Here is a 56,378-nt window from a genome sequence, read left to right as displayed (position 1 = left end):
GTGGCGTGGGGGGTATCGGGCATTATGGCCAGGGTGACAGGCCCTGGCAGGGCCAGGACCCTTTGGTCACGTTCGACGTTCTGGCCCAGGTCGTCGATGATCAACGTCATGTAGGCCTGGGCAGGCTGACGCGGCGCCGCATCGGCGACACCACAGCATACGCAGAACAGCGCGAGCAGCAGGTACGGCATGCGCGGCATCATTTGTTCTGGGTGATGCTCAGACCCTTGAGCAGGCTCAGCGCCTGGCTCAGCTGGAAGTCATCGTCCTGCGGACGATCCTTGCGTGTGCCTGCCTTGCCGGAAGGGCGATCGGCGCCGCCATTGCCATTGCCCAGGTGGCCCTGCAGGTCGGCTTCCTTGAAGTTCTCGGTGTCTGCCTCGGCCGTCAGCTTGGCGGGGCGAACCTCGATGTCCGGCACTATGCCCTGAGCCTGGATGGAGCGGCCGTTGGGAGTGAAGTACAACGCCGTGGTGAGCTTCAGCGCACGGTCGTTGTTGAGCGGCAGCACGGTCTGCACCGAACCCTTGCCGAAGCTGTCGGTACCCATAAGCACGGCGCGTTTCTGGTCCTGCAGCGCACCGGCGACGATCTCCGATGCCGAGGCGCTGCCGCCGTTGATCAGTGCCACCAGTGGCACGCCTTCGCTGGCATCGACCGCATCGGCGGAGAAGCGCAGTTCGGAGTTGGCGATTCGGCCCTTGGTATAGACGATCAGGCCCTTGGTCAGGAAGTGGTCGGCCACTTCCACCGCCGACTGCAGAACGCCACCCGGGTTGTTGCGCAGGTCCAGGATCACGCCGCGCAGCTTCTTGCCGTTGTCCTTGCGCAGCTTGGCCAAGGCCTTGCCGACCTCTTCGCCGGTCTTGACCTGGAACTGGGTGATGCGGATATAGCCGTAGTCGTTCTCCAGGAGCTGGCTCTTGACGCTCTTGACCTGGATAACGGCGCGCGCAAGATTCACGTCGAACGGCGTGCCCCCGTCGCGGATCAGGGTCAGGGTAATCTTCTCGCCGATCTTGCCACGCATCTTCTCCACGGCTTCGCTCATGCTCTGGCCGCGGGTCGGCTGACCGTTGATCTTGACGATCAGGTCGCCGGCCTCGATACCGGCGCGGGAAGCGGGCGTGTCGTCGATGGGCGAGACGACCTTGACGAAGCCGTCGTCCATCCCGACCTCGATGCCCAGGCCACCGAATTCACCGCTGGTGCTTTCCTGCAGTTCCTGGAAGTCCTCGGGGCCAAGGTAGGCCGAGTGTGGATCAAGGTTGCTGAGCATGCCCTTGATGGCGTTTTCCAGCAGGGTCTTGTCGTCGACGGGTTCGACATAGGCAGCCTTGATCCGGTCCATGACCTCGGCGAAGGTGCGCAGCTCGTCCAGCGGCAGGGGCGCTTTGGCCGTCACCGTGGTAGCGGGCACCGCGGCCGAGGAGGCCGGCTCGGCCGCGTGGGCCAGCGGCGTGCCGATGACCAATGCGAAGGTCAGGGCCAGCGGGGTGAGGCGAGGCGATTGCAGCATGTCGAACCAACTCCTGATACTGATAGCGCTCGCTGGGAGCATCGGTGCAGCCATGTGCCACGCCGTCGAGAGTGAAAACCCTTATCCCTGGGCGCGGCACCATTGCGCCGGGTCGCTGGGGCGACCCTGCTGGCGAATGCCAAAATACAAACCTGCGCTGCTCTGGCCACCGCTGTCGCCAACGGTGGAAATGGCCTCGCCGGCCTTGACGACGTCGCCGGCATTCTTGAGCAGGCTCTGGTTATGGCCGTACAGGCTCAGGTAACCGTTGCCATGGTCGAGGATGACCAGAAGTCCGGAACCACGCAACCAGTCGGCGAACACCACTCGTCCGCCATGTATGGCACGAACCTGGCTACCTGACGCGGCGCCGATCATCACGCCATCCCACTTCGCCCGGACATCATCGCCGCGTGCATCGCCAAAGCGTGCCACCAATCGACCATTGACCGGCCATGGAAGTTTTCCCCGGGCGGCAGAAAAAGCGCCGCCGAAGGTTTCACCACTGCTGACGACCGGGCCGAGCGTGGGTCGCGGCTTCTTCGGTGCGTCGTCCTGACGGCTGGCAAGCGCCTCGCGTTGACGCTGCCTCTCGGCCTCCTGCTGCGCCAGCAAGGCCTGCTTGCGCGCTTCTTCGGCCTCGCGGGCCTGGCGGGCCAGGGTTTCCTCGATGGTCTTGAGCACGCGGGTCAGCTCGGCCTGGTCCTGTTGGCGTGCCTGAAGCTTGCTGTCGCGGGCCTTCATGTCGCTGTTCAGCTTGGCCAGCACCTGTCGTCGCTCGTTGCGCACGGCCTCGAGCTCCTGGCGGCGGCTGTCCAGGTTGCCGCGCTGGGCCAGCAACTGGGCCTGCTGGCGGGCGATATCCTGCTCGACACTGGCCAGCTGGCGCAGGGTCTCGTTGAAGGCTCGCAACTGTTCCAGGCGCGCCTTGCCAAGGTAATCGTAATAGGTCAGCGAACGAGCGAACTTTTCGGGGTTCTGCTGGTTGAGCAACAGCTTCAAGTATTCCTGGCGACCGTTCTGGTAGGCCGAACGGGCCTGGATGGCGATCAGTCGCTGTTGTTCAACGCGGGCGCTCTGGAGTTTTTTTTTCTCGGTATCAAGGCGCTCCAGCTCGCCCTCGGTCTTTTTTAGCTCTTGCTCCAGCGCCTCCACCTGCTTCTCGAGCGTACCGATGTCGGTCTCGGTGGTCTTGAGCTCTTTCTGTACGCCGGACTTTTCCTCCTGCAGCTTGTCCAGCATCTTCTTGAGCTCGGAGATGTCCTGGCGCGTGGCGTTCAGTTGTTGCTGAGTCTGCGCGCGCTCGTCGGCGAAGGCCGGGCTGAGCAGGCAGGTCATGGCGAGAGGGATCAGGACGCGAAGCATGGAGGGACGTACCAGGATTGGAGACAGCCTAGTATGCCCGCCATGGCGTGCAAAAAAAACGCCTCGCGGCATCTGCGGCGAGGCGTTTGTCCGATCGGCGAGACCTTTGCAGGGTTATGCCGGGTTGTCGACCAGGATCGAAGTCCCCGTCATTTCAGCCGGCTTCTCCAGGCCCAGCAACTTCAGCATGGTCGGCGCCACGTCCGCGAGGACGCCGCCTTCGCGCACGCGCAGGTCGCGCTTGCCGACATAGATGAACGGAACCGGCTCGGTGGTGTGGGCGGTATGGGCCTGCCCCGTGCACTCGTCTTCCATCTGTTCGACGTTGCCATGGTCAGCGGTGATGAGCGCCTCGCCGCCAACCTTTTCCAACGCATCGACGATGCGACCGACACAGTGGTCCAGTGCTTCGACCGCTTTCACCGCCGCTTCGAATACCCCGGTATGGCCGACCATGTCGCCGTTGGCGTAATTGACGATGATCACATCGTAGCGCTGCTGCTCGATGGCTTCGACGATGCGATCGGTCACTTCGGGTGCGTTCATCTCCGGCTGCATGTCGTAGGTAGCGACCTTCGGCGACGGGATGAGAATGCGCTCCTCGCCCTCGAAGGGCTCCTCGCGTCCGCCCGAGAAGAAGAAGGTGACATGGGCGTACTTCTCGGTCTCGGCGATCCGCAACTGAGTCTTGCCGTTTTTCGCCAGGTACTCGCCCAGAACGTTGTCCAGGCTGGCGGGGCCGAAGGCCGCCGGTGCGGCAATCTTGGCCGAGTACCGGGTGAGGCCGATGTAGGCCGCCAGCTTCGGCAGGCGCGCGCGCGGAAATTCAGCGAAATCGGGCTCGACGAACACCCGCGACAGTTCGCGGGCACGGTCGGCGCGGAAGTTCATGAAGATCACCGCGTCACCGTCCTCGACCTTGACCGCCTCACCGATGCGGGTGGCCTTGACGAACTCGTCGCTCTCGTCGCGTGCGTAGGCGGCTTGCAGGCCGGCCACGGCGGATTCGGCGCAGTACTCGGCGGTGCTGTCGACGATCAGGTTGTACGCGGCGCTGACGCGATCCCAGCGGTTGTCACGGTCCATGGCGAAGTAGCGCCCGATGATGCTGGCGATACGGCCCTTGCCCAGCTTGGCGAACGTGCCGTCGAGCAGCTCGAGCGACGACTGCGCGCTGCGCGGGGGTGTGTCGCGGCCATCGAGGAAAGCGTGCAGGTAGATCTTTTCCGCGCCACGTTGCGCCGCCAGTTTAGCCATGGCGACGAGGTGGTCCTGGTGGCTGTGCACGCCGCCGTCGGAGAGCAGGCCGAGGATATGCACGGCCTTGCCAGCGCCCACGGCCTTGTCCACGGCGTCGGTGAGTACCGGGTTGTGGAAGAAGTCGCCATCGCGGATGGCCTTGGTGACACGCGTGAAGTCCTGGTACACCACGCGGCCCGCGCCGAGGTTCATGTGACCGACCTCGGAGTTGCCCATCTGCCCGTCCGGCAGGCCGACATCCATCCCCGAGCCGGAAATGAGCCCGTGCGGGCGACTGGCGCGCAAGCGGTCGTAGACAGGGGTATTGGCCGAGTAGATGGCGTTGTATTCGGGGCTTTCGCTATGACCGAAACCATCCAGGATGATCAGGACCAAGGGTTTAGGCGTGCTCGTCATCAATCCCACTCACGGTTGCTGAAAATGGTAAGGACACGCATTTTAGGGCAAATCGATCAACGATGACGAATAATCCTTGGGCGTGCTGCCAGGCGGGCCGACAGGCAGGAACCCGCGAGGAGCCCGGCCCGGCCCGGCGGGCTTTGGCCGACCTTGGGGGCTGTGTATACTGGCCAGCATTTTCAATGGCCTGGAACACCCCTGATGGTTGATAACCTGATTCGATTTGCGACAGAACACTACATTCTGGTAGCTATCTTCATCGTTCTGCTGGTCCTGCTGATTCTCAATGAAGCGCGCCGCGGCGGCCGCAGCCTGAGCAACGGCGAGCTGACCTCCCTGGTCAACAGTGACAATGGCCTGGTGATCGATATTCGCAAGAACAAGGAATACGCCGCCGGCCATATCGTCGGCTCTCTGAACATTCCTCAGGAAAAGCTGACCAGCCGCATGGGCGAGCTGGAAAAGCACAAGGCCAAGACCCTGATCATCGTCGATACCATGGGCCAGCACTCCGGTGGCGTGGCGGGCGACCTGATCAAGGCTGGCTACACCGCGGCCAAGCTGGGCGGTGGTATTTCCAGCTGGAAAGCCGATAACCTGCCACTGGTGAAGTGATATGAAGCCCGTCATCGTTTATTCCAGCGACTACTGCCCCTACTGCTCGCGCGCCAAATACCTGTTGCAGAACAAAGGCGTGGCGTTCGAGGAAATCAAGGTCGACGGCAAGCCTCAGGTGCGTGCCGAAATGAGTCAGAAGGCTGGCCGTACATCGGTGCCGCAGATCTGGATCGGCAGCACCCACGTCGGTGGTTGCGATGACCTTTATGCGCTTGAGCGGGCCGGCAAGCTCGACGCCCTGCTCAAGACGTGATTCACACCGCATTCGAAATCATTAGGAAAAGGATCTGCCATGACTGACCAACAGACCAACGGCGCTGCCGAAGACAACTCCCCACAATTCTCCCTGCAGCGCATCTACGTGCGCGACCTGTCGTTCGAGGCGCCCAAGAGCCCGGCGATCTTCCGTCAGCAGTGGGAGCCGAGCGTTGCCCTGGACCTGAACACCAAGCAGAAGGCCCTGGAAGGTGACTTCCACGAAGTGGTGCTGACCCTGTCCGTCACCGTCAAGAACGGTGAGGAAGTGGCGTTCATCGCCGAAGTCCAGCAGGCGGGTATCTTCCTGATCAAGAACCTCGACGCCAGCTCCATGAGCCACACCCTGGGTGCCTTCTGCCCGAACATCCTGTTCCCGTACGCGCGCGAAGCGCTGGACAGCCTGGTGACCCGCGGCTCGTTCCCGGCCCTGATGCTCTCGCCGGTAAACTTCGACGCCCTGTACGCGCAGGAAATGCAGCGCATGCAGGAAGCTGGCGAAGCGCCGTCGTTGCAGTAAGCGCACCGCGGTCATGGAAAGCGTCCTGGAGGGTTCATCCCTTCAGGGCGCTTTTTTCATGGATCAGACAAACCCTTGCTGTCGCCAGGCTTCATAGACCGTCACCGCAACGGTGTTCGACAGGTTGAGGCTGCGACATCCCGGTCGCATCGGCAGGCGCAGGCGCTGCTCGGCAGGCAGACTGTCCAGTATCTCGGCAGGCAGGCCCCGGCTTTCCGGGCCGAAAAGGAAAGCATCCCCAGGCTGATAATCCACTTCGTGGAAGGGGTGCGAGCCTTTGGTCGTGAACGCGAACAACCGAGGCTGACCCAGGCTCTCCAGGCATGCGGCCAGGCTCTCGTGACGGCTGAGCGTGGCATACTCGTGATAATCAAGCCCGGCCCGCCGCAGACGCTTGTCATCCAGTTCGAAGCCCAGCGGCTCGATCAGGTGCAGGTCGCAGCCACTGTTGGCGCAGAGCCGGATAATGTTGCCGGTATTCGGCGGAATCTCTGGTTGAAAGAGGATGACGTGAAACATGCACGGCTCCGAGCATAAAGATGGCGAGCATTCTAACCCCGAACCGGACCCGCGTTCGAAGGCTTGGCCGCGCATGTTGTTTTCGCTGGCGCTGTTCGGCTTGCTGGTGGGTTTGATGATCGGTCGTCTGACCAATCCCGAGCCCGCCATGCTCGAACGCATCGAGGTCGTGGAGTCCGGGCTTGATCTGTGGTTCGACGAAGAACCCGAGCTGCATGGCGAAATCGTCGAAGGCACGCTGGCGCTGCTGTTCAAGGCGCAAGGCAAGGCTCGAAAGGGACAATTGCCGATGCAGGGTAGACCGGTCGGATGGCGGGTGCGCAAGACGGATGAGGGGTTGCTGCTCACACTGGTGGCCGCGCGTCCTCTGCAGGGTGATTGGAGCGCTGCAGAAGACGCTGGCGGCTGGCGGGTGCAGGTAAGGCTGCACGAATAAAAGAGGGGATTTCCCGGCCTGCCTGTACCGAGGTCCCCAAAACTGGAGGATGTATTACCTATTGCAGGTGTCGTGCCAGTTTTGAAAACCCCGCGAAATGGCGGTTTGACGGTGTATTACAGGCGTATTCTCGGTCGTGAGTGCCTTCAGGCGGTGCAGGTGGCTCGGAATCGGTGCATGGATGAGCAAGACCGCCCTGGCCGATCTCGATCAATGCTCCTCGCTTTCGTCGTCATCCCCGCCATCGACCTTCATCCCCAGTTCCTTGATCTTGCGTGTCAGCGTGTTGCGCCCCCAGCCCAGCAGCACCGCCGCATCGCGTCGACGACCGGCGGTGTGCTTGAGTGCCGTCTCGATCATGATGCGCTCGAAACTGGGCACGGCGCTGTCGAGCAGATTGGACTGCCCGCGAGCGAGAGCCTGGTCCGCCCATTGCCGCAGGGCCTGTTCCCAATTGGTCACTGGAATGGCGTCCTGCGGCAGGTTGAGCAATTCAGGTGGGAGGTCGCCAATCAACACTTCCCGGCTCGAGGCCATGACCGTGATCCAGCGACAGGTGTTCTCCAGCTGGCGTACGTTGCCTGGCCACGGCAGGTTGCGCATGAACTCCTCGGTCTCGGGCTTGAGCAGTTTCGGCTCCACCGCCAGCTCCTGGGCGGCACGCCCGAGGAAGTGACGGGCGAGTGTCGGGATGTCTTCACGACGGTCCGCCAGGCGCGGGATATGGATGCGAATCACGTTGAGGCGATGGAAGAGATCTTCGCGGAACTTGCCGGCCTGCACCAGGGTTTCCAGGTTCTGGTGGGTCGCGGCGATGATGCGTACATCGACCTTCACCGGCACATGTCCACCCACTCGATAGAACTCGCCATCCGCCAGTACCCGCAGCAAGCGGGTCTGGGTGTCGGCTGGCATGTCGCCGATTTCGTCGAGGAACAAGGTCCCGCCGTCAGCCTGCTCGAAACGTCCCCGGCGCAGGTTGGCCGCGCCGGTGAAGGCGCCTTTCTCATGCCCGAACAGTTCGGACTCCATCAGGTCCTTGGGAATCGCCGCCATGTTCAGCGCGATGAACGGCGAGGCTGCCCGTGGGCTGTGGCGGTGCAAGGCATGTGCGACCAACTCCTTGCCTGTCCCGGATTCGCCGTTGATCAGCACGGTGATGTTCGAGTGGCTCAGGCGTCCGATGGCGCGAAACACCTCTTGCATGGCCGGCGCCTCGCCGATGATCTCGGGCGTGCGCGTCAGGGCCGGCGGTATATCCAGGCCTTGCTGTTCCTGCGCGTGCTGGTTGGCGCGCTTGACCAGTGAAACGGCTTCGTCGACATCGAACGGCTTCGGCAGGTATTCGAAGGCACCGCCCTGATAGGACGCCACGGCGCTGTCCAGGTCGGAGTGCGCCGTCATGATGATCACCGGCAGACGCGGATGCTGCTCGCGGATCTGGGCCAGCAGGTCTAGGCCGCTCGTGCCCGGCATGCGGATATCGGAAATGATCACGTCGGGTTGTTGCCGGACCAGGCGGCCCATGACCCCATCGGCGCTGTCGAAACTCTGGGTGGTCATGCCCTCCTGCTGCAGGGCCTTTTCCAGGACCCAGCGGATGGAGCGATCATCGTCGACGATCCAGACGGTTTCACTTCGGCTCATGAGGCAGTGGCTCCTTGTTCCAGTGGCAGGAAGATCGAGAAGGTGGTGTGGCCGGGATGGCTGTCACACTCGATCAGGCCCTGGTGCTGGCTGATGATGTTCTGGGTGATGGCCAGCCCCAACCCGGTACCGTCCGGGCGTCCGCTGACCATGGGATAGAAAAGGGTGTCCTGCAGTTCCGCGGGTATGCCCGGGCCGTTGTCGATGAGTTCGACACGTGCCACCAGTCGGTGGCGCGTATGGCCGATGGTGAACTGACGCATGGCACGGCTGCGCAGGGTGATGCGGCCCAGGCGCAGTTCGTTCTGGCTGCCAATGGCCTGCATGGCGTTGCGCACGATATTGAGTACGGCCTGGATCATCTGTTCGCGGTCGATCAATACGTCGGGCAGGCTCGGATCGTAGTCACGCACCAGCGTGATGCAGCCCTGGCTTTCGGCTTCGACCAGGCTGCAGACCCGTTCGAGCACTTCGTGGATGTTGGTCATGGCCAGCGAAGGCAGCTTGTTGGAGCCGAGCATGCGATCGACCAGGTTACGCAGGCGATCGGCTTCCTCGATGATCACATTGGTGTAGTCGCGCAGGTCATCGTGGGGCAGCTCGCGTGCGAGCAGTTGCGCCGCGCCGCGGATCCCGCCAAGCGGGTTCTTGATCTCATGGGCGAGACCACGCACCAGCATCTTGGTGGTTTCCTGCTTGGACAGCTGGGCTTCTTCCTTGGTGATGCGCAACAACCGGTCACGCGGATGAACCTCCAGCAAGAGCAAGGTCTGGCCCTGGTTGAGGATAGGGGTCACGGCATAGTCGACAGTCAGGCTCTGGCCAGTCAAAGAGGTCAGCTGCGCTTCGCGCTTGGTGAACGGATGCGCCAGTTCGACCGCTTGGCGCAGGGAATTGAGCGCTTCGGTCGACTCCGTGAACAACTCGCTGATGAATTGCCCGTGACTGCGCTGGCCGCTGATGGCCAGCAGCATCTCGGCGGCAGGGTTCATGTACTCAAGGCGCAATTCGGCGTTGAGCAGGAGCGTGGCGGTGGTCAGGTTGTCCAGAAGCAGACGGTGCTGTGCATCGCTGATGGTCATGGGGCGTCGTTGACCTCTTTTGGCACATGGGCGCCCTGGGTTGGGCCGGGCGCGTGCGCGCGGTTTATCTGCAGTCAGAAAGAAAATGCAAAAAACAAACCAAGGCTCCGAAAAGAAGCGGTATTACTGGAGAAAGACCTTTATTCGCGCGTGGAAGGCTGAGAATTTCCTGGTATTAGGATATTCATGAACCAACTTGGGATATGGCGCGCTTTGATCCGTCTTATGGTGCACCAATATAGAGCATAGGACTGTTCAGGAAGGGGCGCACCCTTATAAGACGGCGAAAGCCCAGTAGTGGCGAAAAAGCATGCACATCGAAATCTCCTTGGAAAAAGGATCCGAGTGTGTCCAAGGGAACTTGCGCAAGCACTGGGAACCGTTCTGTTCGCCTGTCGGCGGAAAGAAAAATGGCCTCACGAAGGAGGCCATTTCTTACTGCTAGAGGACAGACCTCAGTGCATCAGACGCTGTAGTACAGGTCGTATTCCAGCGGGTGAACGAAGGTACGGACCTTGATCTCTTCCTCGGACTTCAGCTCGATGTAGGCATCGATGAAGTCGTCGGAGAACACGCCGCCCTTGGTCAGGAACGCACGGCCCTTGTCCAGTTCTTCCAGGGCTTCCTTCAAGCTGCCGCACACCTGTGGAATTTCCTTGGCCTCTTCGGGCGGCAGGTCGTACAGGTTCTTGTCGGCAGCATCGCCTGGGTGGATCTTGTTCTGGATGCCGTCCAGGCCAGCCATCAGCAGTGCGGCGAAGCACAGGTACGGGTTGGCAGCCGGGTCCGGGAAGCGAGCTTCGATACGGCGTGCTTTCGGGCTGGAAACGTAGGGAATACGGATCGAGGCCGAACGGTTACGCGCCGAGTAGGCCAGCATCACTGGGGCTTCGAAACCTGGAACCAGACGCTTGTAGGAGTTGGTGGCCGGGTTGGTGAAGCCGTTCAGCGCCTTGCCGTGCTTGATGATGCCGCCGATGAAGTACAGAGCGGTATCGGACAGGCCGGCATAGCCTTCGCCGGCGAAGGTGTTCTTGCCATCCTTGGAGATGGACATGTGTACGTGCATGCCCGAACCGTTGTCGCCATACAGAGGCTTGGGCATGAAGGTAGCAGTGCGGCCATAGGCATCGGCGACGTTGTGCACGCAGTACTTCAGGGTCTGGACTTCGTCAGCCTTGGCAACGAGGGTGTTGAACCTCACACCGATTTCGTTCTGGCCGGCGGTCGCCACTTCGTGGTGGTGAACTTCGACGATCTGGCCCATTTCTTCCAGAGCGTTGCACATGGCAGTGCGGATTTCGTGGTCGTGGTCGACCGGCGGCAGTGGGAAATAACCCCCTTTGACACCTGGACGGTGGCCCTTGTTGCCGCCTTCGACGGCCTGGTCGGTCATCCAGGAACCCTGTTCGGAGTAGATCTTGAACATAGAGCCGGAAATGTCGGACTTGAACTTCACTTCGTCGAAGATGAAGAACTCGGGCTCCGGGCCCACGAATACGGTGTCACCGATACCGGTGGACTTCAGGTATTCTTCGGCGCGGTGCGCGATGGCGCGTGGGTCGCGGTCGTAGCCCTGCATGGTGGACGGCTCGATCACGTCGCAGACCAGGATCAGGGTCGGCTCTTCGGTGAACGGGTCCAGTACTGCGGTAGAGTCATCCGGCAGGAGGATCATGTCGGAGGCTTCGATGCCTTTCCAGCCTTCGATGGACGAGCCGTCGAACATCTTGCCAGCTTCGAAGAAGTCGTCTTCCAGCGCATCGCGAGCTGGCATGGTGACGTGTTGCTGCTTGCCTTTTGTGTCCGTGAAACGCAGATCAATCCACTTGACGTCATGATCTTTGATGAGTTGAACCGACTTCGACATGTTGTCCTCCGGATGGTCTAGGGCAAGGTAGGCTGCTGCCCTGGAAAAGGGGTGTCGCTGGGCGCGCATAGTCGGCCAAGCTTACCTGCCTCACAAGGGAGCAAATTGCATGCCAGTGCCCAAAAATGGCCAGGGTGCGCCAACATCAGTCGTTTTCTGGTGTTTGAGCATCGAGAAAGGCCGTTTTCTGCACTTATAAGAGGCGGTCCTGGGTGCAGGCGCACCAATTTGGAGCGCTCTTAACCGTCTGTACAAAAGTTGCTCAAAGCCTGGGCTATTTCCGCTATAATTCGCGCCCCTCAATTTTGGCAGGCCAATTGCGCACGGATTTCATGAAACTTATCGTCAAAGTCTTCCCGGAAATCACCATCAAGAGCCGGCCGGTGCGCAAGCGCTTCATCCGTCAGCTCGGCAAGAACATCCGTACCGTGCTCAAGGACCTGGATCCCGAGCTGCGGGTCGACGGTGTCTGGGATAATCTCGAGGTGGTTACCCGCGTCGAGGACGAGAAGGTTCAGCGCGAGATCGTCGAGCGCCTAAGCTGCGTGCCCGGCATCACCCATTTCCTGCAGGTCGAGGAGTACCCCTTGGGGGACTTCGACGATATCGTCGCCAAGTGCAAGCAGCACTTCGGTCACCTGCTTGTCGGCAAGCGCTTCGCCGTGCGCTGCAAGCGTGGCGGCCATCACGACTTCTCCTCGATGGACGTCGACCGCTATGTCGGCAGTCAGCTGCGTCAGCAGTGCGGCGCCGCCGGGATCGACCTGCGCGACCCGGAAATCAAGGTACGCATCGAGATACGTGACCAGCGCCTGTACGTGATCCACAGCCAGCACCCGGGCATCGGCGGTTATCCGCTGGGGGCGCTGGAGCAGACCCTGGTTCTGATGTCCGGCGGCTTCGACTCCACTGTGGCCGCCTACCAGATGATGCGCCGCGGCCTGATGACCCATTTCTGCTTCTTCAACCTCGGCGGTCGTGCGCACGAGTTGGGCGTGATGGAAGTGGCACACTATCTCTGGAAGAAGTACGGCAGCAGCCAGCGCGTGCTCTTCATCAGCGTGCCGTTCGAGGAAGTGGTCGGCGAGATCCTCGGCAAGGTCGACAACAGCTACATGGGCGTGACGCTCAAGCGCATGATGCTGCGCGCGTCCGCCCGGATCGCCGATCGCCTGCAGATCGATGCCCTGGTCACCGGCGAGGCGATCTCCCAGGTCTCCAGCCAGACCCTGCCCAACCTGACGATCATCGACCAGGCTACCGACAAGCTGGTGCTGCGTCCTCTGCTGGCCAGCCACAAGCAGGACATCATCGACACCGCTTACCAGATCGGCACTGCAGAGTTCGCCAAGCACATGCCTGAGTACTGCGGCGTGATCTCGGTGAACCCGACCACCTGCGCCAAGCCGCACCGGGTCGCCCACGAGGAAAACCAGTTCGACATGGCCGTGCTCGAACGTGCCCTGGAACGTGCCCGCTTCGTCTCCATCGACAACGTCATCGATGAGCTGGGCCAGGACATTCAGATCGAGGAAGTGGCCGAAGCCCTGCCGAGCCAGATCGTCATCGACATCCGCCATCCCGATGCCCAGGAAGACGAACCCCTGGTGATCGAAGGCGTTGAGGTCCAGGTCATGCCTTTCTATGCCATCAACAGCCGCTTCAAGCACCTCGATGGCAACCGTCAGTACCTTCTTTATTGCGACAAGGGCGTCATGAGTCGCCTGCATGCGCATCACCTGCTCAGTGAGGGACATGCCAATGTGCGTGTTTATCGTCCGGCATAAGCTGCCAGGGCTGTATGGCGGCAGCATCCGCCATCGCCCTCCCGACCAGCGGGCCCACTGAGCCTTCTACATTCATATTGGCCGCCTAGACTGGGCGGCAACCGAATCCTCTGATCGAGATACATTTGTGATCGAAAATCTGCGTAACATCGCCATCATCGCCCACGTTGACCATGGCAAGACCACCCTGGTCGACAAACTCCTGCGCCAGTCCGGCACCCTGGAGCGTAACGAGCTCAACGACGAGCGCGTCATGGACTCCAACGACCAGGAAAAAGAGCGCGGCATTACCATTCTGGCGAAGAACACCGCCATCAACTGGAACGGCTACCACATCAACATCGTCGACACCCCCGGCCACGCCGACTTCGGCGGTGAAGTCGAGCGCGTGATGTCGATGGTCGACTCCGTGCTGCTGCTGGTCGATGCTCAAGACGGCCCTATGCCGCAAACCCGTTTCGTGACCAAGAAGGCTTTCGAAGCCGGCTTGAAGCCGATCGTTGTCATCAACAAGGTCGACCGTCCGGGCGCGCGTCCTGACTGGGTTCTGGACCAGATCTTCGACCTGTTCGACAACCTCGGCGCCACCGACGAACAGCTGGACTTCCAGGTCGTCTACGCCTCGGCCCTGAACGGCATCGCCGGTCTGGACCACGCCGAAATGGCCGAAGACATGACCCCGCTGTACCAGTCGATCGTCGACAACGTCCCTGCGCCGAACGTCGACCGCGAAGGTCCGTTCCAGATGCAGATCTCGGCACTGGACTACAACAGCTTCCTGGGTGTCATCGGCGTTGGCCGTATCGCCCGTGGTCGCATCAAGCCGAACACCCCGGTGGTCGCCATCGACACCGACGGCAAGAAGCGCAACGGCCGTATCCTCAAGCTGATGGGTCACCACGGTCTGCACCGCATCGACGTCGAAGAAGCCCAGGCTGGCGACATCGTCTGCATCAGCGGTTTCGACGAACTGTTCATCTCCGACACCCTGTGCGACCCGACCGCTGTCGAAGCGATGAAGCCGCTGACCGTCGACGAGCCAACCGTTTCGATGACCTTCCAGGTCAACGATTCGCCGTTCTGCGGCAAGGAAGGCAAGTTCGTCACCAGCCGTAACATCAAGGAGCGTCTGGACAAGGAGCTGCTGTACAACGTTGCCCTGCGCGTTGAAGAAGGCGACTCGGCCGACCGCTTCAAGGTGTCCGGCCGTGGTGAGCTGCACCTGTCGGTTCTGATCGAAACCATGCGCCGTGAAGGCTTCGAGATGGCCGTGGGCCGTCCTGAAGTGATCATCCGCGAAGTCAACGGTACCAAGCAGGAACCGTTCGAGAACGTCACCATCGACATCCCTGAGGAAGCCCAGGGCAAGGTCATGGAAGAGATGGGTCTGCGTAAGGGCGACCTGACCAACATGGCTCCGGATGGTAAGGGCCGCGTACGCCTCGAGTACAACATCCCGGCGCGTGGTCTGATCGGTTTCCGTAACCAGTTCCTGACCCTGACCAACGGTGCGGGCATCCTGACCTCGATCTTCGATCGCTACGACACCATGAAGTCCGGCCACATGTCCGGTCGTCAGAACGGCGTACTGGTTTCGGTCGAGACCGGCAAGGCACTGACCTACTCCCTGGAAACCCTCCAGGCGCGTGGCAAGCTGTTCGTCGAGCACGGCCAGGAAATCTACAACGGCCAGATCATCGGTCTGAACAGCCGCGACAACGACCTGGGCGTCAACCCTACCAAGGGCAAGAAGCTCGACAACATGCGTGCTTCCGGTAAAGACGAAACCATCGCGCTGGTTCCACCTGTTCGCTTCACTCTGGAACAGGCCCTGGAATTCATCCAGGACGACGAGCTGTGCGAAGTCACGCCGAAGTCGATCCGTCTGCGCAAGAAGATCCTGGACGAAGGCGAGCGTACCCGCGCTGCCAAGAAAGCCAAGAACTGATCTTCGGTCAGGCTGAATGAAAACGCCCCCGGTCGAAAGACCGGGGGCGTTTTTGTTTGTGTGGTCGATCGGCGGGGTCGTTTCAGCGCCCGACGGTCGGCGCCTTCGGCTTATATGCACAATACCCCGGCCGCGGGCCGATCTTGGGGTGGTTGCGGCAAGTGTCCGGGCGCTTGTCGTAGATGGTGCACAGGCGGCTCTTGCGGTCCAGGTACAGGCAGTCGTCGTTGCTCATCCGGGTCAGGGTGAAGATCCCGGACTTCTGGTTGAAGCGCTCGATGATGCCCTCCTTCTGCAAGCGCTTGGCGACGTTCTTCGGCGGTTCATCCTTCTCGAATTCGTCCACCACGCCAATCCGGATCAGGTCTCTGATCTTCACTTCCACCGGCAAGGTGCAGCAGGTGGAATGGCAGCCACCGCACATGTGGCTGGCATAACGTTGCCAAGTGTCCAGGCGGTCGACTTCGGCGGCGGCGATCAGGGTCGTTTTCATCTTTATAGGCTGGTGACTGTCATGGGCGCGCGATGATACCGGAGTTGTTCAATTTGTGAACAACCTTTCGACGCTTTGGTAACGCATGCGAGAAAACCGCGAACCGTCGCTGCCGCTCCGTGTCGAAGCGACTAGTCTGAACATCTCCATCCGTATTCGTCGACTTGCCAGAGGACCCAGCATGTCTCAGGAACCCAACGCACGTGACGCAGAGGTGGCTGCCTTTCGCGCCGCTGTACTGGCCAAACTCACCTACGCGGTCGGAAAAGACCCCGAGCACGCGTTCGAACATGATTGGTTCGAGGCCATCGCACTGGCGGCACGCGACCATATGGTCGATCACTGGATGGATCACACCCGGCAGACATACCGGCGCAGCCAGAAGCGGGTCTACTATCTTTCGCTCGAATTTCTCATCGGTCGCCTGCTGTACGACAGCTTGAGCAACCTGGGGCTGCTGGACATCGCCCGTGAAGCGTTGGACGGCCTGAATGTCGATGTCGAGCGCATCCGTCTGCTCGAGCCGGACGCGGCGCTGGGCAACGGCGGCCTCGGGCGTCTGGCGGCATGTTTCATGGAAAGCATGTCGACCCTGGGCCTTGCCGCTCATGGCTACGGCATCCGCTACGAGCACGGACTGTTCCGTCAGGCGATCGTCGATGGCTGGCAGCAGGAGCAGACCGAGAACTGGCTGGATTTCGGCAACCCCTGGGAGTTCGAGCGCGCCGAGGTGATCTACCCCATCAGCTTCGGGGGCAGCGTGGAAACACTGACCGATGCCGAAGGCCAGCAACGGCAGGTCTGGACCCCCGGCGAAACGGTGCGTGCGGTGGCCTACGACACCCCCGTGGTCGGCTGGCGTGGCGCCTGTGTGAACACCTTGCGCCTGTGGCGCGCACGCGCACTGGAAGAGTTGCACCTGGAGCGCTTCAACGCCGGTGACCACCTCGGCGCGGTCGCCGAAGTGGCCCGTGCCGAGAGCATCTCGCGTGTACTCTATCCCGCCGACAGTACCGAGGCCGGCCAGGAGTTGCGTCTGCGCCAGGAGTACTTCTTCGTCTCGGCTTCGCTGCAGGACCTGCTGCGCCGCCACCTGAACATGCACGAGACCTTGCTCAACCTGCCAGACGCGGCCGCGATCCAGCTGAACGACACCCACCCTTCGATCGCCGTGGCCGAGCTCATGCGCCTGCTGGTCGATCAGCATGAAATCCCTTGGGACACCGCTTGGGAAATCACCGTCGGCACGCTGGCCTACACCAACCATACGCTGCTGCCCGAAGCGCTCGAAACCTGGCCGGTATCGCTGATGGAGCGGATGCTGCCGCGGCACATGCAGATCATCTACCTGATCAATGCCTACCATATCGATGCCCTGCGTGCCAAAGGCCTGCATGACTTCGATGTCCTGCGCTCGGTGTCGCTGATCGAAGAGGACAATGGCCGTCGGGTGCGCATGGGCAACCTGGCGTTTCTCGGCTCGCACAGCGTCAACGGCGTGTCGGCCCTGCACACCAAGCTGATGCGTATCACGGTCTTCTCCGAACTGCACAAGCTCTATCCGCAGCGGATCAACAACAAGACCAACGGCATCACCTTCCGCCGCTGGCTGTACCAGTCCAATCCGCAATTGACGGCGATGCTGGTCGAGGCCCTGGGCAAGGAAATACTGGACGACCCGGAAGGCCGTCTCGTAGGACTGGCGCCGTTCGCCGAGCAGGACGATTTCCGTCGTCAATTCGCCGCCCAGCGCCTGCACAGCAAGCGCGCGCTGGCCCGGATCATCCAGGAGCGCCTGGGGATCACGATCAACCCCGAGGCAATGTTCGACGTCCAGGTCAAGCGCATCCACGAGTACAAGCGTCAGCTCCTCAACCTGCTGCATACCGTGGCGCTCTATCAGGCCATCCGTGCCGAACCGAGCACCGACTGGGTGCCGCGGGTGAAGATCTTCGCGGGCAAGGCCGCTGCCAGCTATCACCAGGCCAAGCTGATCATCAAGCTGACCAACGACATCGCCAGGGTAGTCAACAATGACCCGACCGTGCGTGGCCTGCTCAATATCGTGTTCCTGCCCAACTACAACGTCAGCCTGGCGGAAAGCATCATCCCGGCGGCTGACCTGTCCGAGCAGATTTCCACCGCGGGCTATGAAGCCTCCGGCACCAGCAACATGAAGTTCGGGCTCAATGGCGCCTTGACCATCGGTACGCTGGACGGTGCCAATGTCGAGATGTCGGAGCAGGTAGGCACCGAGAACATGTTCATCTTCGGTCTGACCGCCCAGCAGGTCGAGGCACGTCGACGCAGTGGCGATTTCGGCGCCGCTTCCGCCATCGCCGCTTCGCACCGGCTCAACGATGTGCTCCAGGCCATCCGCAGCGGCGTGTTCTCGCCGGACGATCCGGCGCGCTATACCGCGCTGGTGGATTCGCTGGTGGACCACGACCGCTTCCTGGTCTGCGCCGATTTCGACGCCTATTGGGACGCCCAGCAACGCGTCGAGGACCTCTGGCACGAGCCGCAGGCCTGGTGGCGCACCGCCGTGCTCAATACGGCGCACATGGGCTGGTTCTCTTCCGACCGGACTATCCGCGAGTACGCCACGGATATCTGGAAGGCATTGGACTGACGCGACCATCGGCCCGGGGAGTGCTGAACTCCCGGGCCGTTGTGCCGTCTGATCGGCCAGGCGTTATCTCATTGCTCGCTAGCCTTCAACTCTCCCTGTAAACTGCGGGAGTTTTTCCCCTCCCCATGCCTTCGGAGCCACACATGTCCCGCGTTACCCTGAGTCGCTATTTGATTGAGCAGACCCGTAGCAACAATACCCCTGCCGATCTGCGCTTCCTGATCGAAGTGGTGGCGCGTGCATGCAAGGAAATCAGCCACAACGTTTCCAAGGGCGCCCTGGGCGGCGTACTGGGCAGCATGGGCACCGAGAACGTGCAAGGCGAAGTCCAGAAAAAGCTCGACGTGATCTCCAACGAGATCCTGCTCGAAGCCAACGAGTGGGGCGGCCACCTAGCCGGCATGGCCTCCGAGGAAATGGACAACGCCTACCAGATTCCGGGCAAGTACCCCAAAGGCGCCTACCTGCTGGTCTTCGACCCACTGGACGGCTCCTCGAACATCGATGTCAACGTCTCGGTCGGGACCATCTTCTCGGTGCTGCGTTGCCCGAACCAGTACCTGACCCAGAACGAGAACCTGAACGAGAAGGCCTTCCTGCAGCCAGGTACCGAGCAGGTTGCCGCCGGTTACGCGATCTATGGCCCGCAGACCATGCTGATCCTGACCCTGGGCAATGGCGTCAAGGGCTTTACCCTGGACCGCGAACTGGGCAGCTTCGTCCTGACCCACGAGAACATCAAGGTCCCGGAAAGCACCGCCGAGTTCGCCATCAACATGTCCAACCAGCGCCACTGGGAAGCGCCGGTGCAGCGCTATGTCGGCGAGCTGCTGGCCGGTGAGACCGGTCCGTTGAAGAAGAACTACAACATGCGCTGGATCGCCTCGATGGTTGCCGACGTGCATCGCATCCTGACCCGTGGTGGCCTGTTCATGTACCCACGCGACGCCCGCGATCCTTCCAAGCCAGGCAAGCTGCGCCTGATGTACGAAGCCAACCCGATGTCCTTCATCATCGAGCAGGCCGGCGGCGCATCCACCGACGGCAACCAGCGCATCCTCGACATCCAGCCGGACGGCCTGCACCAGCGCGTGTCGGTGATCCTCGGCTCGAAGGAAGAGGTCGAGCGCGTTACTGCCTACCACAAGGAGTAAGTCATGCTCGCACCTTGGCAGCCGTTGTTGGCGTGGTGGTTCGGCTGGGGCAGAAGCCCCCAGGACGTCGCTGACGAGAAGAGCACCTTCTGGTTCGGCAAGCACCACGACGACGAGGCGCGCGAGCGCTTCGGTGACCTGGTCGAGCACGCTCTCGCCGGGGGGCTGGACGAATGGCAGGAGAGCCCCCAGGGCTGGCTGGGCCTGATCCTGCTGTTGGACCAGTTGCCGCGCATGATCCACCGCGACACGCTACGCGCCTTCGAAGGTGATCGACGTGCCCAGGTGGTGGTCATGCAGGGGCTGCAGAAGAACTGGGACTATCAGCTCCTGCCGATCCAGCGGGTATTCGTGCTGCTGGTGCTGGAACATGCCGAAGTGCTGGACTGGCAGAACCTGTGCGTCGAGCGCTACCGGAGTTTGCTGGAGGAACAGCCGGAGACCCATCGTCGGTTGTTCGAAGGCTTCCTCGACTATGCCGAGCAGCATCAGCGCATCATCGAGCGTTTCGGTCGCTTCCCGCATCGTAACCTGGTCCTGGGTCGTCCCAGCACCAGCGAAGAGATGGACTACCTCCTGGAACCCGGTTCGCGGTTCTGACCCGCAGGGCCCCGGCGATGACCCGGGGCCTTGCTGGTGCGAGCAGTGCAGCTTCTTCGCTCGCTTTCCCTGGCCATGAACGCGCTTGCCCGACGGCGACAATTCCGTCTCGCTCCTACGGAACCGAGGCGCCTTTTTCCCTTCTAAGGTCCCTGCAGATCCTCGCTTGAGTATCCCCTGTCCAGGAGCCCTTTAATGTCGTTGCGTTCACTCGCCCTGTTGTCCCTGTGCGTCGTCCTGACCGCCTGCAACAAGATCAACCAGGAAAACTATTCGAAACTCAGGGCCGGCATGACCAAGGCAGAGGTCGAGCAACTGTTGGGAGCGCCTGAAGAGTGCTCCGGCGCGCTCGGCATGAGCAGTTGCACCTGGGGTGACGAGAAGAGCTTCATCAGTGTGCAGTACGCGACCGACAAGGTGCTGATGTATTCGGGGCAGGGCCTCAAATGAGGCGTTGCGCCCTGTTGCTGGCACTGGGTGCCGTACTGTTGATCGGCGGCTGTGCCACGACCCCCGAAGACTCGTTGGCCCCAAAGACCGCGGGCGAAGTCGATCTCAAGCGTTACGAGGGCAAATGGTTCGAGCTGGCCCGCCTGCCGATGTATTTCCAGCGTGACTGTGCGCAGTCCGAGGCGCATTACAACCTCAGGACTGATGGCACGGTCGGCGTGCTCAACCGTTGTCGTACCCTTGAAGGCGAATGGCAGAGCGCGGAGGGTAGCGCGACGTTGCAGACGCCAGGACAGACCGACAGGCTCTGGGTCGAATTCGACAACTGGTTCTCGCGCCTGCTGCCAGGCGTGGCCAAAGGCGATTACTGGATACTCTATGTCGATCAGCGTTACCGCACGGCACTGGTCGGCAGCCCCGATCGCAAATACCTGTGGATCCTCTCGCGTACCCCGAACCTGCCGGCGGTGGAGCGTGAACACCTCCTGGCCAAGGCACGGCAGCAGGGGTATGACACTTCCCGGATGATCTGGCGGATGGCGGACAAGGAGATCGCGCGGGCGCATTGAGGCGCTTGAGCCTGGCGTGCCGCTTGCAGGGTGTTGAATCTTGCGGGCAGGCTCGACGCCGCATCAGTCCAACAGCTCCCTCAGTACGCCGACGAAGGCCCGCGCGCTTTGTTCCTCGAGCGCATGGCTACCTTGGCGTATCACCCATTTGCCGTTGACCATGACGTCACGCACCTGTCTGTCACTGCCGGCGAACAACCAACGATTGATGACATCGCTGGCGCTGGCGGCTGCGAGATAGGGATCGAGCCCATCGAGCACCACCCAATCGGCGCGCTTGCCCGCCGCCAGTTCGCCGACCGGCTGCCCCAACGCTTGTGCACCCCCGGCCATTGCCGCGGTATACAGCGTCTGCCCGATGTCGGGCTGTCCGTGACGATACAGCCGGTTGCGTCGCTGATCGCGCAGGCGCTGGCCATATTCGAGCCAACGCAGTTCCTCGACCACGCTCAACGACACATGGCTGTCCGAGCCGATGCCCAGGCGTCCACCCTGCGCCAGGTAATCGACCGCCGGGAACACACCGTCACCGAGGTTTGCCTCTGTCGTCAGGCACAGTCCCGCCACGGCGCCGCTGCGGGCCATGGCGCCGACTTCGTCGGGCTGCGCATGAGTGGCATGCACCAGGCACCAGCGCGGGTCGACGTCGACGTTTTCATACAGCCACTGCAGCGGGCGACGCCCGCTCCAGGCCAGGCAATCGTCGACTTCCTTCTGTTGTTCGGCGATGTGGATATGTACCGGACAAGTCTTGTCGCTGGCAGTCAGCACGCTCGTGATCTGCTCGAGCGTTACGGCGCGCAGAGAGTGGAAGCACAAGCCCAGACACTGGGCTGGGGTCTGAGTCACGAGGGGCGCGAGATGTTCCCGCAGGCGCAGGTAGGCCTCGGTATTGTTGAGGAAACGGCTCTGCCCGGCGTGCGGGGCCTGGCCGCCGAAGCCTCCATGACTGTAGAGCACGGGTAGCAAGGTCAGGCCGATCCCGCTGGTGTCGGCCGCGGCGCTGATGCGACGAGACAGCTCTGCCGGATCGGCGTAGGCGCACCCCGAGGGGTCATGGTGCACATAGTGGAATTCGGCCACCGAGGTGTAGCCTGACTTGAGCATCTCGATGTATAGCTGATGGGCAATGATCTGGAGTTGATCCGGCGTGATCCTGGCGACCAGCCGGTACATCAGCTCGCGCCAGCTCCAGAAACTGTCGTTCGGATCGCCCGCCACTTCGGCAAGACCCGCCATGACCCGCTGAAAGGCATGCGAATGCACGTTGGGCATGCCTGGCAACAGGGGGCCGTCCAGGCGTTGGGCATCATCCGCCGATGCCTCGGTTTCGACACTGGCAATGCGGCCGTCGACAGAGACTTCGAGGCGAACGTTGCTGGACCATCCGCCGGGCAACAAGGCGCGTTCGGCAAAGAAGGCGGGCATGGAGGAAATCCTGTGCCGATGAGTTGTATATACATATACGATTATTTTGCCCCTTGGGTAAACTCCAGTTTGCGACCACCTCCCATCGTCCAAAGGATGCAGCGCCGTGCCGACACCTCCCGTTTCCCCGCTGGCTACCCGGATCGGCCAAGGGCCTGCGCCGTTCTACGCCCAGGTCAAGCAGATGATCATCCGGCAGATCGAGAAGGGTAGCTGGCCGCCCCATCATCGCGTGCCGTCCGAGAGCGAGCTGGTCAGCCAGCTCGGCTTCAGCCGCATGACCATCAATCGCGCGCTGCGCGAACTGACGGCCGACGGCTTGCTGGTACGCATGCAGGGAGTGGGCACTTTCGTGGCCGAGCCCAAGTCCCGCTCCGCATTGTTCGAGGTCAACAACATCGCGGACGAAATCGCCGCGCGCGGCCATCGGCACAGCTGCCAGGTCATCGCCCTGGCCGCCGAAGCGGCGGGCGCCGAGCGTGCGCTGGCTCTGGACCTGCGTGAAGGCCAGCGGGTCTATCATTCCTTGATCGTGCATTTCGAAAACGCGGTACCGGTGCAGATCGAGGATCGCTACGTCAACGCTTTGATCGCCCCTGACTATCTCCAGCAGGATTTCACCCTGCAGACGCCCTATGCGTACCTCTCGCAAGTGGCTCCGCTGACGGAAGGCGAACATGTCGTCGAAGCCATCCTCGCCGATCCGGAGGAATGCCGCCTGTTGCAGATAGAGCGCGGCGAACCCTGCCTGCTCATCCGTCGAAGAACCTGGTCCGGACGCTCGCCGGTGACCTCGGCGCGGCTCATTCATCCCGGTTCTCGCCATCGCCTTGAGGGACGCTTCAGCAAGTAAGCCCGCAGCGCGCTCGTGTGCTGGATGCGACCAGGCAACTCCCTCCGATCGAATTGCCTATGCTTGTACATACAAGCAGGGGTGTGCTTGTATAGTCGCCACGATTCACCCGCCGTCGGACCGACCGCAAGGGGTTTTCACCGTGACTGACAATAATAAATACCGTGACGTCGAAATTCGTGCGCCCCGGGGCAATGCCCTGACCGCCAAGAGCTGGCTGACCGAAGCGCCGCTGCGCATGCTGATGAACAACCTCGATCCGCAGGTCGCCGAGAACCCCAGGGAGCTGGTGGTCTACGGCGGTATCGGCCGAGCCGCGCGCAACTGGGCCTGCTACGACAAGATCGTCGAGACCCTGACCCGCCTCGAGGACGATGAAACCCTGCTGGTACAGTCGGGCAAACCGGTCGGGGTCTTCAAGACCCACGCCAACGCGCCTCGCGTGCTGATCGCCAACTCCAACCTGGTGCCGCATTGGGCCAATTGGCAGCACTTCAACGAGCTGGATGCCAAGGGCCTGGCCATGTACGGGCAGATGACCGCCGGCAGTTGGATCTATATCGGCAGCCAGGGCATCGTCCAGGGTACCTACGAGACGTTCGTCGAGGCCGGCCGCCAGCATTACAACGGCGATCTCACGGGCAGATGGGTCCTGACCGCCGGGCTCGGCGGCATGGGCGGCGCCCAGCCACTGGCCGCGACCCTGGCCGGTGCCTGTTCGCTGAACATCGAATGCCAGCAGAGCCGCATCGATCTGCGTCTCAACACCCGCTATGTAGACGAGCAGGCGCAAGACCTGGATGACGCCCTGTCGCGCATCGCCCGCTACACCGGCGCAGGCAAGGCCATTTCCATCGCCTTGCTCGGCAATGCCGCCGAGATCCTGCCAGAGCTGGTCAGGCGCGGGGTACGTCCGGATATGGTCACCGACCAGACCAGCGCTCACGATCCTCTCAATGGCTACCTGCCGGCCGGCTGGACTTGGGAGCACTATCGCGATCGCGCGCAGAGCGAACCTGGCGCGGTGGTCAAGGCGGCCAGGCAATCCATGGCCGTGCATGTCAACGCCATGCTGGACTTCCAGCGCCAGGGCATTCCGACCTTCGACTACGGCAACAACATCCGCCAGATGGCTCTGGAGGAGGGTGTCACCAACGCCTTCGACTTTCCCGGTTTCGTCCCGGCCTATATCCGCCCGTTGTTCTGTCGTGGGATCGGGCCTTTCCGTTGGGTAGCGCTATCGGGCGATCCGCGGGACATCTACAAGACCGATGCCAAGGTCAAGGCACTGATCCCCGATGACGCCCACCTGCATCACTGGCTGGACATGGCCCGCGAACGCATCAGCTTCCAAGGCCTGCCGGCCCGCATTTGTTGGGTCGGCCTGGGACAGCGCGCCAGGCTCGGGCTGGCTTTCAACGAAATGGTGCGCAGCGGCGAGCTGTCGGCACCGATCGTCATCGGCCGCGATCATCTCGACTCCGGCTCCGTGTCCAGCCCCAACCGTGAGACGGAAGCCATGCGCGACGGCTCCGACGCCGTGTCCGATTGGCCCTTGCTCAACGCCTTGCTCAACACCGCCAGTGGCGCGACTTGGGTATCGCTGCACCATGGCGGCGGGGTCGGCATGGGCTTCTCCCAGCATTCGGGCATGGTCATCGTCTGTGACGGCACCGACGCCGCCGCCGAGCGTATCGCCCGGGTCTTGGCCAACGATCCAGGCACCGGGGTCATGCGCCATGCCGATGCCGGTTACCCGATTGCCATCGACTGCGCCCGCGAGCAGGGGCTCGACTTGCCGATGATCAGCGGCTGACCGCCCTGCAGCGAACGATGGTCGACCCCATCAGGAACCGACCGGCTTCCACCCGTATTGGAGTAGCAACGTGAGCGAACTGATCCTCAAGCCTGGCACCCTGACCCTGGCCCAGTTACGCGCTATCCACCGATCCCCTGTGCGGCTGCGGCTCGATGCCAGCGCCGATCGGCAGATCGAAGACAGCGTCGCCTGCGTCGAGCATATCCTCGCGCAAAATCTTACCGCCTACGGCATCAATACCGGCTTCGGGCTGCTGGCCTCCACGCGTATCGCCCGCCAAGACTTGGAAAACCTGCAGCGCTCGCTGGTGCTTTCCCATGCCGCCGGGATAGGGGCACCGTTGGACGACGCCATGGTGCGGCTGATCATGGTGCTCAAGATCAACAGCCTCAGCCGCGGCTTCTCCGGTATCCGCCGCAAGGTAATCGATGCCCTGATCGCGCTGGTCAACGCCGAGGTCTACCCGCATATACCGCTGAAGGGCTCGGTCGGTGCGTCCGGCGACCTGGCACCGCTGGCGCACATGTCGCTGCTGCTGCTCGGCGAGTCCCGGGCTCGGCATCAGGGCCAATGGCTGTCGGCCACGGAGGCGCTGGCGGTCGCGGGCCTGGAGCCACTGACGCTCGCCGCCAAGGAAGGCCTAGCCCTGCTCAATGGGACCCAGGCCTCCACGGCTTATGCCTTGCGTGGCCTGTTCGAGGGCGAAGATCTCTTTGCCAGCGCCTTGGTGTGTGGCGGGCTCACCGTCGAAGCGGTACTCGGTTCGCGCTCGCCTTTCGATGCGCGTATCCACGCCGCGCGCGGCCAGCAGGGCCAGATCGACGCGGCCGCCTGCTACCGCGACCTGCTGGGAGACGCCAGCGAGATCTCCGCCTCCCACGAACATTGCGGCAAGGTACAAGACCCTTATTCCCTGCGCTGCCAGCCCCAGGTCATGGGCGCCTGCCTGACCCAGCTGCGCCACGCCGCCGATGTGCTGGCGGTCGAGGCCAACGCGGTCTCGGACAACCCGCTGGTGTTCGCCGAGCAAGGCGACGTGGTCTCGGGCGGCAATTTCCACGCGGAGCCGGTGGCCATGGTCGCCGACGACATGGCGCTGGCTCTCGCGGAAATCGGCGCCCTGAGCGAGCGACGAATTTCGCTGATGATGGACAAGCACATGTCCCAACTGCCGCCTTTTCTGGTGGAGAACGGTGGGGTCAACTCCGGCTTCATGATCGCCCAGGTCACGGCTGCCGCCCTGGCCAGCGAGAACAAGGCCCTGTCCCATCCCCATAGCGTCGATAGCCTGCCGACCTCGGCCAACCAGGAAGATCATGTGTCGATGGCGCCTGCCGCTGGCAAGCGCTTGTGGGAGATGGCCGAGAATAGCCGCGGCATTCTCGCGATCGAGTGGCTGGGCGCCTGCCAGGGGCTGGACCTGCGCGAGGGCCTGAAGACCTCGATCAAGCTGGAAGAGGCCCGCCAGGCATTGCGCCAGGAAGTGCCGCACTATGACAAGGATCGTTTCTTCGCCCCGGACATCGAGGCCGCCGTGCGACTCCTGGCTCAGGGCTGCCTGACGCGGCTGCTACCGTCCGGAATCCTGCCTAGTCTGTAACTGCTATGTGGGCCTGCTCGTTGGTCAGGACAAGTCGGCTCGCGAGCAGGCCAAACTTCACCGCTGGATAGGGAGACCGCTCATGAGGACCCTTTGGCTGCACTGCCATGTGGCAAGCATGGCGCAAGGCGCCTACTCGATCATAGAAGAGGCCGCCATCGTCACCCGCGGTGGGCTGATCGAATGGATCGGCCCACACCGAGCATTGCCGATGACGCCGGCTGATCGCACCGTCGACCTTGGCGGTGCGTGGGTTACTCCAGGGCTTATCGACTGCCACACCCACGCGGTATTTGGCGGCAATCGCAGCGATGAGTTCGAACAGCGTCTGCAAGGGGCCAGCTATGCGCAGATCGCGGCCCAGGGCGGTGGGATTGCCAGTACGGTTCGAGCGACGCGAGCGGCCAGCGAGGATGAACTGTTCGCCAGCGCCTTGCCGCGCGTCCAGGCCCTGATGCGCGATGGCGTGACCATGCTGGAGATCAAGTCCGGCTATGGCCTGGATCTGGCCAACGAGCGCAAGATGCTCAAGGTCATCCGTCGCCTGGGCGAGGCCTTGCCGCTGACCGTGCGCAGTACCTGCCTGGCGGCTCACGCGCTGCCACCGGAGTTCAGCGGACGTGCCGACGACTATATCGGCTATCTCTGCGAGCAGATGCTCCCAACCCTCGCCGAGGAAGGCCTGGTGGATGCAGTGGACGCCTTCTGCGAGCACCTGGCGTTCTCGCCGGTCCAGGTAGAGCGGGTATTCATCAAGGCTCGCGAGCTGGGTCTGCCGGTCAAGTTGCATGCCGAGCAGTTGTCGTCCCAGGGCGGCGCCGGCCTGGCGGCGCGCTACCGGGGGCTCTCGGCCGATCACCTGGAGTTCATGACCGAGCAGGACGCCATCGCCATGGCGGCGGCGGGTACCGTGGCAGTGCTGCTACCTGGCGCTTTCCACTGCCTGCGCGAGACCCGACGCCCACCCATGGAAGCGCTGCGCAAGCATGGCGTGAAGATCGCCCTGGCCAGCGACCTCAATCCCGGCACCTCGCCGGTGCTGTCGCTGAGGCTGATGTTGAACATGGGCTGCACCCTGTTCCACATGACCCCGGAGCAAGCCCTGGCCGGCGTCACCTTGCATGCCGCCACGGCGTTGGGCCTGGGCCACAGCCACGGTTCCCTGGAAGAAGGCAAGGTGGCCGACTTCGTTGCGTGGCAGATCGAGCGGCCGGCAGACCTTGCCTATTGGCTCGGCGGCGACCTGAACAAGCGGGTAGTTCGCCGCGGCCAGGAAATTTCCTACTGAGAGAGCGTCATGGACAAGGTACTGCGCTTTCATCAAGGTCGGCTTCCGCTGCTGATCAGCATGCCCCATGCCGGATTGCGGTTGACCCCGGCCGTCAGGGATCACCTGGTGCAGCCGGCGCGAGGCCTGCCCGATACCGATTGGCATATTCCGCGCCTGTACCACTTCGCCCGTCAATTGGGCGCCAGCATGGTGACAGGAGAGTATTCGCGATTCGTTATCGACCTGAATCGACCAGAAGACGACACGCCGCTGTATGCAGGCGCGACCACGGGACTCTATCCGGCCACGCTGTTCGACGGTGGGGCGTTGTTCGAGCCGGGGAAGGAGCCCTCTGCCGAAGAGCGAGCATCTTATCTGGAGCGGATCTGGCGGCCCTACCACCATGGGATCCATGTCGAATTGGCGCGGCTGCGCGCCATGTTCGGCTACGCCCTGCTGTGGGACGCCCACTCGATCCGCTCGCAGGTCGCGCGTTTGTTCGACGGCAAGCTGCCGGACTTCAACCTAGGCACGTTCAACGGTGCCAGCTGCGACCCGGCCCTGGCGCGTTGTCTGCAGGCTGTATGTGGCGAGGCCAAGGGCTACAGTCATGTTCTGAACGGCCGCTTCAAGGGCGGCCATATTACGCGGCATTACGGTGACCCGGACAAGCATGTTCATGCGGTGCAGTTGGAGCTGGCGCAGAGCACCTACATGGACGAAGTACAGCCGTTCACCTACCGCGAGGACCTTGCGCGGCCGACGCAGGCAGTTCTGGAGGCGTTGCTGAAGACGGCACTTGCCTGGGGCGAGAAGCGCTATCGCTCCTGACCTCAGGCCGGACGTGCCATCATGGGCGCTGCGAAGCGCTACACAGGGGCATGCTCTGAGCGCGATTCAGGTTTATGATGCCCAACGGCTGAACAAATCCTCACACGGAGTGCGTAATGCAGACCTTGTACCCGCAGATCAAACCCTACGCGCGGCACGATCTGGCCGTGGAAGCGCCCCATGTACTGTATGTCGACGAAAGTGGCTCTCCGGAAGGTTTGCCGGTGGTGTTCATCCATGGTGGGCCGGGGGCGGGATGCGATGCCCAGAGCCGCTGCTACTTCGACCCCAACCTGTACCGCATCATCACCTTCGACCAGCGTGGCTGTGGTCGCTCGACGCCGCATGCCAGCCTGGAAAACAACACTACCTGGCACCAGGTCGAAGACATGGAGCGCATCCGCAAGCATCTAGGGGTCGACAAATGGGTACTGTTTGGCGGCTCCTGGGGTTCGACACTGGCCCTGGCCTATGCCCAGACCTATCCCGAGCGCGTCCATGGGCTGATCCTTCGCGGCATCTTCCTGTGCCGTCCCCAGGAGATCCACTGGTTCTATCAGGAGGGCGCCAGCCGCCTGTTCCCCGATTACTGGCAGGACTACATCGCGCCGATTCCCCAGGATGAGCGCGGGGACCTGGTCAAGGCATTCCACAAGCGTCTGACCGGCAATGATCAGATCGCCCAGATGCACGCAGCCAAGGCCTGGTCCACCTGGGAAGGGCGCACGGCGACCTTGCGTCCCAATCCGCTGGTCGTCGATCGTTTTTCCGAGCCGCAACGCGCCTTGTCGATCGCGCGTATCGAATGCCATTACTTCATGAACAACGCCTTCCTCGAACCAAACCAGCTGATCCGCGACATGCCGAAGATCGCTCACTTGCCCGCTGTCATCGTGCACGGGCGCTATGACGTGATCTGCCCGTTGGACAATGCCTGGGAGCTGCATCAGGCCTGGCCGAACAGCGAACTGAAGGTGATCCGTGATGCCGGGCATGCGGCCTCCGAACCGGGCATCACCGATGCCCTGGTGCGCGCCGCCGAGCAGATGGCTCGCCGTCTGCTCGACCTGCCGATGGATGAAGCATGAAGGGGTTGCTTCAGCGAGTGCGTGCCGCGCGGGTCGAAGTGCAAGGAGAGGTCGTCGGCGCAATCGACCATGGCCTGCTGGTCCTGGTAGCGGTAGAGCCCGGCGACACTCGGGAGCATGCCGACAAGCTGCTCCACAGGCTGCTCAACTATCGGGTGTTCGGCGATGCCGACGGCAAGATGAACCTGTCGCTCAAGGACGTTGGCGGAGGCCTGCTGCTGGTGTCCCAGTTCACCCTCGCGGCCGATACCCGCAGCGGCATGCGCCCGAGCTTCTCGACCGCTGCGCCACCGGCACTGGGCGCGGAACTTTTCGACTACTTGCTGGCGCGCGCCAAGGCATCGCATCCCGCCGTTGCCAGTGGCCGGTTCGGTGCCGATATGCAAGTGCACCTGATCAATGATGGCCCTGTAACATTCATGTTACAAATATGAGATGAAAAAGCCCGTCGGCGGTATGAATTCCATCGCTTTGTACGATAAATAGTTACTCGAGCCTGATGCGTTGTCATGCAGCCTGCTGGATAATCGCGCGCTGCACGGACCCACGTTCGCGGGTTCAATTCACCCTGACTTGAGTGCGTTTCGGAATCGCTTGGGGAATCATTACGCCCTTTCGGAGTCCGAACTGTGCTCGCCAACCTGGCATTTTCCGCTGGCCGTTGGTTTTATGATCTGTTTTCGGCGAGGGTTGCTCGTGATTGTAAGTCCCTGTAATGCACCAAAAACCCCCGGCATTCGGCTGCGCAAGGCCTTGTTGGCAAGCGCGACCCTGGTCGGCCTGCTGAGCGCCGGCCAGCTGTGGGCATTCAACCTGGACGACGTTGCGTCCAAGGCAAAGGACCTGGCTGGCGAGAAGTACGAAGTACCGAAAAGCAACCTGCCGGCGACGTTCCGCGACATGAAGTTCGCGGACTACCAGAAGATTCATTTCATTCAGGAAAAGGCCGAGTGGGCCGGGGACAAGACCCCGTTCAAACTGTCCTTCTATCACCAGGGCATGCACTTCGACACCCCGGTCAAGATCAACGAAGTCACCGCCACGACGGTCGAGGAAATCAAGTACGACCCGAGCCGTTTCGATTTCGGTGATGTACCGCACGACGCCAAGACCACCGAAAACCTGGGCTATGCCGGTTTCCGCGTGCTTTATCCGATCAACAAGGCGGACAAGCAGGACGAGATCATGACCCTGCTCGGCGCCAGCTACTTCCGCGTGGTCGGCAAGGGCCACATCTACGGTCTTTCGGCGCGTGGCCTGGCCATCGACACGGCATTGCCTTCGGGTGAGGAGTTCCCGCGCTTCCGCGAGTTCTGGGTCGAGAAGCCCAAGCCGACCGACAAGCACCTGGTGATCTACGCACTGCTGGACTCGCCACGTTCCACCGGCGCCTACAAGCTGACCCTGCGCCCTGGCTCCGATACCATCGTCGACGTCAAGTCGCGGGTCTACCTGCGCGATCATGTGAGCCGCCTCGGCGTCGCGCCCTTGACCAGCATGTTCCTGTTCGGCAGCAACCAGCCTTCGAAGATTCTCAACTATCGCCCGGCGCTGCATGACTCCGAAGGCCTGTCCATCCATGCCGACAACGGCGAATGGCTATGGCGCCCCCTGAACAATCCACGGCACCTGGCCGTCAGCAACTTCAGCGTCGAAAACCCGCGTGGCTTCGGACTGCTGCAGCGCCAGCGCGAGTTCGCCCACTACGAAGACCTGGACGACAACTACCAGAAGCGTCCGAGCGCCTGGATCGAACCACGTGGCGACTGGGGTAAAGGTACCGTGGATCTGGTAGAGATCCCGACCGCCGACGAGACCAACGACAATATCGTGGCCTATTGGAGCCCCGAGAAATTGCCGGAGCCCGGTCAGCCGGTCGAATTCGACTATCGCCTGCACTGGACGATCAACGAGTCCCAGTTCCACTCGCCCGAGCTTGCCTGGGTCAAGAAGACCCTGCGCTCCACGGGTGACGTCAAGCAGTCCAACCTGATCCGCCAGCCTGACGGCAGCGTGGCCTTCCTGGTCGACTTCGAAGGTCCGGTGCTCGCCGCACTGACCGAAGACACCGCGGTGCGTAGCCAGGTCAGCGTGGGTGACAACGGCGAGGTGGCCGAGAACAACCTGCGCTACAACCCCGAGACCAAGGGCTGGCGCCTGACCCTGCGGTTGAAGGTCAAGGATGCGGCCAAACCTGTCGAGATGCGTGCCGCGCTGCTGCGTGACGTACCGGCCGAACCGGCCAAGGACAGCAAGCAGGACAAGGCTGCAACCAAGCAGACCCAACAGGCCAAGGCTGATAAGCCTGCCGAGCAACCTGCCGCCGATGCGGCATCCATTACCGAGGCCCCGGCCACCACCGAACAGGTGCTGACCGAGACCTGGAGCTATCAGTTGCCTGCCGATGAGTAACTCAAGCGTCAAGCCGGAATCGCTCGGCGAATACCTGGCCCACCTTCCTCTGAGCGATGAGCAGCGTGCCGAACTGGCCGACTGCTCCTCGTTCGGCGAGCTGCACCAGCGCCTGTCGGCGCAACCTGCCGCGACGTCCACCGAGGCCGTCCAAGCCTCGGTGGGCAGCCGGTTGACGATGGGCACCGCTGCAGAGCTCGAAGAGGCCGAAATGCTCGGCGTCGACGGGGAAGGGCGGCTGAGCCTGAAAATCGCACCGCCGATCCAGCGTACCCGGGTCATCCCCGAGCCTTGGCGGACCAACGTGCTGGTGCGTATCTGGCGCCAGTTGACCGGCCGCACCAACGTGCCACCGCCGCCCGAGCGTGAGCTGCCCTCGGCGCGCTGGCGCTGGGTCGGTTCCATGCGCCGCTACATTCTCCTGGCCCTCATGCTTGGCCAGACGGTCGTCGCCAGCTGGTACATGAAAGGCATCCTGCCCTACCAGGGCTGGTCGTTCGTCGATCTTGACGAAGTCTTCAACCAGTCGTTGTGGGACACCGTGGTGCAGGTCTGGCCCTATGCCTTGCAGACCACCATCCTGATCCTCTTCGGCATCCTGTTCTGCTGGGTTTCGGCGGGCTTCTGGACCGCGTTGATGGGCTTCCTCGAGCTGCTTACCGGACGCGACAAGTACCGTATTTCCGGCGCGAGTACCGGTAACGAGCCCATCGAGCCGGGTGCCCGTACCGCGATCGTCATGCCGATCTGCAATGAAGACGTTCCCCGCGTCTTCGCCGGCTTGCGAGCCACCTTCGAATCGGTCGCCGCCACGGGCGACCTCGACCGTTTCGACTTCTTCGTGCTCAGCGACACCAACGACCCCGATATCGCCGTTGCCGAGCAGCAGGCGTGGCTGGAGGTCTGTCGTGAAGCCAAAGGCTTCGGGCGTATCTTCTATCGCCGTCGCCGCCGCCGGGTCAAGCGCAAGAGCGGCAACCTCGATGACTTCTGCCGCCGCTGGGGCAGCGAGTACCGCTACATGGTCGTGCTCGATGCCGACAGCGTGATGAGCGGCGAATGCCTGACCAGCCTGGTGCGCTTGATGGAAGCCACGCCGGATGCCGGTATCATCCAGACCGCGCCCAAGGCGTCGGGCATGGATACCCTGTATGCGCGCATGCAGCAGTTCGCCACCCGTGTCTATGGGCCACTGTTCACCGCTGGCCTGCACTTCTGGCAGTTGGGTGAATCGCACTACTGGGGCCACAACGCGATCATTCGCATGAAACCCTTCATCGAGCATTGCGCCCTGGCGCCACTGCCGGGCAAGGGTGCCTTCGCCGGCGCGATCCTTTCCCACGACTTCGTCGAAGCCGCGCTGATGCGCCGTGCCGGCTGGGGTGTGTGGATCGCCTACGACCTGCCGGGCAGCTACGAGGAATTGCCTCCCAACCTGCTCGACGAGCTCAAGCGCGACCGTCGCTGGTGCCACGGCAACCTGATGAACTTCCGCCTGTTCCTGGTCAAGGGCATGCACCCGGTACACCGCGCGGTCTTCCTCACGGGGGTCATGTCGTACCTGTCGGCTCCGCTGTGGTTCTTCTTCCTGGTACTGTCGACCGCCTTGCTGGCGACCAACACCCTGATGGAGCCTCAGTACTTCCTCGAGCCGTTCCAGCTCTATCCGCTGTGGCCGCAGTGGCATCCGGAGAGGGCGATCGCGCTGTTCTCTACCACCATCGTGCTGCTGTTCCTGCCCAAGCTGCTGAGCATCATCCTGATCTGGGCCAAGGGTGCCAAGGAGTTCGGGGGGCGTACCCGGGTCACCCTGTCCATGCTGCTGGAGATGCTCTTCTCCATGTTGCTGGCGCCGGTGCGCATGATCTTCCACACGCGCTTCGTCCTGGCGGCCTTCCTGGGCTGGGCGGCGACCTGGAACTCGCCGCAGCGTGACGATGACTCCACGCCCTGGAGCGAGGCCGTGCGCCGTCATGGTCCTCAGACGCTGCTGGGCATCGCCTGGGCCCTGCTGGTGGCCTGGCTGAACCCGAGCTTCCTCTGGTGGCTGACCCCTATCGTCGGCTCGTTGGTATTGTCGATCCCTGTGTCGGTGATCTCCAGCCGCGTCAACCTGGGCCTGCGCGCCAGAGATGAGCGTCTGTTCCTGATCCCCGAGGAATACGCCACCCCGCACGAGCTGCTGGCAACCGATCAGTACACCCATGAGAACCGTTGGCACGCCATGCGTGACGGCTTCGTCCGCGCCGTGGTCGACCCGCGCCAGAACGCCCTGGCTTGCGCCATGGGTACTGCCCGCCACGGTCAGGCCGAGCCGATCGAGGCTCTGCGGGCCGAACGTATCGCCAAAGCGCTGCAAGCCGGGCCCAAGGGTATCGATGGCAACACGCGCCTTGCCCTGCTGAGCGATCCTGTGGCGCTGTCGCGGCTGCATGATCTGGTCTGGACGGAGCACAAGGCAGAGTGGCTGGACGTCTGGCGCAGCTCCATCGACAACGATCCGCACTCACCCTTGCTGCCTCTGCACCCCGAGGCACAGCCCCAGCCCTCGCTGGTCGGCGCATGAAGTGATCGCGGGCTTGCCGGTTACCCGGCAAGCCCGCGATTCTTTTTGGCCAACAAAGTCCCTTCTGCTATATGTGTCGACCCGCGCATGGGTTAGCATCCCTTCCCGAATATGTCGGATCGGCCCGTTTGGCCGTTCGCCGCCAATAATAAAGCTCGCGTTTACTTGCTAGGGGACTTGGTGATGATGAAGAAATACCTGTCGCGACTGCTGGTCGGTGTCACTGCGCTGGTCGCAGTCGCTGCCGCTCAGGCCGGCGCCATCGATGATGCGGTCAAACGTGGCACTTTGCGGGTAGGCATGGACCCGACCTACATGCCGTTCCAGATGACCAACAAGCGCGGTGAAGTCATCGGTTTCGAGGTGGATATTCTCAAGGCGATGGCCAAGTCCATGGGCGTCAAGCTCGAGACGGTCTCTACCGCTTATGACGGCATCATCCCGGCCCTGTTGACCAACAAGTTCGACTTCATCGGTTCCGGCATGACCCTGACCCAGGAACGCAACCTGCGCCTGAACTTCAGCGAACCCTTCATCGTGGTGGGTCAGACCCTGCTGATTCGCAAGGAACTGGCAGACAAGGTCAAGACCTACAAGGACCTGAACGCCGCTGAATACCGCATCACCTCCAAGCTCGGTACCACCGGTGAGATGGTCGCCAAGAAGCTGATCAGCAAGGCCAAGTACCACGGCTATGACAACGAGCAGGAAGCGGTGATGGACGTAGTCAACGGCAAGGCAGATGCCTTTGTCTACGATGCCCCCTACAACGTCGTGGCGGTAAACAAGGCGGGTGCCGGCAAGCTGGTGTTCCTGGACGAACCGTTCACCTACGAGCCACTGGCCTTCGGCTTGAAGAAGGGTGACTACGACAGCATCAATTTCATCAACAACTTCCTCCACCAGATCAAGCACGACGGTACCTACGATCGAATCCACGACAAGTGGTTCAAGAACACCGACTGGCTGAAGGAAATGGAATAAGCCCAGGCTACACACCCAGGCTATGACCCCGACGCGCAGGCCAGTCCTGCGCGTTCGCATTTACGGAACTCCCCGACGTGATCAAACACAAGAAAGCCCAGTGGCCCTGGCACGCGCTGACCGCGCTGGTCCTGGTGGGCCTCGCGCTCAGCCTGTACCTTGCCACTTCGATGATCTCCTACGAGTGGCGCTGGAACCGGGTGCCGCAGTATTTCGCCTATCAGGCCGAAGAAGCCCAGCGGGCTTCCGGTAACGGCACGGTGCAGGACATCGTCCGCCAGGGCGAAACCGCCCGTGTCACCCTGCGTGACGAGGACGGCGCAGAGCAGGTGCTGGAGGTGGCGCAGGACAGTCTGCAGTTCAGTCGCGGTGACGACTTCGCCGAGGGCGACGTGATCGGCGTGACTCGGCACTGGGCAGCAGGGCCCTTGGCCTGGGGGCTTTGGACTACCTTGTGGCTTTCCGTGGTGTCCGGGGCGTTCGGCTTGCTGATCGGCCTGTTCGCCGGCCTGTGCCGGCTGTCGAACAACCCGACGGTACGCGATCTGTCGACGGTGTATGTCGAGCTGGTGCGTGGTACGCCGCTGCTGGTGCAGATCTTCATCTTCTATTTCTTCATCGGCACCGTGCTCAACCTGTCTCGAGAGTTCGCTGGCGTGGCCGCCTTGGCACTGTTCACCGGCGCTTACGTGGCCGAAATCGTTCGTGCCGGCGTGCAGTCCATCGCCAAGGGCCAGAACGAAGCAGCGCGCTCCCTGGGGCTCAATGCCGGGCAGTCGATGCGCCACGTGATCCTGCCACAGGCCTTCAAACGAGTACTGCCGCCGCTGGCGGGGCAGTTCATCAGCTTGGTCAAGGACACGTCGCTGGTGTCGGTCATTGCCATCACCGAGCTGACCAAGAGCGGTCGCGAGGCGATCACGACGTCCTTCTCCACGTTCGAGATCTGGTTCTGCGTGGCAGGTTTGTACCTGCTGATCAACCTGCCGCTGTCGCATTTCGCCAGCCGGCTCGAGCGGAGGCTAGCACAAAGTGATTGAAGTCCGTGATCTGCTGAAAGTCTTCGACACCCGTGGCCACGTGGTGCGTGCCGTGGACAATGTCACCACGCGCGTGGACAAGGGCGAAGTGGTGGTCGTGCTGGGGCCATCCGGCTCGGGCAAGTCCACCTTCCTTCGATGCCTCAACGGCCTGGAAGATTTCGACCAGGGCCATGTGGCCATCGACGGCTTGCCGCTGGACGACCCGAAGACCGACATCAATGCCTATCGGCGCGAAGTCGGCATGGTCTTCCAGCATTTCAACCTGTTCCCGCACATGACCGTGCTCGAGAACCTCTGCCTGGCGCAGAAAGTGGTGCGCAAGCGTGGCAAGGCCGAACGCGAGGCGAAGGCTCGTGCCCTGCTGGAGAAAGTAGGCATTGCCGAGAAAGCCAACGAGTATCCATCGCGGCTCTCTGGCGGCCAGCAACAACGCGTGGCCATTGCGCGCGCCCTGGCGATGGGGCCCAAGGTCATGCTGTTCGACGAACCGACCTCGGCGCTCGACCCCGAGATGGTCGGCGAGGTGCTGGATGTCATGAAGACCCTGGCGCAGGAAGGCATGACCATGGTCTGCGTGACCCACGAGATGGGCTTTGCCCGCGAGGTCGCGGACCGGGTGCTGTTCTTCGATCACGGTAAATTGCTGGAGGATTCCCCACCCCAGCAATTCTTCGCTGCCCCTCGTGATCCGCGGGCCCAGGCCTTCCTGCGCCAGGTGCTGTAACTACTGCCCGATACGGGGCCTACAGCCGGAATCTTCCGACCAGGCCCTGCAGGTGCGTGCCCAGGCGTGCCAGTTCGACGCTCGAGCTGGCCGTCTCTTCACTCGCGGCGGACGTCTGATCGGAGATGTCACGCACGTTCATGACTCCACGATTGATTTCCTCCGCCACGGCACTCTGCTGTTCGGCAGCGGTGGCAATCTGCTGGTTCATTGCCTGGATGGACGATACCGTGCGGGTAATGGTTTCCAGTGAACCACCGGCGCGCCGGGTCAGCTCGACGCTGTTGTCGGTAAGGCTGCGGCTGCTGTCCATGGCACTGGCGACTTGCTGGGTACCGCTCTGCAGCCCGGCGATCAGCGCTTCGATTTCCTCGGTGGATTTCTGCGTACGCTGGGCCAGGCTGCGCACTTCATCGGCGACCACCGCGAAGCCACGGCCCGCTTCACCGGCACGTGCCGCCTCGATGGCCGCATTGAGCGCGAGGAGGTTGGTCTGCTGGGCAACGGACTTGATGACGTCCAGGACGCTGCCGATCTTGTCGCTTTCGTTCTTGAGCTGGTTCATGGCCTCGCTGGAGTTTGCCACCTCGCGGGCCAGCAGTTCGATCTGGGCGATCGCCTCGCCGACCACGCGATCGCCCTCGCGAGCCTGCTGATCGGCCACGAGCGCCGCTTCCGATGCCTGTTCCGCATTGCGCGCGACTTCATGAACCGTTGCGGTCATCTGGTTCATGGCGGTGGCTACCTGGTCGGTCTCGACCTTCTGATTGGTGACGCCGGCGCTGGTCTGCTCGGTAACCGCCGAGAGTTCCTCGGCGGCACTGGCGATCTGCGTGACGCCATCGCCGATGCCGCCGATCAGCTCGCGCAGGCCCAAGGTCATGCGCTGCATGCTGGCCTGCAGTTGGCCCATTTCGTCGCGTCGATCCATGCGCACGTCCTGGCGCAGGTCGCCGCTCGCCACCCGCTCGGCGGCGGCCAGGGTTTCGCGCAGTGGCAGGGTGATCTGCCGGGTGATGATCCAGGCGGCGATGATACCCAGGACCAAGGCGAGTAGTGTAGCGCCCGCGAGCATCGACTTGGCCTGACGGCTATCTTGATTGCGCACTTCGGTCTGCGAACGGGTCAGCGCCTGGCTGGTATCGATCAGCACCTGGCCTTGGTCAGCCATATGCCGCAGTGCCTGGTCGCTGGCGACCTGGGCCGTGCCGAACTGGTCTACCGCCGAACGATAGGCTGCCAGTGCCTGGCTAGCCTCGTTTAACGCAGAGGCATAATCGGCGGGCAATTGGCTCGTCAGGGCTTGGAGCCCCGATGCTGCCTGGTCAATGGCTTGCAGTGCGCTTTGCTGGTATTCGGCCTGGCCACTGTAGGTATAACCACGTACCGCGAAACGAGCCTGTTGCAGCAATGCGTTGGCCTGCGCGGTGCTGGCGAAGTGGGTGATATCGCCCGCTTGCAGTAGGCGCTGCTCGACCTGGCCGATCAGTGCGGCGGCATGGTCGGCGCTGTCGCCCAATAGCGCACGGCTTGCTTCGCGCAACTGTGCGGCTTGGGTGAGTTCGGAGAACGCTCGCCGGTACTGGCGCACCGCTTCTTCCTGTTGCAGCAGGCGCTCGTGGTCGGCCGGCAAGGCGACCTTGCCCAGCACGATCTGCAGGCTCTGCTCAAGGGTGTCGAGGGTTTTTTCCATCTGCGTCACGCTCGTGGCATCGTGTTGACGCTCGTATTGCTGACGGGCAATGCGCAGATCTTGCGTACCCTGGTGGATCATCGAGATCTTGCCCAGCGTGTCGCCACGGTTGATGACACCATCCAGGCCAGTCCAGCCGGTCATGGTGATGGCCAAGGTCAGCAACAGCACCAGGCCAAAGCCAAAGCCCAATTTGCGATTGACGCTCGTGTTTCCCAAAGACTGGTTCAACCAACGGTACATGGATCGACTCCCTGACGCTCGTTCGGCGTTTTGATGTGCTTGGCCTTGCATCGGCCTGCACTGTCAGAACTTGACCTAGGAGTTATCCGAAAAGCTTGTCAGAAAATTCGCGATAGAAGCGCGGTCACCGCTGTTTCCACGCGCAGGATTCGGTCGCCAAGCTGTACGGGCGCCAGGCCGGCCTTGCCCAGCAGCTCTATCTCGTAGGGTATCCAGCCGCCTTCAGGGCCAATGGCCAGGGTCACGGAGCGATCGACGGCGCGCGGGCAGGCAGGGTATTGCCCCGGATGGCCGACCAGACCCAGGGTGCCTTCGGCGATGGCGGGCAGGCGGTCTTCGACGAACGGTTTGAAGCGCTTCTCGATGATCACCTCGGGCAGGACGGTATCGCGAGCCTGCTCCAGGCCGAGGATGAGGTTCTCGCGGATCGCCTCGGGGGTGAGAAAGGGTGTCTGCCAGAAACTTTTCTCGACACGGTAGCTGTTGACCAGGATCAAGCGTTGCACGCCCAGGGTGGCCACGGTCTGGAAGACCCGACGCAGCATCTTCGGGCGGGGCAGGGCAAGCACCAGCGTGAGTGGCAGCTTGGCTGGTGGCGGCTGGTCGAAGCCGACCTCGAGTTCGGCCTGATGACCTTCCAGCCGCACGACCGTGGCCTTGCCCATCAAGCCGCCCAGCCGGCCTACCCGCAGGCTGTCACCGACTTCGACACGGTGGATCTCCTGCATGTGGGTGAAGCGCCGGTCGGCCAGGACCACGCGATCCGCCGCGATGAAGTCGGCGTCATCAAGCACAAGCAGGTTCATGGCTGGGTCGCTGGTGGCTGATCGTCATGGTGGTCGGCGGTCTCGTCGTTCTCACGGCTGCGCTTGCGGATCAGGCCACCGAACAGCACGCCGATCTCGAACAGCAGCCACATGGGCACCGCCAGCAATGTCTGCGAGAAGATATCGGGCGGAGTGAGGACCATGCCGACGACGAAGCAGCCGATGATCACGTAGGGACGGATCTTCTTCAGATACTTGACGTCGACCACGCCGATCCACACCAGCAGGACCACGGCCACGGGGATCTCGAACGCCACGCCGAAGGCGAAGAACAAGGTCATGACGAAATCCAGGTAGCTGGCGATGTCCGTCATCATCGACACGCCCTCGGGAGTGGCGCTGGCGAAGAAGCCGAAAATCAGCGGGAACACCAGGAAATAGGCGAAGGCCATGCCCGCGTAGAAGAGGATGATGCTGGAGATCAACAGCGGGATGGCGATGCGCTTTTCATGACGATACAGGCCCGGTGCGATGAAGCCCCAGATCTGCTGCAGGATGACCGGCATGGCCAGGAACAGCGAGACGATCATGGTCAGCTTGAACGGCGTCAGGAACGGCGAGGCGACATCGGTGGCGATCATCGTCGCGTTGGCGGGCAAGTGCTCGCGCAACGGTGCCGAGACCAGCGTGTAGATCTGCTGGGCGAAGGCGAACAGCCCGGCGAAGATCAGGAAGATGGCGGCCACGCAGCGCAGAAGGCGGGTACGCAGTTCGGTCAGGTGCGAGACCAGCGGCATCGGCTGGTCGTGTTCCGGGATTTCGCTCATGGGGCTCGTGGCGGTTGAGGTGGCTCGGCCGGGGTAACGGGCGCAGGTGCGGTGGTATCGACTGGCGCGGGCGCATCGTTGGAGCTGGCGGGCGACGCTGTGGGAGCCGCCGGTGGTGTTTTCGGCGCCTGCGGGTTGAGGATGCGGCGTGCCTCCTGCTCCATCGAGAGGATGTGCTCGTTGTGTAGCTGACGACGGATGTCATCGGCGCCGATTTCGCGCTCGACCTCCTGCCGGATGCTGTTGAAGCTGCGTTTGAGTCGGCCGATCCACAGGCCTGCGGTACGCGCGGCGCCCGGCAAGCGCTCGGGGCCGAGCACCAGCAGGGAAATCAGGCCTACGAGCAGCAGCTCACTGAAGCTGATCCCGAACATTGGTCAGTCTTTCCGAATCGGGTCTTGGACCGGGTGGGCCTGGCCTTCGAGGGTCTGCGGCTGGTTCAGCGGGGCGGTGCCGTGTGGCTGTACCGGCGGCATGGGTTGCGCGGGCGGTGGGGTCGGCTCGACGGGTTTCTGCTCTTCATCGTTCATGGCTTTGCGAAAGCCCTTGATCGACTCGCCCAGGTCGCCGCCCAGGTTCTTCAGTTTCTTGGTGCCGAACACCAGTACCACGACCACCAGCAGGACGATCCAGTGTTTCCAGTCAAAAATACCCATGATGCTCTCCTCGAGTTCATTTCAGTCAGGCCGATGGCTGTCGTGCGGCTTTTTCGGCGTGCCCGGACAGGCCGAAGCGGCGGTCCAGTTCGTCCAGCACGGCTTGTGGATGCTGCCCCAACGCGCTCAGCATGACCAGGCTATGAAACCACAGGTCCGCGGTCTCGTAGATGACATCGCTGCAATCCTTGCTGATGGCGGCATCCTTGGCGGCGATGATCGTCTCGATCGACTCTTCGCCGAGCTTCTCGAGGATCTTGTTCAGGCCCTTGTGGTAGAGACTGGCCACATAGGAGCTGTCAGGGGCCGCGCCTTTGCGTTCTTCAAGAACTTGGGCAAGGCGGGTCAGAGTGTCGCTCATGTCAATGTCCTGCGTTGTAGATGGCATCAGGGTCCTTGATGACCGGATCGACGGTGATCCATCGGCCGTCTTCGTACACGCGATAGAAGCAGCTCTCGCGACCGGTGTGGCAGGCGATATGGCCCAGTTGCTCGACCATCAGTACGATCACGTCGGCATCGCAGTCCAGGCGCATCTCGTGCAGTTTCTGCACATGGCCCGATTCCTCACCCTTGCGCCACAGTTTGCCACGCGAGCGCGACCAGTAGATGGCCCGTTGCTCGGCAGCCGTCAGGGCCAGGGATTCACGGTTCATCCAGGCCATCATCAATACACGCCCGGTCTTGTGGTCCTGGGCAATGGCCGGTACCAGGCCATCGCTGTTCCACTTGATCTCGTCCAGCCAGTCTTTCATCTTCGGCTCCAAAACCAGGCCCGCTCCTGGGGCCCTGGCGCTAGTGTGCCAGCCAGCGGCGCGGCTGGCTATCGGCGCACGACCAGGTAGAGACCCGCGGCCAGCATCAGCCATGCCGGCCAGGCAGCCGGGGCGCTCAGACTGGCCGCGCCCACCGCGAGGGTCGCGCCGCCCGTGAGCAGTCCCGCACCCAGCAGGCGCAGTGCCCAGCCGTCGTGGTCACGTTGGCGCGGCATCTTCGGGTCTTTCAGGTGCGGCTGCGAGAGGCGTTCAAGCAGGTCGCGGGTCATGCCGGCCAGGTGCGGCAACTGCTCGACCTGGCTGTGCAGGTTGCCCAATACTGTCTTGGGGCTCATGCGCTCGCGCATCCAGCGTTCCAGGTACGGTTGCGCGGTGCTCCACAGGTCCAGGTCGGGGTAGAGCTGACGGCCCAGGCCTTCGATGTTGAGCAAAGTCTTCTGCAGCAACACCAGCTGCGGCTGGACCTCCATGTTGAAGCGCCGGGCGGTCTGGAACAGGCGCATGAGCACTTGGCCGAAGGAAATGTCCTTCAGCGGCTTTTCGAAGATCGGCTCGCACACGGTGCGGATAGCCGCCTCGAATTCATTGAGCTTGGTCTGCGCCGGCACCCAGCCGGAGTCGATATGCAACTGGGCGACACGACGGTAGTCACGCTTGAAGAAAGCGAACAGGTTGCGTGCCAGGTAATCCTGGTCCTCGGGCGTGAGGCTGCCGACGATGCCGCAATCGATGGCGATGTACTTCGGGCTCCACGGCTTCACGGTGCTGACGAAGATGTTGCCCGGGTGCATGTCGGCATGGAAGAAGCTGTCACGGAAGACCTGGGTGAAGAACAGCTCGACACCGCGTTCGGCCAGCATCTTCATGTCCGTGCGCTGGTCGGCCAAGGCTGCGAGGTCGGTGACCGGCACGCCGTAGATACGCTCCATCACCAGTACCTTGGGGCGGCACCAGTCCCAGTAGACCTGAGGCACGTACATCATGTCCGAGCCTTCGAAATTGCGTCGCAGCTGGCTCGCGTTGGCCGCCTCGCGCAGCAGGTCCAGCTCGTCGTAGATGGTCTTCTCGTAATCGTTGACCACTTCGACCGGGTGCAGGCGACGGGCATCGGCGGACACACGCTCGGCACCCTTGGCGATCAGGAACAGCCAGGCCAGGTCCTGGGCGATCACCGGCTTGAGACCGGGACGCACGACCTTGACCACCACTTCCTCGCCGCTCTTGAGCCGCGCGGCATGCACCTGGGCCACGGAGGCCGAAGCCAGCGGCTCGACGTCGAACCGGCTGAACACCTCGCCGACCGTGGCTCCCAGTTGCGCTTCGATCAGGGCCACGGCCTTCTTCGGATCGAAGGGCGGTACCCGGTCCTGCAGCAGCATGAGCTCATCGGCCATGTCCGTGGGCAGCAGGTCGCGGCGAGTGGAAAGCAGCTGGCCGAACTTGATGAAGATCGGCCCGAGGTCCTGCAGCGCCATGCGCAGGCGCGCGCCACGGCTCAGCGGCGAAGGCTTGCGCGGCAGCCAGCGCCAGGGCATGAACAGGCGCAGGCCCATCAGCCACCAGGGCAGGGGCAGGTCGAACAGCAAATCATCGAGTCGGTAACGGATTACGACGCGCTGGATGCGCAACAGACGGCGGACGGCGAGCAGCTTCATGCGTTATCGCTGGTATCAAGGGATCGGGCAAGGCGCTGGATACGCGCCTCGAGGCGTTCGATATCGACCTTCAGCGCATCGAGTTCGCTGAAGGCCGCTTCGGCTTCACGCTGGCCTACCAGAGTTCGAGACTCTTCGGCGAGGTATTCGGACAGGTTCTGGTTGAAACGGGCCAGGCCCTCGCGGGTCCAGCGCGCGCGCAGGCGCAGGTGGCCGGCGAGCAGCGCGGTAGGCACAGGGCCCAGCCAGCGCGACAGTTCGTATTCCCAGTCCAGCTCCAGGTCCTGGAGTATGCCGAACAGGTCCAGCAGTACGGCGGTGTCACCGCGCAGCTCGACCTGCGGAGCATGCAAGACGGCGTTCTTGTCCCTGGCGAATGCCAGCTGGACCAGGCTGCCGGCAGGTGCGCGCAAGGTGCAATCGACCTCGCCTTCCCAGTGCGCGGCGAGCATCAGGCCTTCTTCATCCGGCACGACGAAGACCTGCAGTGACGGCTGACGACAGTCGATGGCAATCACCTTGCCTTCGAGCGCGCCCAGTCGCGGCAGCGCCGTGCTGTCCATGCGCAGGACACGGTTGAGACCGTGTTCGACGCTGGCGAGGAGGCCGGCCAGGAACATCAGGGCTTGATGCCCCGGTGCAGGGCAACGATGCCGCTGGTCATGTTGTGGTAGGTGACGCGGTCGAAACCGGCGTCCACCATCATGCTCTTGAGCGTTTCCTGGTCAGGGTGCATGCGAATCGACTCGGCCAGGTAGCGATAGCTCTCGGCGTCATTGGTGATCAGCTTGCCGGCCAGCGGCATGAAGGCGAACGAGTAGGCGTCGTAGGCCTTGGACATCAGCGTATTGGTCGGCTTGGAGAACTCCAGCACCAGCAGGCGGCCGCCGGGCTTGAGGACACGGAGCATGGATCGCAGGGCGTCTTCCTTGTGGGTGACGTTGCGCAGACCGAAGGCGATGGTCACGCAATCGAAATGGTTGTCCGGGAAGGGCAGCTTTTCGGCATCGGCCTGGACGAACTCGATATTGCCCGCCACGCCCCGGTCGAGCAGGCGATCACGGCCGACCTTGAGCATCGAACTGTTGATGTCCGCCAGCACGACCTGGCCGGTGGGGCCGACCAGGCGGGCGAACTTGGCGGCCAGGTCGCCCGTGCCACCTGCGATATCCAGTACACGGTTGCCGGTGCGCACGCCGGACAGTTCGATGGTGAAGCGCTTCCACAACCGGTGCATGCCACCGGACAGGACATCGTTCATCAGGTCGTACTTTGCCGCCACGGAGTGGAAGACCTCGGCGACCTTCGCCGCCTTCTGGCTTTCCGGCACGTTCTTGTAGCCGAAATGGGTGCTGGGTTCGGCGTGGTCGTCTTTGCGCTGGTCGTTCATATCGATTCACCGAGAAAAATTATCGCCATTCTAGGGTGATCGGGCGGATTTGTCTTGGCAGGGTGTACCGTTGGACGGGTGCGGGCATAATGCGAGTATGTCTTCATACCCAGGAATTTTCGCATGACCCAGATCAGCGTCGAACGCAAACACAGCCTCGGTCGCGAGGCCGCGCGTGCCAAGGCAGAAACCCTGGTCGAGAAACTGTCCCGCGAGTACGATCTCAAGGCCGACTGGCAGGGCGATCGCGTCGACATCTCGCACAGCGGCGCCAACGGCAGCATCCAGATCGAGGACGACAGCATCCGGGTCGACCTGAAGCTGGGCATGATGCTGTCGATGATGAGTGGCAAGATCAAGAGCGAGATCGAGCGCGCCCTGGACAAGGCGTTGGCCTGAGCGAGCGTTACTCTCCGAGCGGTGCCGTCCGGTCCCGCTCACGCTTGCCACCGGCCGCTCCTCGCAGCCGCACCTGGCCGGCCACACCTAGCCGGCCGCACCTAGGGTGTGCATTCTAATTTTTTTGCCTACCTTGTGTTCGAGCCTTTCCCATCAATGAGCGCGAGGTGCAGAGCATGGCCAGAGTCACCCTGAGGAAAAAAGAAGTCCCGAACAGTACCCTGGGCGAGGTGCGCGGTTACGCGCGCAAGATCTGGCTCGCGGGCCTGGGTGCCTACACCCGTGCCGGCCAGGAAGGCGTCGACTATTTCCAGGAGCTGATCAAAGCCGGCGAAGGCGTTGAGAAACGCGGCGGCAAGCGTATCGAAAAGGCCGTGGACCATGGCTTGGACGCTGCCAACAGCCAACTCAACGAGACCGAGCGGGAACTGACCGCGGTGCGGGGTCGATTCGAGGTTCGTCTGGACAAGATCGAAAAAGCATTCGATGCGCGGGTCGCTCGTGCCTTGAATCGCGTCGGTATCCCGTCTAAACATGACGTGGAGACATTGTCCATCAAGCTTGAAGAGCTGACGGCGTTGCTCGCGCGCGTCTCGCGCAAACAATAAGGAGATCAGGATGGCTGGCAAGAAGAGTACCGAGAAAGAGAGCAATGGCTCCTGGGTCGGCGGGATCGAAAAGTATTCTCGCAAGATCTGGCTGGCGGGCCTGGGTATCTACTCCAAGGTCGATCAGGACGGCAGCAAGCTGTTCGACTCTCTGGTCAAGGATGGCGAAAAAGCCGAGAAGCAGGCCAGGAAGAGTGCCGAATCGGCCAAGGACGATGCCAGGGACAGCGCGCGGTCGGCGTCCTCGCGTGTTTCCGATGTCAAAGAGCGCGCCCTGGGCAAGTGGGGCGAGCTGGAAGAGGCCTTCGACAAGCGCTTGAACAGCGCCATCTCCCGCCTCGGCGTGCCGAGTCGCAACGAGATCAGGGCGCTGCATCAGCAGGTCGATACGCTGACCAAGCAGATCGAGAAGCTCACGGGCGCTTCGGTGACGCCGATCTCCACCAGGTCCGAGGCCACCGATACGGCAGCCGCCACGCCACTTGCCAAGGCATCGACCCGTTCCTCGGCAAAAGCAGCACCCAAGGCAGCGGCGTCAAAACCCGCGACCACCCGCGCAGCGGCGGCCAAGCCGGCGTCGGCCAAGGCAGAAACCGGCAAGGCTAGCAGTACTTCCAAGGCAGAAACTGCCAGGGCCAGCAGCACTACCAAGGCTGCAACCAGCAAGACAGCGTCCACCAAGACTGCCGCGAGCAAGTCTGGCGCGAGCAAGTCCGCCTCCACCACCGCGGCCAAGCCTGCGGCAGCCAGAAAACCGGCAGCCAGAAAGTCGCCTTCCAAAGTGGTTGCTGATGTGCCTGTTCAATCGGCAGCAGAGGCTGAATCGGCACCCGCCGCAAGCACCGCGAATTCCGGCAGCGCCCCGTCGACTTCGGAAAGCTCGGCCAGTCAGGGCTGAGGCCACCGCCCTCTATCGCAGGCCAGTACGGCACCCTGCGATGAGGGCGATTATGATCGTGCTGCCGCTGCCAGGGGCATGCCAGTAGGCTTTTGGCGCTCTCGAAACCGAGCGCCGCTCGCGCGGCGCATCGCGGGACAAGCCCGCTCACCACCAGTACGCGGTGCAGCGAGGCAGGCTCCCGGTGGTGAGCGGGCTTGTCCCGCGACGAGGCCATGAGCTTCAAGGAAGATTTCAGAAGCCGAAAGATAAGCCTCAGCATTTGAAAGTCGAATGTTTTTCCTTGCCGACTGGCATTGGGGTTTGCCAGGAGGCCGGCTCGCTCGCAATGCGCTGCCCAAGCGGCGCTCGATCTCAAAAACGCCACAAAACCTGACAGCATGCACCTGGCAGCTATCGCGCCATCCAACCCCATGCTCCCAACTCGGTCAAATTCCCGCCTATCCCTGCAGATACTTGCCCGCCACTTGCTCCGTCGCCCGCCGTGCCCCTGGCCGCAGGTGTGGCGCCACCAGCATCATCACCTGATACACCACCACCCCCACATCGCCCTCTCTGGCCAATACCCGCTGATAATCCAGCGAAAACAGCAGTGTCAGCGTGATCTGCTCCACCAGCTGACCCAGCGCCTGCGTTTCGCTGACCACCTGGTCCTGGGCCTTGAGACTGGCTAGCAGGGCGGCCAGCGTGCGTTTGAGGGCATTGATCAGGCTGCGGATGCGGCGGCCCAGGGTAGGCAGGCGGCCGGTGAGGTTGGAGAGGTCCTGGAACAGAAAGCGGTACTGGGCCATGCGCTCCATGATCAGGTGCAGGAACAGCCAGTAGTCCTCTGCATCCAGGCGCACCTCCAGAGGTGGATCGAGCAAGGGCAGCAGGGCTTCTTCGAAACGCTCGAACAGGCCCAGCACCAGCGGCTCCTTGCCGTGAAAGTGGTAATACAGATTGCCCGGACTGATCCCTAGCTCGTTGGCGATTTCCAGGGTCGTGACATTCGGCTCGCCTTGCTGATTGAACAGCTGCAGGGCGCAGTCGAGGATGCGTTCTCGAGTCTTTATCCGCGCCATGCTTACCGCGCCAGCACGTAGGTGCCGGGCGCGGCATCCAGCGGTGGATAGCTGGCATTGCCCAGTTCCTTGCGCGGCGCCTTGAACGCTCCCGAGCGCTCGCCTATCCACCCCAGCCAGGCCGGCCACCAGCTCCCCTCGTAGCGTGTGGCGTCATGGAGCCAGGCCCGTGGGTCGCTGGCGAGGGCAGTGCTGTCCAGGTAATAGGATTTGGGATTGCCCGGCGGGTTGATGATGCTCTGGATATGTCCGCTGTTGGCCAGCACGAAACGGCGCTCGCCCCCCAGCAGCATGGTCGAGCGGTAGACCGCATCCCAAGGCGTGATGTGGTCGTTGCTGCCCGCCACGGTAAAGCTGTCCAGGTCGACCTGCCGAAGATCGATCGGCGTACCGCATACTTCCAGGCGATTCGGGTGGACCAGAGGGTTGAGCTTGAAGAAATCCAGCAACTCGCCATGAAACGCAGCCGGCAACCGAGTGTTGTCGGCATTCCAGTAGAGGATATCGAAGGCTGGTGGCGTCTTGCCAAGCAGGTAGTTGTTGATCCAGTAGTTCCAGATCAGGTCGTTGGGCCGCATCCAGGCAAAGATTCGCGACACTTCGCCGCCATCGAGTACGCCTCGCTGATAGGACCGCCGCTTGGCGGCTTCAATGGTTTCCTCGTCGGCGAACAGGCTGGCCGGGCTGTCGAACTCGCAGTCGAGCAGGCTCACCAGGTATGTGGCGCTGCGCACCCGTTTGAGTCGTTGCCTGGCCTGCAGGTGCCCCTGCAGGGCCGCCATGGTCAACCCTCCCGCGCAGGCACCCATCAGGTTCGGGTCACGGCTGCCGGTGATGCTGCGGCAGGCGTTCAGGGCCTCTTCGAGCGCCTGGACATAGTTCGACAGCCCCCAGTCACGGTGCCTGGCCTCCGGGTTGCGCCAGCTGACCATGAAAACCTGCAGGCCGTTCTTGAGCATGTACTGGACGAAACTGTTGGTCGGTCCGAGATCGAAGACGTAGAACTTGTTGATCTGCGGCGGGATCACCAGCAGGGGGCGGGCATACTGCTTCTCGCTCATCGGCTTGTACTGGATAAGCTCGAGCAGCTCGTTGCGAAACACCACCGCACCCGGCGTCACGGCCAGATTGCCGCCGACCTGGAAGGCCTCGGGGTCCACCTGGCGCGGCAGACCCTGGTTGTGACGCAGATCGTCCAGCAGGTGCCTCAAGCCCTTGACCAGGCTCTGCCCCCCCGTGTTGAACAGTTCCTTGACCGCTAGAGGGTTGAGCAGTGAGTTGCTTGGCGCCAAGGCATCGTTGATCAGGCTGAACAGAAACTGCGCCCGGGCGCGGTCATCGGGTGCCAGACTGCTTTCCTCGATCCACAGCCGCGTCTGCTTCTGCCAGGCCAGATAGCCTTGCAGGCCGCGCCGGTACAGAGGGTTCTGTTCCCAGGTCGGATCACTGAAACGCTTGTCGCGGGGATTGGGCTGATGCAGCGTGTCTCCCAGCATTACCCGGCTCAACTGGCTCCCCAGGGCAAGCATGTGCCGGGCGGTGTGCACGGGATTGCGCAGACTGTGCGCGCCGACATGGCGCAGGGTCGATATCAGGTCACGACCGCGCAGGCCGGTCATCGCGTTCTGCACGTTCATCGTTATGGCGGGGACGTCTGTCGTTCCCCCGGCCGATCTTTCCTTCATAGCGCAACACTCCGTCGTCTGGCCATCCTTCCACGTACAGCTTGCGCAGACGTGGTCAGTGCACGCGCATCATCTCCCAGGGGCAGGTTGGGGATGCATGACCGCGCGCTGTCGCTCTTGCTGGAGAAACTTCATGATGATCGGGGCGACGGCTTCTGCCCGGGTGATCAGGAACAGATGGCCGTCGTCGATTATGTGTAGCTGGGCATTGGGAATTCGCCAGGCCAGCAGACGCATGTTGATCAGCGGGATCAGTGGATCGTCGTCACCGGCCAGTACCAGGGTCGGCTGTTGAATCTTGTGCAGCCAGTGGATACTGGTCCAGCCCAGCCCGGCGAACAGCTGCCAGTAGTAGCCGGTCTTGCCGCCCGAACGCACCTTCGCCGCGTGTGACAAGGCCAGGTTCGGATCTCGCCGAAAGCCGCCGCCATAGATCATGGGCGCGATGCGGATTACATGCGAGGGCTGCACGTAGCGGCGAGGGCTGGCCATCATCCACAGTACCTTGGGCTTGCCGGGCACCATGAAAGCGCCCGCCGCCGTGGCGGCCAGCACCAGCTTCTTGCAGCGCTCGGGGTAGTCATGGGCGAATTGCTGTGCCAGGGCCCCGCCCCAGGACACACCGATGACATTGACCTGGCCGTAGTCCAGGTAATCCAGCATGCGCGCGGTCAGCTTGGCCAGGCCAGGGAAGCGATAAGGCTGTCTCGGTGTGGACGAACCGCCGACCCCGGGCACATCGAAGGCGATGACTTCGAGGTCCGGGTCCAACGCGTCGATGAAGGGAAACACCAGCTCCAGATTGGCCCCTATGCCGTTGAAGATCAGCAAGGGCGTCAGGTGTGGTTTGCCAGGACGCACGGCGGTGCGGATCGACTGATTGTCCAGCTCGACAGTTCTGAAGATGTACGGATGCGGCATGCGCGAAACCCTGTGATGGAGAAGTCGCCGTGGCGCCCGCGGCGACACGGCGCAATGCTCAACGTTCGTGGACGTAGGTTCCCGGTGCCGCCTCGCCCGCGACGAAGGTGCGGTTGCCCAGGCGCGTAGGTGCCTTCTTGAGCTCACCGGCGCGCTCGCCCAGCCAGGACTGCCAGTGCAGCCACCACGAATCGGCGTGCTTGATGGCATTTTCCTGCCAGGCCAGCGCGTCACCGGGTTGCTCCGTACTGGTCATGAAGCGCGCCTTGGGATTGCCTGGGGGGTTGAGAAGGCTCTGGATATGGCCGCTGTTGGAAAGAACGAATTCGATCTTGCCGCCGAACAGGTGTGCCGAACGGTAGCAGGACTGCCAGGGCGTGATGTGGTCGGCGGTACCGGCGACACTGTAGATGTCGCATCGAACCTGCTTCAGGTCGATGGCCGTGCCGCAGACTTCAAGGGCCTGCGGCCTGGTCAGCGGGTTGTTCTTGAACATCTCGATCAGGTCGCCGTGGAACGCCGCGGGCAAGCGAGTGGTGTCGTTGTTCCAGAAAAGGATGTCGAACGCCGGCGGTTCGTTGCCAAGCAGGTAGTTGTTGACCCAGTAGTTCCAGATCAGGTCGTTGGGGCGCATCCAGGCGAAGACCTTGGCCATGTCGCTGCCTTCGAGCACGCCCGATTGATAGGAGTGTCGCTTGGCCGCTTCCAGGGTCTGCTCATCGACGAACAGGGCGACCTGGGTGTCCAGCGTGGTATCCAGCACGCTGACCAGCAGCGTGAGGGCATTGACCTTGTCCTGCCCCAGCGCCGCATAGTGACCGACGAGAGCCGTGCAGGTGATACCTCCCGAACAGGCGCCGAGCATGTTCAGGTCCTTGCTCCCGGTGATCGCCAGCACCGCATCGACCGCTTCCTTGAGCGCATCGATGTAGGTGGATAGGCCCCACTCACGCTGCGCCTTGGTCGGGTTGCGCCAGCTGATGATGAAAGTTTGCTGCTGGGAGCGCAGGCAGAAGCGCGCCAGGCTCTTCTCGGGGCTGAGGTCGAAGACGTAGAACTTGTTGATCTGTGGCGGGACGACCAGTAGCGGGCGGGCATGCACCTGCTCGGTGATCGGCCGATACTGGATCAGCTCCAGCACGTCGTTGCGGTAGACCACGGCGCCCTCGCTGGTCGCCAGGCTCTTGCCTACCTCGAAGGCGTTCATGTTCACCTGGCTAGGCATGCCGCCGTTGTTGACCAGGTCCTTGGCCAGGTTGGACAAGCCGTCCAGCAGGCTCTGGCCACCCGTCTCGAAGAAGCGTTTGACCGCCGCGGGATTGGCCATGGAATTGGTCGGGGCCATGGCTTCGGTCATCAGATTGATGACGAACTGGCCTCGGCTGATGTCCTGGGGCGACAGATCGCTGTTGCCGACCCAGTCATGCAGTTCCTTGCGCCAGGCCAGATAGCCTTGGAGGTAGCGGCGATACAGCGGGTTCTGACTCCAGGCAGGGTCGTTGAACCGGCGGTCGTCGCTTTCTGGCTGCAAGGTGGAACTGCCCAGCAGGACGTTCTTCAGCTCCAGGCTGAAATGGGCCACGTGCTTGGCGCTGAGCAAGGGCTGGCGCAGGGCCTGCCGCATGATGGTGCGTGCCGTGCTCAGCAGGTCCTTGCGGCGTATGCCGATGATCGGGTTCAGGCCAAGGGTGTTCTCCGAAGCCTGACGTTGCAGCTCATCGTTGTTCTTGCTACTCATCCGCGACGCTCCGTTGTCCTGAGACGAGTACCGGCTGGCTGTGGAGGGGTACACAGACAACGGCCCGGTACTGCTGCTCGGGTAACCAATGATGACGAACAGCGGTGCTGCGACCGACCTGCGTGCAGGGCGGGCAGTCTTGCGACAGACGCAAGAGCTGTTCTGCACGCGACCTGGCAGCTCGGCCCGGTCCTGCCCGTCAGACGATGCAGGGAACTTGCCAGCTCCATTGGTTACCCGACTTTGATGTAATGCGCAAGACAGTCACTCATTGGCTGTCTAGCAGGCATTCAAGCAGATCGGACGCAAAAAAAGCGCGTCAGTGTCCGGAAATGCCGTGTTAGAGCATCAGCTTTATTACCGTCTCGGCCGGATCACGGGACTTGCCTGCCTTGCGCAGCTCATCCAGATAATCGGCCCATAGCTGTTCCTGGCGCAGGCACAACTGCTCCAGGTACTCCCAAGTGAACAGTCCACTGTCGTGGCCGTCATCGAAGGTCAGTTTCAGTGCGTATTGTCCTGCGGGCTCCAGCCCGGTCAGGCCGACGTTGATCTTGCCGTATTGCAGGATGGGCGAGCCATGGCCCTGCACCTCGGCGGAGGGAGAGTGGACGCGGAGGAATTCGGCGGGCAGTTGGTAGGACTCGTCGGGGCCGTAGGTCAGGCCCAGGGTCTTGGAGGCTTTGTGAAGATTGATTGCAGTAGGGAGTCTGGGCATGGGGCTCGTCTCTAGGGCGTCTGGCCCTAGTTTCAAGCTTCGGGCATCAAGCCACAAGTCGGCTCATGCCGACTTGTGGCTTGAAATGCGCCGCGTTACAGGATGTAGCGCGACAGGTCTTCGTTCTGTGCCAGTTCGCCGAGGTGGCCGTTCACGTACTCGGCATCGATGCGGATCGGTGCCTCGCTGTGGGCGCTGGCCAGGTCGCCGGCGCTGAACGACACTTCTTCGAGCAAGCGTTCGAGCAGGGTGTGCAGGCGGCGAGCACCGATGTTCTCGGTTTTCTCGTTGACCTGGTAGGCGATCTCCGCCAGACGCTTGATACCCTCGGGTGCGAACTCGATGTTCAGGCCTTCGGTCTTGAGCAGCTCCCGGTACTGTTCAGTAAGCGATGCGTGCGGCTCGCTGAGAATGCGCTCGAAATCTCCCGGTGTCAGGGCCTTGAGCTCGACGCGGATCGGCAAGCGACCTTGCAGCTCAGGCACCAGGTCGCTCGGCTTGCTCAAGTGGAACGCGCCCGAGGCGATGAACAGGATGTGATCGGTCTTGACCATGCCCAGCTTGGTATTGACGGTGCAACCTTCGATCAGCGGCAGCAGGTCACGCTGGACACCCTCACGGGAAACATCGGCACCACCGACGTTGCCGCGCTTGGCGACCTTGTCGATCTCGTCGATGAACACGATACCATGCTGCTCGACCGCTTCCAGGGCCTTGGCCTTGAGCTCGTCCTCGTTGACCAGGCGGCTCGCCTCCTCGTCGCGGACCATCTTCAGGGCTTCCTTGACCTTCAGCTTGCGCGACTTGCGCTTGCCCTTGCCCATGTTGGCAAACAGGTTCTGCAGCTGGCTGGTCATCTCTTCCATGCCAGGCGGCGCGGCGATCTCGACGCCGACGGCCTCGGCCACTTCGATCTCGATTTCCTTGTCGTCCAGCTGGCCTTCGCGCAGGCGCTTGCGGAACAGCTGACGGGTATTGGAATCGCTGCTCGTGCTGGCGGCCTCCTCGCTGAAGCTGGTGGCGCGCGCCTGCGGCAGCAGGGCATCGAGGATACGGTCTTCGGCGGCGTCTTCGGCGCGATGACGCACACGTACGATTTCCTGTTCGCGCAGCAGTTTCAGCGCGGCGTCGGCCAGGTCACGGATGATCGACTCGACATCGCGGCCGACATAGCCCACCTCGGTGAACTTGGTCGCCTCGACCTTGATGAACGGCGCATTGGCCAGCTTGGCCAGGCGGCGAGCGATCTCGGTCTTGCCCACGCCGGTAGGGCCGATCATCAGGATGTTCTTCGGCGTGACCTCGGCGCGAAGCTCGGCGGGCAGTTGCATGCGCCGCCAGCGGTTGCGCAGGGCGATGGCCACGGCGCGCTTGGCGTCGTCCTGGCCGATGATGTGGCGGTTGAGTTCGTGGACGATCTCGCGGGGGGTCATGGACATAATGATGATGGTCCTCGGGCGCAGTGATTCAGCGTGGAAAAGCCCGACCACCGGGGGCGGGCGCCAGAACAGCTGATCACTCGGCCAGGTCCTGCTCCTCGATGGTCAGGTTGTGGTTGGTGAACACGCAGATGTCACCGGCGATGTTCAGGGCGGTCTCGGCGATCTCGCGTGCCGAGAGGTCGGTCTTGTTCAGCAGGGCGCGAGCCGCGGCCTGTGCGAACGCGCCGCCGGAACCCATGGCGATCAGGCCGTCTTCGGGTTCGACCACATCGCCGTTGCCGGTGATGATCAGCGAAGCGTCCTTGTTGGCGACCGCCAGCATTGCCTCCAGGCGGCTCAGCGAACGATCGGTACGCCACTCCTTGGCCAGTTCCACGGCGGCACGGACCAGATGACCCTGATGCTTTTCCAGCTGCCCCTCGAAGCGCTCGAACAGCGTGAAGGCATCGGCGGTGGCACCAGCGAAGCCAGCGATCACCTGACCGTGGTAGAGGCGACGGACCTTCTTGGCGTTACCCTTCATCACGGTATTGCCGAGGGAAACCTGGCCGTCGCCCGCCATGACGACTTTGCCGTGGCGGCGGACTGAAACGATGGTAGTCAAGGGAGAGTCTCCACGCAGCGGGGCGAAAATGCCTGATGAAGACTCATATGGGGTCGGGGGGGAGGATTTCAACCGTCGGATGTACAAGCGGCCGCCTGGCGGATGCCTTTGGATATCAGCGCCCTCGAAGCGCCGCCGCCCGTGCCATATTCCTCGGGTACCTGTCCTGGCCTCATCGCGGGGCAAGCCCGCTCACCACCTGGTCCGCGTCGCGCTTGCGGCTTGTGCGGGATCGCCTAGCCCTTTTTGCCGCGCTGTCCCGAAGCGAACAAAGACCGCAAGCGCAACGCGGACCAGGTGGTGAGCGGGCTTGTCCCGCGACGAGGCCGACAGCTGCACAAGCGATCTCGAGAGCCAAGGCCTCAACGCGCTGCGCTGCCGGCCATCATGCGGTTATACCTAAAGGCTGTCCCGAAAATGACACTCCAACCGTCGGATGTACAAGCGGCCGCCTGGCGGATGCCTTTGGATATCAGCGCCCTCGAAGCGCCGCCGCCCGTGCCATATTCCTCGGGTACCTGTCCTGGCCTCATCGCGGGGCAAGCCCGCTCAC

At 62.5% G+C, this 56,378-nt stretch carries 53 protein-coding genes and 1 pseudogene (1 of these 54 running past the window's edge); 26 read left to right on the top strand and 28 right to left on the bottom strand.

Going from position 1 to position 56,378, the window contains the following annotated elements:
* From G7009_RS24540 to gpmI, 4 genes are all read right to left on the bottom strand, one after another.
* Positions 1 to 191: the 5' portion of a divergent polysaccharide deacetylase family protein gene (locus G7009_RS24540; protein WP_181132624.1), read on the bottom strand. The gene continues 628 nt to the left of window position 1, outside the view; the window shows 191 of its 819 coding nt (coding positions 1-191); the start codon lies at positions 189 to 191; its stop codon lies off the left edge, out of view.
* Between the two features lie 8 nt (positions 192 to 199).
* Entirely contained in the window at positions 200 to 1,519 is a 1,320-nt protein-coding gene (locus G7009_RS24535; RefSeq protein ID WP_181132623.1) for a S41 family peptidase, read from the bottom strand.
* An 81-nt stretch (positions 1,520 to 1,600) separates the two neighbouring features.
* A complete protein-coding gene (locus tag G7009_RS24530; RefSeq protein ID WP_219856750.1) occupies positions 1,601 to 2,884 on the bottom strand; it encodes a murein hydrolase activator EnvC family protein in 1,284 nt (427 codons plus the stop codon).
* 114 nt (positions 2,885 to 2,998) lie between these two features.
* A complete protein-coding gene (gene gpmI / locus G7009_RS24525) occupies positions 2,999 to 4,540 on the bottom strand; it encodes a 2,3-bisphosphoglycerate-independent phosphoglycerate mutase (protein ID WP_181132621.1) in 1,542 nt (513 codons plus the stop codon).
* Between the two features lie 204 nt (positions 4,541 to 4,744).
* Between gpmI and G7009_RS24520 the strand changes: the two genes are divergently transcribed.
* From G7009_RS24520 to secB, 3 genes are read left to right on the top strand one after another with little or no spacing between them, the layout of a single operon-like run.
* Entirely contained in the window at positions 4,745 to 5,158 is a 414-nt protein-coding gene (locus tag G7009_RS24520; RefSeq protein WP_181132620.1) for a rhodanese-like domain-containing protein, read from the top strand.
* Between the two features lies 1 nt (position 5,159).
* Positions 5,160 to 5,414, top strand: a complete 255-nt coding sequence (grxC, locus tag G7009_RS24515) for a glutaredoxin 3 (RefSeq protein WP_181132619.1) — start codon at positions 5,160 to 5,162, stop codon at positions 5,412 to 5,414.
* Positions 5,415 to 5,453: 39 nt separating this feature from the next.
* Complete coding sequence (gene secB / locus G7009_RS24510) at positions 5,454 to 5,936, top strand: protein-export chaperone SecB (protein WP_181132618.1); 483 nt, start codon at positions 5,454 to 5,456, stop codon at positions 5,934 to 5,936.
* A gap of 63 nt (positions 5,937 to 5,999) precedes the next feature.
* On the opposite strand, the gene trmL is transcribed toward secB, so the two are convergent.
* On the bottom strand, positions 6,000 to 6,455 hold the full coding sequence (trmL, locus tag G7009_RS24505; RefSeq protein ID WP_181132617.1) for a tRNA (uridine(34)/cytosine(34)/5-carboxymethylaminomethyluridine(34)-2'-O)-methyltransferase TrmL: 456 nt from the start codon (positions 6,453 to 6,455) through the stop codon (positions 6,000 to 6,002).
* On the opposite strand from trmL, the gene G7009_RS24500 reads away from it, so the two are divergent.
* Positions 6,454 to 6,891 carry a hypothetical protein gene (locus G7009_RS24500; RefSeq protein ID WP_181132616.1) on the top strand — a complete coding sequence of 146 codons (438 nt, stop codon included), beginning with the start codon at positions 6,454 to 6,456 and terminating at the stop codon, positions 6,889 to 6,891. The genes trmL and G7009_RS24500 overlap by 2 nt on opposite strands.
* A gap of 210 nt (positions 6,892 to 7,101) precedes the next feature.
* Here G7009_RS24500 and ntrC read toward each other — a convergent pair whose 3' ends face one another.
* From ntrC to glnA, 3 genes are all read right to left on the bottom strand, one after another.
* Complete coding sequence (ntrC, locus tag G7009_RS24495) at positions 7,102 to 8,538, bottom strand: nitrogen regulation protein NR(I) (protein WP_181132615.1); 1,437 nt, start codon at positions 8,536 to 8,538, stop codon at positions 7,102 to 7,104.
* A complete protein-coding gene (gene glnL / locus G7009_RS24490; RefSeq protein ID WP_181132614.1) occupies positions 8,535 to 9,620 on the bottom strand; it encodes a nitrogen regulation protein NR(II) in 1,086 nt (361 codons plus the stop codon). The genes ntrC and glnL overlap by 4 nt, the downstream gene beginning before the upstream one ends.
* Before the next feature lie 463 nt (positions 9,621 to 10,083).
* Entirely contained in the window at positions 10,084 to 11,490 is a 1,407-nt protein-coding gene (glnA, locus tag G7009_RS24485; RefSeq protein ID WP_181132613.1) for a glutamate--ammonia ligase, read from the bottom strand.
* A gap of 332 nt (positions 11,491 to 11,822) precedes the next feature.
* On the opposite strand from glnA, the gene thiI reads away from it, so the two are divergent.
* Both thiI and typA read left to right on the top strand, forming a co-directional pair.
* On the top strand, positions 11,823 to 13,277 hold the full coding sequence (gene thiI / locus G7009_RS24480; RefSeq protein WP_181132612.1) for a tRNA uracil 4-sulfurtransferase ThiI: 1,455 nt from the start codon (positions 11,823 to 11,825) through the stop codon (positions 13,275 to 13,277).
* A 127-nt stretch (positions 13,278 to 13,404) separates the two neighbouring features.
* Positions 13,405 to 15,225: a translational GTPase TypA gene (gene typA, locus G7009_RS24475; protein WP_181132611.1), complete on the top strand. Its 1,821-nt coding sequence runs from the start codon at positions 13,405 to 13,407 to the stop codon at positions 15,223 to 15,225.
* An 82-nt stretch (positions 15,226 to 15,307) separates the two neighbouring features.
* Here typA and G7009_RS24470 read toward each other — a convergent pair whose 3' ends face one another.
* Positions 15,308 to 15,718, bottom strand: coding sequence for a YkgJ family cysteine cluster protein (locus tag G7009_RS24470; protein WP_181132610.1), 411 nt, complete (start codon positions 15,716 to 15,718; stop codon positions 15,308 to 15,310).
* Positions 15,719 to 15,899: 181 nt separating this feature from the next.
* Here G7009_RS24470 and G7009_RS24465 point away from each other — a divergent pair, with 181 nt between their 5' ends.
* The 5 genes from G7009_RS24465 (at position 15,900) to G7009_RS24445 (ending at position 21,123) form a co-directional block, all read left to right on the top strand.
* Positions 15,900 to 18,350, top strand: a complete 2,451-nt coding sequence (locus G7009_RS24465; protein WP_181132609.1) for a glycogen/starch/alpha-glucan phosphorylase — start codon at positions 15,900 to 15,902, stop codon at positions 18,348 to 18,350.
* Positions 18,351 to 18,493: 143 nt separating this feature from the next.
* Entirely contained in the window at positions 18,494 to 19,504 is a 1,011-nt protein-coding gene (locus G7009_RS24460; protein WP_181132608.1) for a class 1 fructose-bisphosphatase, read from the top strand.
* A gap of 3 nt (positions 19,505 to 19,507) precedes the next feature.
* Positions 19,508 to 20,104 carry a DUF924 family protein gene (locus G7009_RS24455; protein ID WP_181132607.1) on the top strand — a complete coding sequence of 199 codons (597 nt, stop codon included), beginning with the start codon at positions 19,508 to 19,510 and terminating at the stop codon, positions 20,102 to 20,104.
* A gap of 195 nt (positions 20,105 to 20,299) precedes the next feature.
* Complete coding sequence (gene bamE / locus G7009_RS24450; protein ID WP_181132606.1) at positions 20,300 to 20,554, top strand: outer membrane protein assembly factor BamE domain-containing protein; 255 nt, start codon at positions 20,300 to 20,302, stop codon at positions 20,552 to 20,554.
* The gene (locus tag G7009_RS24445; protein ID WP_181132605.1) at positions 20,551 to 21,123 is read left to right on the top strand and encodes a lipocalin family protein; all 573 of its coding nucleotides are present in this window, start codon (positions 20,551 to 20,553) and stop codon (positions 21,121 to 21,123) included. The genes bamE and G7009_RS24445 overlap by 4 nt, the downstream gene beginning before the upstream one ends.
* Positions 21,124 to 21,186: 63 nt before the next feature.
* Here G7009_RS24445 and G7009_RS24440 read toward each other — a convergent pair whose 3' ends face one another.
* Positions 21,187 to 22,551 carry a formimidoylglutamate deiminase gene (locus tag G7009_RS24440; protein WP_181132604.1) on the bottom strand — a complete coding sequence of 455 codons (1,365 nt, stop codon included), beginning with the start codon at positions 22,549 to 22,551 and terminating at the stop codon, positions 21,187 to 21,189.
* A 106-nt stretch (positions 22,552 to 22,657) separates the two neighbouring features.
* Here G7009_RS24440 and hutC point away from each other — a divergent pair, with 106 nt between their 5' ends.
* From hutC to G7009_RS24380, 12 genes are all read left to right on the top strand, one after another.
* Positions 22,658 to 23,404, top strand: a complete 747-nt coding sequence (hutC, locus tag G7009_RS24435) for a histidine utilization repressor (RefSeq protein ID WP_181132603.1) — start codon at positions 22,658 to 22,660, stop codon at positions 23,402 to 23,404.
* Positions 23,405 to 23,546: 142 nt separating this feature from the next.
* The gene (gene hutU / locus G7009_RS24430; protein WP_181132602.1) at positions 23,547 to 25,220 is read left to right on the top strand and encodes a urocanate hydratase; all 1,674 of its coding nucleotides are present in this window, start codon (positions 23,547 to 23,549) and stop codon (positions 25,218 to 25,220) included.
* Positions 25,221 to 25,290: 70 nt separating this feature from the next.
* Positions 25,291 to 26,823, top strand: a complete 1,533-nt coding sequence (gene hutH, locus G7009_RS24425) for a histidine ammonia-lyase (protein WP_181132601.1) — start codon at positions 25,291 to 25,293, stop codon at positions 26,821 to 26,823.
* A gap of 82 nt (positions 26,824 to 26,905) precedes the next feature.
* Complete coding sequence (hutI, locus tag G7009_RS24420; RefSeq protein WP_181132600.1) at positions 26,906 to 28,111, top strand: imidazolonepropionase; 1,206 nt, start codon at positions 26,906 to 26,908, stop codon at positions 28,109 to 28,111.
* Between the two features lie 9 nt (positions 28,112 to 28,120).
* Positions 28,121 to 28,924: an N-formylglutamate deformylase gene (gene hutG, locus G7009_RS24415; RefSeq protein WP_181132599.1), complete on the top strand. Its 804-nt coding sequence runs from the start codon at positions 28,121 to 28,123 to the stop codon at positions 28,922 to 28,924.
* Positions 28,925 to 29,040: 116 nt separating this feature from the next.
* Positions 29,041 to 30,012 (top strand): prolyl aminopeptidase, encoded by a 972-nt coding sequence (pip, locus tag G7009_RS24410; protein WP_181132598.1) that lies wholly within the window; start codon positions 29,041 to 29,043, stop codon positions 30,010 to 30,012.
* A complete protein-coding gene (dtd, locus tag G7009_RS24405; RefSeq protein ID WP_181132597.1) occupies positions 30,009 to 30,446 on the top strand; it encodes a D-aminoacyl-tRNA deacylase in 438 nt (145 codons plus the stop codon). Before pip ends, dtd begins: the two co-directional genes overlap by 4 nt.
* A gap of 262 nt (positions 30,447 to 30,708) precedes the next feature.
* Positions 30,709 to 32,424 carry a glucan biosynthesis protein G gene (locus G7009_RS24400; protein WP_308813351.1) on the top strand — a complete coding sequence of 572 codons (1,716 nt, stop codon included), beginning with the start codon at positions 30,709 to 30,711 and terminating at the stop codon, positions 32,422 to 32,424.
* Complete coding sequence (gene mdoH, locus G7009_RS24395; RefSeq protein ID WP_181132595.1) at positions 32,417 to 34,990, top strand: glucans biosynthesis glucosyltransferase MdoH; 2,574 nt, start codon at positions 32,417 to 32,419, stop codon at positions 34,988 to 34,990. The genes G7009_RS24400 and mdoH overlap by 8 nt, the downstream gene beginning before the upstream one ends.
* A 186-nt stretch (positions 34,991 to 35,176) precedes the next feature.
* Entirely contained in the window at positions 35,177 to 35,974 is a 798-nt protein-coding gene (locus tag G7009_RS24390; RefSeq protein WP_181132631.1) for a transporter substrate-binding domain-containing protein, read from the top strand.
* Between the two features lie 77 nt (positions 35,975 to 36,051).
* Positions 36,052 to 37,014, top strand: a complete 963-nt coding sequence (locus tag G7009_RS24385; RefSeq protein ID WP_181132594.1) for an amino acid ABC transporter permease — start codon at positions 36,052 to 36,054, stop codon at positions 37,012 to 37,014.
* Complete coding sequence (locus G7009_RS24380; RefSeq protein ID WP_181132593.1) at positions 37,007 to 37,741, top strand: amino acid ABC transporter ATP-binding protein; 735 nt, start codon at positions 37,007 to 37,009, stop codon at positions 37,739 to 37,741. The genes G7009_RS24385 and G7009_RS24380 overlap by 8 nt, the downstream gene beginning before the upstream one ends.
* 19 nt (positions 37,742 to 37,760) lie before the next feature.
* On the opposite strand, the gene G7009_RS28360 is transcribed toward G7009_RS24380, so the two are convergent.
* The 11 genes and pseudogenes from G7009_RS28360 to ubiE all read right to left on the bottom strand — a co-directional run bounded on the left by G7009_RS28360 (position 37,761) and on the right by ubiE (position 45,748).
* A complete protein-coding gene (locus tag G7009_RS28360) occupies positions 37,761 to 38,474 on the bottom strand; it encodes a methyl-accepting chemotaxis protein (protein WP_445677197.1) in 714 nt (237 codons plus the stop codon).
* Between the two features lie 144 nt (positions 38,475 to 38,618).
* A pseudogene (locus G7009_RS28355) lies at positions 38,619 to 39,515 on the bottom strand (methyl-accepting chemotaxis protein); the annotation flags it as partial.
* 260 nt (positions 39,516 to 39,775) lie between these two features.
* Positions 39,776 to 40,483, bottom strand: coding sequence for a 16S rRNA (uracil(1498)-N(3))-methyltransferase (locus G7009_RS24370; RefSeq protein WP_181132591.1), 708 nt, complete (start codon positions 40,481 to 40,483; stop codon positions 39,776 to 39,778).
* Positions 40,480 to 41,271 (bottom strand): twin-arginine translocase subunit TatC, encoded by a 792-nt coding sequence (tatC, locus tag G7009_RS24365; protein ID WP_181132590.1) that lies wholly within the window; start codon positions 41,269 to 41,271, stop codon positions 40,480 to 40,482. Before tatC ends, G7009_RS24370 begins: the two co-directional genes overlap by 4 nt.
* Positions 41,268 to 41,645: a Sec-independent protein translocase protein TatB gene (tatB, locus tag G7009_RS24360; RefSeq protein ID WP_181132589.1), complete on the bottom strand. Its 378-nt coding sequence runs from the start codon at positions 41,643 to 41,645 to the stop codon at positions 41,268 to 41,270. The genes tatC and tatB overlap by 4 nt, the downstream gene beginning before the upstream one ends.
* Positions 41,646 to 41,648: 3 nt before the next feature.
* A complete protein-coding gene (locus G7009_RS24355) occupies positions 41,649 to 41,927 on the bottom strand; it encodes a twin-arginine translocase TatA/TatE family subunit (RefSeq protein WP_181132588.1) in 279 nt (92 codons plus the stop codon).
* Between the two features lie 25 nt (positions 41,928 to 41,952).
* On the bottom strand, positions 41,953 to 42,288 hold the full coding sequence (locus tag G7009_RS24350) for a phosphoribosyl-ATP diphosphatase (RefSeq protein WP_181132587.1): 336 nt from the start codon (positions 42,286 to 42,288) through the stop codon (positions 41,953 to 41,955).
* A 1-nt stretch (position 42,289) separates the two neighbouring features.
* The gene (gene hisI / locus G7009_RS24345; protein WP_181132586.1) at positions 42,290 to 42,682 is read right to left on the bottom strand and encodes a phosphoribosyl-AMP cyclohydrolase; all 393 of its coding nucleotides are present in this window, start codon (positions 42,680 to 42,682) and stop codon (positions 42,290 to 42,292) included.
* A 68-nt stretch (positions 42,683 to 42,750) separates the two neighbouring features.
* Positions 42,751 to 44,358: a ubiquinone biosynthesis regulatory protein kinase UbiB gene (ubiB, locus tag G7009_RS24340; RefSeq protein ID WP_181132585.1), complete on the bottom strand. Its 1,608-nt coding sequence runs from the start codon at positions 44,356 to 44,358 to the stop codon at positions 42,751 to 42,753.
* On the bottom strand, positions 44,355 to 44,978 hold the full coding sequence (locus G7009_RS24335) for a ubiquinone biosynthesis accessory factor UbiJ (protein ID WP_181132584.1): 624 nt from the start codon (positions 44,976 to 44,978) through the stop codon (positions 44,355 to 44,357). Before G7009_RS24335 ends, ubiB begins: the two co-directional genes overlap by 4 nt.
* On the bottom strand, positions 44,978 to 45,748 hold the full coding sequence (gene ubiE, locus G7009_RS24330; RefSeq protein WP_181132583.1) for a bifunctional demethylmenaquinone methyltransferase/2-methoxy-6-polyprenyl-1,4-benzoquinol methylase UbiE: 771 nt from the start codon (positions 45,746 to 45,748) through the stop codon (positions 44,978 to 44,980). The genes G7009_RS24335 and ubiE overlap by 1 nt, the downstream gene beginning before the upstream one ends.
* A gap of 123 nt (positions 45,749 to 45,871) precedes the next feature.
* On the opposite strand from ubiE, the gene G7009_RS24325 reads away from it, so the two are divergent.
* The 3 genes from G7009_RS24325 (at position 45,872) to G7009_RS24315 (ending at position 47,653) form a co-directional block, all read left to right on the top strand.
* Positions 45,872 to 46,147: a polyhydroxyalkanoic acid system family protein gene (locus G7009_RS24325; RefSeq protein WP_181132582.1), complete on the top strand. Its 276-nt coding sequence runs from the start codon at positions 45,872 to 45,874 to the stop codon at positions 46,145 to 46,147.
* A 176-nt stretch (positions 46,148 to 46,323) separates the two neighbouring features.
* Positions 46,324 to 46,755 (top strand): phasin family protein, encoded by a 432-nt coding sequence (locus G7009_RS24320; protein ID WP_181132581.1) that lies wholly within the window; start codon positions 46,324 to 46,326, stop codon positions 46,753 to 46,755.
* 10 nt (positions 46,756 to 46,765) lie between these two features.
* The gene (locus tag G7009_RS24315; RefSeq protein ID WP_181132580.1) at positions 46,766 to 47,653 is read left to right on the top strand and encodes a phasin family protein; all 888 of its coding nucleotides are present in this window, start codon (positions 46,766 to 46,768) and stop codon (positions 47,651 to 47,653) included.
* Positions 47,654 to 48,093: 440 nt separating this feature from the next.
* Here the strand turns inward: G7009_RS24315 and G7009_RS24310 are convergent, their stop codons facing one another.
* From G7009_RS24310 to hslV, 7 genes are all read right to left on the bottom strand, one after another.
* On the bottom strand, positions 48,094 to 48,708 hold the full coding sequence (locus G7009_RS24310; RefSeq protein ID WP_181132630.1) for a TetR/AcrR family transcriptional regulator: 615 nt from the start codon (positions 48,706 to 48,708) through the stop codon (positions 48,094 to 48,096).
* A gap of 11 nt (positions 48,709 to 48,719) precedes the next feature.
* Positions 48,720 to 50,402 (bottom strand): class II poly(R)-hydroxyalkanoic acid synthase, encoded by a 1,683-nt coding sequence (gene phaC, locus G7009_RS24305; RefSeq protein ID WP_181132579.1) that lies wholly within the window; start codon positions 50,400 to 50,402, stop codon positions 48,720 to 48,722.
* Between the two features lie 69 nt (positions 50,403 to 50,471).
* Complete coding sequence (gene phaZ, locus G7009_RS24300; RefSeq protein WP_181132578.1) at positions 50,472 to 51,323, bottom strand: poly(3-hydroxyalkanoate) depolymerase; 852 nt, start codon at positions 51,321 to 51,323, stop codon at positions 50,472 to 50,474.
* Positions 51,324 to 51,381: 58 nt separating this feature from the next.
* Positions 51,382 to 53,061: a class II poly(R)-hydroxyalkanoic acid synthase gene (phaC, locus tag G7009_RS24295; RefSeq protein ID WP_181132577.1), complete on the bottom strand. Its 1,680-nt coding sequence runs from the start codon at positions 53,059 to 53,061 to the stop codon at positions 51,382 to 51,384.
* Between the two features lie 340 nt (positions 53,062 to 53,401).
* Positions 53,402 to 53,779: a gamma-butyrobetaine hydroxylase-like domain-containing protein gene (locus G7009_RS24290; protein WP_181132576.1), complete on the bottom strand. Its 378-nt coding sequence runs from the start codon at positions 53,777 to 53,779 to the stop codon at positions 53,402 to 53,404.
* A 95-nt stretch (positions 53,780 to 53,874) separates the two neighbouring features.
* Positions 53,875 to 55,218, bottom strand: a complete 1,344-nt coding sequence (gene hslU / locus G7009_RS24285) for an ATP-dependent protease ATPase subunit HslU (RefSeq protein WP_181132575.1) — start codon at positions 55,216 to 55,218, stop codon at positions 53,875 to 53,877.
* Between the two features lie 76 nt (positions 55,219 to 55,294).
* Positions 55,295 to 55,825, bottom strand: coding sequence for an ATP-dependent protease subunit HslV (gene hslV, locus G7009_RS24280; RefSeq protein WP_158458616.1), 531 nt, complete (start codon positions 55,823 to 55,825; stop codon positions 55,295 to 55,297).
* Positions 55,826 to 56,378 lie beyond the last annotated feature (553 nt).

The organism is Pseudomonas capeferrum (assembly GCF_013523055.1).
GTDB lineage: Bacteria > Pseudomonadota > Gammaproteobacteria > Pseudomonadales > Pseudomonadaceae > Aquipseudomonas > Aquipseudomonas capeferrum_A.
This window is presented reverse-complemented; position numbering and strand designations above follow the sequence as displayed.

What these genes read in the sequence shown, in the direction of transcription:
- G7009_RS24530 (WP_219856750.1), bottom strand. Translation starts at nt 2,884, where the DNA reads ATGCTTCGCGTCCTGATCCCTCTCGCCATGACCTGCCTGCTCAGCCCG.
- phaC (WP_181132579.1), bottom strand. Translation starts at nt 50,402, where the DNA reads ATGAAGGAAAGATCGGCCGGGGGAACGACAGACGTCCCCGCCATAACG.
- tatC (WP_181132590.1), bottom strand. Translation starts at nt 41,271, where the DNA reads ATGAGCGAAATCCCGGAACACGACCAGCCGATGCCGCTGGTCTCGCAC.
- G7009_RS28360 (WP_445677197.1), bottom strand. Translation starts at nt 38,474, where the DNA reads ATGAACCAGATGACCGCAACGGTTCATGAAGTCGCGCGCAATGCGGAA.
- dtd (WP_181132597.1), top strand. Translation starts at nt 30,009, where the DNA reads ATGAAGGGGTTGCTTCAGCGAGTGCGTGCCGCGCGGGTCGAAGTGCAA.
- glnA (WP_181132613.1), bottom strand. Translation starts at nt 11,490, where the DNA reads ATGTCGAAGTCGGTTCAACTCATCAAAGATCATGACGTCAAGTGGATT.
- G7009_RS24465 (WP_181132609.1), top strand. Translation starts at nt 15,900, where the DNA reads ATGTCTCAGGAACCCAACGCACGTGACGCAGAGGTGGCTGCCTTTCGC.
- G7009_RS24325 (WP_181132582.1), top strand. Translation starts at nt 45,872, where the DNA reads ATGACCCAGATCAGCGTCGAACGCAAACACAGCCTCGGTCGCGAGGCC.
- hutG (WP_181132599.1), top strand. Translation starts at nt 28,121, where the DNA reads ATGGACAAGGTACTGCGCTTTCATCAAGGTCGGCTTCCGCTGCTGATC.
- hslU (WP_181132575.1), bottom strand. Translation starts at nt 55,218, where the DNA reads ATGTCCATGACCCCCCGCGAGATCGTCCACGAACTCAACCGCCACATC.
- hisI (WP_181132586.1), bottom strand. Translation starts at nt 42,682, where the DNA reads ATGAAAGACTGGCTGGACGAGATCAAGTGGAACAGCGATGGCCTGGTA.
- ubiB (WP_181132585.1), bottom strand. Translation starts at nt 44,358, where the DNA reads ATGAAGCTGCTCGCCGTCCGCCGTCTGTTGCGCATCCAGCGCGTCGTA.
- G7009_RS24460 (WP_181132608.1), top strand. Translation starts at nt 18,494, where the DNA reads ATGTCCCGCGTTACCCTGAGTCGCTATTTGATTGAGCAGACCCGTAGC.
- G7009_RS24470 (WP_181132610.1), bottom strand. Translation starts at nt 15,718, where the DNA reads ATGAAAACGACCCTGATCGCCGCCGCCGAAGTCGACCGCCTGGACACT.
- ubiE (WP_181132583.1), bottom strand. Translation starts at nt 45,748, where the DNA reads ATGAACGACCAGCGCAAAGACGACCACGCCGAACCCAGCACCCATTTC.
- pip (WP_181132598.1), top strand. Translation starts at nt 29,041, where the DNA reads ATGCAGACCTTGTACCCGCAGATCAAACCCTACGCGCGGCACGATCTG.
- G7009_RS24535 (WP_181132623.1), bottom strand. Translation starts at nt 1,519, where the DNA reads ATGCTGCAATCGCCTCGCCTCACCCCGCTGGCCCTGACCTTCGCATTG.
- G7009_RS24335 (WP_181132584.1), bottom strand. Translation starts at nt 44,978, where the DNA reads ATGTTCCTGGCCGGCCTCCTCGCCAGCGTCGAACACGGTCTCAACCGT.
- secB (WP_181132618.1), top strand. Translation starts at nt 5,454, where the DNA reads ATGACTGACCAACAGACCAACGGCGCTGCCGAAGACAACTCCCCACAA.
- trmL (WP_181132617.1), bottom strand. Translation starts at nt 6,455, where the DNA reads ATGTTTCACGTCATCCTCTTTCAACCAGAGATTCCGCCGAATACCGGC.
- G7009_RS24320 (WP_181132581.1), top strand. Translation starts at nt 46,324, where the DNA reads ATGGCCAGAGTCACCCTGAGGAAAAAAGAAGTCCCGAACAGTACCCTG.
- G7009_RS24500 (WP_181132616.1), top strand. Translation starts at nt 6,454, where the DNA reads ATGCACGGCTCCGAGCATAAAGATGGCGAGCATTCTAACCCCGAACCG.
- hutI (WP_181132600.1), top strand. Translation starts at nt 26,906, where the DNA reads ATGAGGACCCTTTGGCTGCACTGCCATGTGGCAAGCATGGCGCAAGGC.
- G7009_RS24315 (WP_181132580.1), top strand. Translation starts at nt 46,766, where the DNA reads ATGGCTGGCAAGAAGAGTACCGAGAAAGAGAGCAATGGCTCCTGGGTC.
- mdoH (WP_181132595.1), top strand. Translation starts at nt 32,417, where the DNA reads ATGAGTAACTCAAGCGTCAAGCCGGAATCGCTCGGCGAATACCTGGCC.
- G7009_RS24290 (WP_181132576.1), bottom strand. Translation starts at nt 53,779, where the DNA reads ATGCCCAGACTCCCTACTGCAATCAATCTTCACAAAGCCTCCAAGACC.
- G7009_RS24440 (WP_181132604.1), bottom strand. Translation starts at nt 22,551, where the DNA reads ATGCCCGCCTTCTTTGCCGAACGCGCCTTGTTGCCCGGCGGATGGTCC.
- G7009_RS24520 (WP_181132620.1), top strand. Translation starts at nt 4,745, where the DNA reads ATGGTTGATAACCTGATTCGATTTGCGACAGAACACTACATTCTGGTA.
- ntrC (WP_181132615.1), bottom strand. Translation starts at nt 8,538, where the DNA reads ATGAGCCGAAGTGAAACCGTCTGGATCGTCGACGATGATCGCTCCATC.
- G7009_RS24455 (WP_181132607.1), top strand. Translation starts at nt 19,508, where the DNA reads ATGCTCGCACCTTGGCAGCCGTTGTTGGCGTGGTGGTTCGGCTGGGGC.
- G7009_RS24390 (WP_181132631.1), top strand. Translation starts at nt 35,177, where the DNA reads ATGAAGAAATACCTGTCGCGACTGCTGGTCGGTGTCACTGCGCTGGTC.
- tatB (WP_181132589.1), bottom strand. Translation starts at nt 41,645, where the DNA reads ATGTTCGGGATCAGCTTCAGTGAGCTGCTGCTCGTAGGCCTGATTTCC.
- G7009_RS24445 (WP_181132605.1), top strand. Translation starts at nt 20,551, where the DNA reads ATGAGGCGTTGCGCCCTGTTGCTGGCACTGGGTGCCGTACTGTTGATC.
- gpmI (WP_181132621.1), bottom strand. Translation starts at nt 4,540, where the DNA reads ATGACGAGCACGCCTAAACCCTTGGTCCTGATCATCCTGGATGGTTTC.
- G7009_RS24370 (WP_181132591.1), bottom strand. Translation starts at nt 40,483, where the DNA reads ATGAACCTGCTTGTGCTTGATGACGCCGACTTCATCGCGGCGGATCGC.
- phaC (WP_181132577.1), bottom strand. Translation starts at nt 53,061, where the DNA reads ATGAGTAGCAAGAACAACGATGAGCTGCAACGTCAGGCTTCGGAGAAC.
- bamE (WP_181132606.1), top strand. Translation starts at nt 20,300, where the DNA reads ATGTCGTTGCGTTCACTCGCCCTGTTGTCCCTGTGCGTCGTCCTGACC.
- G7009_RS24350 (WP_181132587.1), bottom strand. Translation starts at nt 42,288, where the DNA reads ATGAGCGACACTCTGACCCGCCTTGCCCAAGTTCTTGAAGAACGCAAA.
- thiI (WP_181132612.1), top strand. Translation starts at nt 11,823, where the DNA reads ATGAAACTTATCGTCAAAGTCTTCCCGGAAATCACCATCAAGAGCCGG.
- grxC (WP_181132619.1), top strand. Translation starts at nt 5,160, where the DNA reads ATGAAGCCCGTCATCGTTTATTCCAGCGACTACTGCCCCTACTGCTCG.
- glnL (WP_181132614.1), bottom strand. Translation starts at nt 9,620, where the DNA reads ATGACCATCAGCGATGCACAGCACCGTCTGCTTCTGGACAACCTGACC.
- phaZ (WP_181132578.1), bottom strand. Translation starts at nt 51,323, where the DNA reads ATGCCGCATCCGTACATCTTCAGAACTGTCGAGCTGGACAATCAGTCG.
- G7009_RS24355 (WP_181132588.1), bottom strand. Translation starts at nt 41,927, where the DNA reads ATGGGTATTTTTGACTGGAAACACTGGATCGTCCTGCTGGTGGTCGTG.